Here is a 57,671-nt window from a genome sequence, read left to right on the forward strand (position 1 = left end):
ACAAGTTCAAAGCCAAGTACTAAACGAAGGCAATAACCAGGTATTCTGCGACACAGACGCTAATCCTGTCAATAGTTTACAGTTTAGTATTTCGGGTTCGTGCGTTTCGGTTTCTCCCGTTTGGCGAGTGCAGGTAGGCAGTGGTGCATGGAGTAATTGGACCACCAGTCCACCAATTTCCCAATCCTCCAATAACCAACTCCACCGTTACCAAGCAGCCTGCGACGCCAATTGTCCCGCCACTTATTCGGGAGTAATTGAAGTAACTATCAACTATCGGGCTTCTGTTCCCCAAAATGTATCACTGACAGCTGATGGCGTAGTGGTGTCAGTCGGCGAAACCAAAGAAGTTTGTGCTTTATCAACAACTCCTCTCTCGTTTACAGCGACTTGCGGGGCGGGAGAAATCATTGTTTACTCCGTTGACGGCGGTGAATATACCACTGGAGTACCCATAGGACTGGCAGACAATCAGTACCACAACTACCGTGTGCGCTGTCGTGAGGCCAATGGTATTTCGTCTTGTGTAGAAAGTGAGTCTAGAGTGATGCGGTTAAAATTAGTTCCAATTCCCGCGGCTCCTCAAGTGTCCCTTTTTCCCGAAACCAGTTGCAACCCAACCGCAAGTTTTAGCGGCCAATCATCTTGCAGTTCCCTAAAAACGGTTTGGTACAATGCCACTACCAACGTGGCTTTGCCTAATCTTCCTTCCACTATTCCTGCCGAAACGACTTCTTACTACGCTCGTTGTCAGACGGAAACGGGTTGCGTAAGCGAAAAAAGCCAAGTCGTGACTTTTACGCTGCAAACGACTGTTCAAGCGCCCGTCGTGACTGTTTCGCAAGAAATTGTATGTACAGGAACGACCGTTGTTGTCTCAGCCAACTGCCCCGCAGGAAGTCGAACGTACTGGAATACGGGTATCACCGCGACAAGTTTTGAAGTGGCATTTAGCAACGTAACCAAACAGACCTACTGGGCCAAATGCCTTTTTGACGGCGGCTGCCAAAGCCAAGAAAGTAACCGTAAAGAGGTCTATTGGAATGCCTTCGTGGTTACGTTGATTAACATTGGCGAATCAAGGTCGTCGGTAAAAATCAACGACCGAGCAGCGTGGTCTAGCCAATTCATTACGCGCGACGGTGGTCCTACGTTAGAACAAAGCACGCAGCAAAACCCAACGCTCTTTTTTGTGGAAAATCCCAATAAAATAGCTCCTCGTTTCTGGACAATCAATGCCGATGCCTGTGCCTTGGGAACAAACGGCTCGCTGACTTTTGATATGTTGGCAACCCCCGAAATGGGTGTGGTTCGTTCCTTTAATACTCATGAAAACAACGCCCCCTATTTTATGTATGCCAATCGTGAAGGCTGGACGGAGCTATACGCCCAAAATCACCCAGCCTATGGTTTCTACGCCGACAACGGGGCGGGAGGAAATGCCTATGATTCAGGGTTACCGAAAGGTTTATACAAATTGAGTATTCGTTACTGGGACCAAAAAGGCTGGGGCAGTATTTATCCTTCCACCCGCCAAGCGCAAGGGAATGTCTTGGCTTATCAGGAATATTGGTTCCGAATCCAATCGCGAGACGGGGTAGGTGTGGGTGCAGCAAGAGAAGAGGCAAAGGGCAGTGGGCAAGGGGCAAATGGCAAAGAGCAAGGGTCGGACGGTCGCACGGCAACTAATTTGTCACCCTGGAAGGGTCTAAAATCCACCGATAACGGGTCTTTCGCCACCGTTCTGCCCAATCCTGTCACTAACATTCTCCGTTTGAAGGTCCAGGGCAGTAAGGGGCAAGTAGTACAGACTTCGTTGATGGATGCTTCGGGACGTCAGGTGTTAAGCCGAGCATTTACCGCTGATACTGATGCACATACGGAAGAAATCTCAGTGGATAAATTAGCACCTGGCGTGTATTTTTTGAGCGTAAACACAGCGCAATTGGTTCGTACATTGAAAGTTTTAAAAATAGAGTAGGGTTTTTCATACAGGTAGTGCTCAACCGTCACCTTTTGAAGGTGGCGGTTTTTTTGTACACATTTCATCCTCAAAAATCCTAAAACCAGCCCCGTTTTCAACCACTCTTCTACTTACCCATACCCTCTCAACAAAATCTTTTCTACCTTTATCAGCCTTATACGAAGGTTTTTATAACTTTCGTGGTAATACGCGTTCGCATCGAAACAATCATTGAAAACATCAAACCTTTACAACAGTGGCAGACGAACCCCAAAAAAGTAAAATGAGCGGTTGGCTCCGCGATTTAGCAGGAGTTTTTGTGGTACTAGACGACCCAAAAACCGAAGAAAAACCAGCCGCACCTGCGTCCGCACCCGCTCCTTCCGCGCCGCCCAAAAGCACGCCTGTGAGTGCGCCTGTGTTTGTGGCTCCCGCTTCCAACGATTTTGTGGAAGACCTACGAAACCGTTTTCGGAAGATTTTGGAAGAAAAAAATCAGCCTGGTTTCGATTTTTATGAGTTTTCGCAAATGTTATTGCGGACGAGCACCAACCCTAGTGTAGAGCATTTTAAGACGGCCTATGAAGGCGCTAAGCTCCTGAATCCTAATTGTAATCAACAGTTTTTGTTGGAGTCGGCGGCCTTCTATAAAACAGAATTACAAAAAGCGTTTGAAGCGACAATTGCGGCGGGTGAACAAAAGAAAAACGCCCTCACCACTGAAAAAGCCAAAGAACAACAGCAGCTTAATACCGAAGTGAACGGCATTGAGCAACAGTTGGCGGATTTGAAACAGAAAATTGCCAATTTGGAAAAAATACAAACCGAGAAATTAGCGGCGCTCAACGGAATAGATAGTAAGTTTACGGACAAGTTTGCCGAAATTGAACAAAAAATTCAGGCTACCGTGACGGCCAAAGAAGGCGTTGCCAGTGAAATTAGCTTGATTGAAAACGGCATAAAGCAGTATATTTCGTAAAATTTAACCACAACTACTATGAATTTAACTGGTGCAGGCAAAGTCCTTTTGATTTTATTCATCGCGGGGTTATTGGGCGCAGGGTATTATTTCTTGGGCCCCGATCCTAAAAAAGCCATAACAGAACTGACGACCAAATCGCCCGAAGGTGGCCCGTCGGCAAGTACCACAACCGAATCGACGGCCTCGGACGAAGGGTCTTCCTCGGCCAGCAGCGAGTCATCGGCAGAGGCTACTTCGACGGCTGGGGCTTTTTCTTATACCGCTCCTGAGCCCGTGGATGGGAAGCTCAAAGGTGTCGTCGAATTGGGAGCCAGCGGATTTAACTCATTTGTGGTGAACATCGACAAAGACAAAAATTGGAAGCTCGAACACGCTGAGTTTGGTAACAGCATGGTCATCGAAAACATGGCTTCTGATTACGACATCCGCATTGGCCTGAAACGCTACATCGGTAACATGATGGACCACGGTGTGAGTGGCAAAGACATTCACTTTGTGGTGAGTTCGGGTGCATTGAAGGCCGAAGTAACGGGTAAAATTATCAAAGTGTTGAAAGACATGGGGTACATGGTCAACACCGTAACGCCCGACCAAGAAGGTTCGCTGGGCTTGAAGTGTGCCTTGCCTGCTTCATTTAACGACAAAGGCTTCTTTACCGACATTGGTTCAGGAAATACCAAAATCGCCTGGACAGAAGGTGGAGGTATCAAAACCCTTGAAACGTACGGCGCTAAGTACTACGAAAAGGGAGTAGCCGACGACAAGGTATATGAAGAAGTAGGGGCAATGTCGAAGCAAGTGCCAAAAAGCAAGCGAGAAATATGCTTTATCATTGGCGGTGTGCCGTTTGATTTGGCCAAAGAGGTACGAAATGGCAAAGAAAGATATACCGTTTTGAAGGCCGCCGAGGCGTACAAACTCGACAAAGCCAAATCAAAAGCAGGAGGAAATATTTATAAAGCCGTTGCTGATGCCACGGGTTGCAAAACCTTTGTTTTTGACTGGGATGCCAACTTTACCATTGGCTTCTTGTTGGGCTTGAAGTAACTGTTCGTTTTTTCTTTTAAAAGAGGCTGTTTCACCAAACAGCCTCTTTTGTTTTTATTTGTTTATGTTGTTTTGTACTTTTCCACGATTTTAAAAGATTTAAAAGAAATTTATATAACCTATTGTTTATATATTCTATTTTTGCCTTGAGAAACTCGGCTTTCATTTTATGCAGGTATGAATTCTGACCAAAAGGAGACACATTTGACAAGTTGGAATCGACTCAGGGCGGGTGATAACTATGCTTTGGGCGAATTATACGATGGGTATATACAAATCTTGTACAAATTTGGCCGCCGACTTTGCAACGATGAAGAACTACTAACGGACGCCATCCATGATGTATTTGAGGATATTTGGAAATACCGAGCGTCGTTGAGTGAAGTTGAGGCAAACAACATTCAATTTTATTTGTGTAAATCCCTAAAAACCAAACTGCTCAAGTACCTCAATCGGCAGTCGAGACATACGCAACTTTCTGAATTTGAGGAGATAAATGAGGACTACATAGAGCCCGTCGATACATGGTTTGTCAACCAAGAAACCGAATCCCTCCAAAAATATCAGCTCGAAAAACACATTGCTCAACTCCCTAAGCGTCAGCAAGAAGCGCTTCTTCTTCGTTTTTACGATAATTTAAGCTACGACGAAATCGCCGAAATGATGTCGCTCACGCGTCATTCGGTCTATAATCTTATCTACAAAGCCCTCGGCCAACTGCGAGATAATTGGATATTTGTGGCTGTTTTTGGGCTGTTGAAATTTTTTTATAAATTTTTTTAAAAAAGAAAGAGGTAATCTTCGCACTTCGTTTCTCTATGTGGTATAATGCCTCCGAGAGAATGCCTGAACCCTTAACAAAATACGCCTCCTTTGACGCTGTGCAACTCGCAGCCGATGACTTTTTCCAAGATTGGGTACGAAATCCTTCGGGAGAAACTGACCAATTTTGGAACGAATTTCTCCACACCTATCCTGAACGCCAAACGACGATGGAAGAAGCCCGACAGTTGGTACAACGAGTCGAAGTTCGTTTGCCTGACATGCCAGAAGCGAAAGTTCAGGCGCTCAAAACCCGACTTGAGCAAACCATTGGCTTGCCATTGTCGCCGCAAGACGCTCCCGTCGTGCCTTTGCGCCGTTCGTTTGTGAAACGATTGAGCTGGGTAGCCGCCGCTGTGGTATTGCTAGTAGGCGGTGTGGTAGCTGCTTGGTACACGTCGCAACCTACCACAGTCTCGTACGCCACTTCTTACGGAGAAACCCGCAAAGTTGAGTTGCCCGACGGTTCGGTGGTTAATTTGAATGCCAACTCCACCTTGTCGTTTTCGGAAGATTTAGAAGACAAGGCCATTCGGGAAGTGTGGTTGCAAGGGGAAGCGTTTTTCGATGTGAAACATACGCCAACCGATGCGAAGTTTCGGGTACATACCAACGACCTCGTGGTGGAAGTGCTCGGGACGGAGTTCAACGTCTCAGACCGCCGCAAAACGACCCAAGTGGTGCTTCAATCGGGCAAAGTTCAAATCAAAGCTGCCCAACAATCGGCGGTCTTACGACCTGGTGATATGGTGGAGTTTCGGGCCGATACGCGTAGCTTGACGCAGCGTAAAGTGAGAACTGAGCTGTACAGTTCGTGGCAACAAAACATTTGGATTTTGGATGGCGAGGCAATGAGCGATGTCGCCCAGCGCATCGAGGATAACTTCGGGATTGAAGTAAGTTTTGAAAACCCTGCCCTTGCCAACGAAAAAATCTCGGGAACTATTCCTTCGGGCAGTGCCGAAGAAGTACGAGACATTTTGGCCGATCTTCTAAAAGCCGACTGCCAACTATCAGAGAAAAAACTAACGATTAAATAAACCTAACTTTTGAGATAAACCATGTACAAACCATTACTATTATCCTTTTTGGTCTGTGGGATAACAGGTTTTGTTCAAAAAGCAAATGCGCAAGTGTTTGCCGCCAATTACACAACCATTTCTCAGCAAAACAAAAATCAACCCGACCGCAAAGCGTCGATTCCTTTGAAAGAAGCACTACGCGATGCCGAAACGCGTTTTGGGATTCATTTGGTGTATAAAACCGACGAAATTCCGAATCGGTTGATTGCAGCCGACGCCCTCAGTGGCAAACTCGAACAGGTGTTGGAGAACCTCCTCAACCCTGCGGGTTTGACCTACAAAAAAGTGAGAAATACCTACATTATTAAAACCAAAAAAGCAAAAACTTCGGGCAAGGAAATTCTCACACCTAGCGAGCCAAGTCCAGAAGCGTTGCCCAGCACTAGAACGATTTCTAATGATTTCTCAAGTCTTCGGACGGTGCCTTCGCAACTTCAATTTCCAACCTCAGCGACCCGTGCTGTAGTGTTGGAGGATATAAAAATTGCGGGAAAAGTGGCAGAAGAAAACGGTCAAGGTTTGCCTGGCGTAAGTATTTTGCTCAAAGGCACTAACCGTGGTACAACCACCGACGTCAATGGTGGATTTCAACTTGCCGTCCCCGACGAAAAAGCAGTGCTGGTGTTTAGCTACGTGGGCTATTTACCCCAAGAAGTGGTGGTAGGTGGTCGCACGGCCCTCACTATCACGCTGGTCGCCGACACCAAAGCACTCGGTGAAGTGGTCGTTGTCGGTTATGGCGTTCAGAAAAAAACGAGCTTGACCAGTGCCGTTGCCGAGGTAAAAAGTGAACAACTGACGCGCCGCCCCGTGTCGAACGCCAACCAAGCCTTGCAAGGGATTGCGCCTGGGGTGACGATTCTTGACCGTGGTGGTTCGCCTGGCCCCAACTCTCGTGCCACGGTGCGGGTACGTGGTATCACTACGTTGAGTTCAAACGATCCGTTGTTTATTGTAGATGGAGTAGAACAACCTTTTAACACCATCAACCTCGATGATATTGAAAGTATTTCGGTACTAAAAGACGCCTCATCGACGGCGATTTACGGGTCGCGGGCGGCCAACGGGGTTGTACTTGTAACAACCAAACGCGCCAAGTCAGGGAAAGCAGTGGTGGATTACAGCGGTTTTTATGCCGTTCAAAATGCCATTAATAAACCCGAAATGATGGATTTAGAGCCTTACATGCGTTTGCAAAACGTGGCGCTTATCAACTCAGGTGCAGCGGCGAAGTTTAGCGAAGCCCAAATTTCAGAATATGTCAATGCCACTGACCGCCTTAAATTTCCTTTGCCCAACACGTGGTTTAAAACCGTGTTACGGGCAGCGCCGCAGTTTAGCCAAAACGTGTCGGTTAGCGGTGGAAATGAGTTTTTTCGCGGCCGTGTGGGAGTGCGTTACCAAAAACAAGGCGGAATTGCTCCTAATTTTGATAGCGATGTGAAAGAAATTCGCGCCAATACCGATTTTAAAATATCCAATCGGTTGAGCGCAAGCGTGGACATCAACTACCGCAACAACAACTGGCAAACGCCCGTGAGCGAGTTCAACGTATTTAATACCATGTTTCACGGGTCGCTATGGGCTGTTCCAAAATATCCTGATGGTACTTACGGCGTGAGTGCTCAAGGCAATAATCCCTTGATGTACGCCGAAATCGCAGGGCTTTCACGGAACATTCAGGACTATTTGTTTGGAAGTGGAAAAGTAGAATGGGAAATCATTCCGAACCTGAAATTTAGCAGCCAATACGCGATTCGTTATACGGCAGAGCAAAACAAAAACTACACCAATGCTTATACAGTCTTGGATTATTACAATCCGTCGTTGGTCAGAAAAACCATTCCGCGCAGTAGTTTGACCGAAATCCGTAGCGTAACGCGTGAAACAACCCTCAATAATTTATTGGGCTACAGCAATACGTTTGGTCAACACGAAGTAAAAGCATTGGTAGGGTACTCAGAAATTCAGAACAAATACAACACCATCAATGCTTATCGGGAGGATTTTTATAACAACGATGTGCAGTCGATTGGCGCAGGTTCTGACAACAACAAAAACAGCGGTGGCGTAGATTCTCAGTGGGGACTTCGCTCGTTTTTTGGACGGGTAAACTACGCTTTGGCCGACAAGTATTTGTTTGAAGCCAATGCGCGCTACGACGGCTCATCGCGTTTTACGGGTGACAAAGTGTATAGCTTCTTCCCGTCGTTTTCGGCAGGCTGGCGTTTATCAGAGGAGAAGTTCTTTGAGCCACTCCGCGCCGTGGTGGGTGAGTTGAAAGTGCGTGGTTCGTGGGGAAGAACTGGAAACCAAGCAGTAGGCTTGTACAGCTATTTCCAAACCCTTAACTCTTCTACCTATACGTTTGGTGGCTCGGTGGTGCAAGGCTACGTTCAATCGAACTTGGCCAACCCGAACTTGACGTGGGAAACCACCGCCCAAACCGACATCGGATTGGATGCGCAGCTTTGGAACAACCGCTTGAGCTTTACCTTTGATTATTACGACAAATTGACCGACGGTATTTTGCTGAACTTGCCTATTCCAACAACCGTAGGCTTGAATGCCCCACCCCAAAACGCAGGAAAAGTGGGAAACAAAGGAATCGAATTGGGCTTGACATACCGCAACAAAACCAAGAGTGGTTTCTCGTACGAAATAGGTGGAAACTTTGCCCAAAACAACAATAAAGTGATTGATTTGGCCAAAACAGGGCCTTACATCTCAGGCACGGACATTGACCCGCGCTACATCATCAAAGAAGGGTTGCCGTACAATGCCCACTGGGGTTACAAAACCGATGGGTTGTTCCAAACGGCGGACGAAATCAAAGCCTATCCTACGTTGGTGCCTAACATGAAACCTGGTGATGTGAAGTACGTGGACTTGAACAACGACGGAAAAATCAACAGCGATGACATGACGTTTATTGGTCTAACGTTCCCGCGTTACACCTTTGGACTAAACACCAATTTTAGCTACAAAAACTTTACGCTCTTTACCCAGTGGCAAGGTGCAGCGGATGTGGACACGCGCTTGTCGGGGGCATTGGCCGAAATGGGTAACTACGAAGGTTTTACGCACAAAATTTATACCGATAACTACTGGACGCCCGAGCGCCCCAATGCGCGTTTCCCTCGTCCTGTAAAATTGGATTTGCGCAACGTATCCACGTCTGACCGTATGATTATCGACGGGTCGTACTTCCGCATGAAAACCATTCAATTGTCTTACAGCTTGCCAAAAGGCTTGCTGGAGCGTATCAAAGCGGGGCGGGCTACGGTCTATGTGAGCGGCACTAATTTGCTTACGTTCTCGAAGTTGAATGAATGGAACCTCGACCCCGAAGCAGAATCAGGACGCGCGACCTATTATCCTCAAACGTCGCTGACCACGGTTGGTCTTAATGTACAATTTTAACCTTTAAGAAAAGCTTAAAACAATGAAAATCAGATATATTTTCCCTCTTGTCGTAGGCTTAGGTGTATTGTCGGGTTGCGAACAAAACCTGCTCGATACCGTGCCCAACGACCGTATTTCTTCGGATATTTTCTGGAAAACCGAAAGAGACGCGATTCTTGCCTCAAACGGTCTCTATCCTGCTTTGGACGGGGTCAACATCTTTGCCATTGAAGGCGTCACGGATATTTCGCACGTCAACCAAGTATTTCAAGTAGAGTCTAACATTGAAAAAGGCATTCACGATGCGCTCAATTCGCGTCCCCAAAGTGAATGGACGTCGGCTTACCGTGGGATTCGTCTAGCCAACGATTTTTTGGCCAACATTGATAAAGTCCAAACGACCAACACCGCCCTTATTGCCCGCCTCAAAGGAGAAGCACGTACGCTCAGAGCGTATCAATATACCAAGCTCGTGGGGCTTTTTGGAGATGTACCTTTGGTAACGACGACCATCGGTATTGAAGAAGGACGGACGCTCAAGCGGACATCCTCGGCCCAAATTTGGGATTTTGTGCTCAAAGAACTTACCGAAGCGGCCAACGATTTACCCGCAACCCAAGCCGACAAAGGGCGCGTCACCAAGGGGGCGGCCTTGGCCTTGAAAGCACGGGCTGCGCTCTGGGCGGGGCGTTACCAAGAAGCGGCTGATGCGGCCAAAGCGGTGATTGATTCAAAAACGTACGCCTTGTATTCGAGTTATGCCAACCTTTTCTCGTACGCAGCCGAAAACAATTCGGAAGTGATTTTGGACAAACAGTTTATTAAGGATACCTATTCTAACAACGTGTTTGCGAGCATGGGGCCGTATAGCCAACGCACAGCCAACAACACCTACGTGCCTACCAAAGCGCTGGTGGATGCGTACCCAATGGCCAACGGCAAGGACATTACCGACCCTACCAGTGGTTTTGATCCTAAAAATCCGTATGCCAACCGCGACCCGCGTTTGAGAGCCTCGATTTTTGTACAAGGCGACGATTTGCCCGATGGGAAGAAATTTGACCCGCGTCCAACAAGCGGAACGGCCGATGCCATTGGCAATACGTACTTAGCCACTTCGACGGGTTTTGTGTTGAAAAAATACATCAACAAAGAAGACTTAACCACGGGTGGAAACTGCGGAATCAACATCGTTTTGTTGCGGTATGCCGAAGTTTTACTTACCTATGCCGAAGCAAAAATTGAACTTAATCAGATTGATGCCACCGTTTACGACGCCATTAACCAAATTCGTCAGCGTGCCGATGTGAAACTGCCTGCCTTGGCGACGGGGCTATCGCAAGCACAGTTGCGCGACGCCGTCCGTAAAGAGCGCTTGCTTGAGTTGGCGTTTGAAGGACTTCGTTTGTTTGACATTCGCCGCTGGAAAACTGCCGAAAAAGCAATGGTAGGAGATGTGTACGGAATGACGTACGCAGACGGTGCCGATTTGAAAACCATTCAGATTGCGTCATTTACCCGCGTTTTTGACCCTGCCAAACACTACCTCTGGCCTATTCCACAGAAAGAACGCGAACTCAACCCCGAGCTTACCCAAAATTCGGGCTGGTAATTTGACCTGACACATCAGTAGTATCCAACTCCATTTCTATTTTAAAACAAACAAGCAGCGGTAGGACGTCAAGTGCGTTCCTACCGCTGGTTTAATCAACCGAAGCAGAATATGAAACGAATTGTTTTGTTGCTTTTCCTTTGTTGGGGAACAATGGCATTGGCCCAAAAATCGACCTCAAAACCCAACGTCATCTATATCTTTGCCGACGACCTTGGCTACGGTGAAGTAGGTGTGTATGGGCAAAAGAAAATCAAAACCCCCAACCTCGACCGACTGGCGGCGGGCGGAATGCGCTTTACACAGCATTATTCGTCGGCGCCTGTGTGTGCGCCCTCACGTTGCGGATTGATGACAGGCCGCCATACAGGCCATACGTACATTCGCGGAAATTACGAACTTGGTGGTTTTGAGGACGATAAAGAGGGCGGACAAATGCCGTTGAACGAAGGGGCATTTACCATTGGGCATTTGTTCCAAAAATCGGGCTACAAAACGGGCGCGGTTGGAAAATGGGGAATGGGCATGGCCAATACCACAGGAAACCCCAACCAGCAAGGCTTTGACTTCTTCTACGGGTTGCTTTGCCAAAAACAATCGCACAATTTCTATCCTACCCACTTGTGGAAAAATGGGGAAAAAGTGGCGCTAAATAACCCCTACATCAAAGTCCATCGCCCCATGCCTGAGGGGGACGAAAACTACGAATATTACGTAGGGAAAGACTACGCCATCGACAAAATGACGGAAGAGGCAACGGGCTTTATCAATGATAACAAAAGCCGTCCTTTCTTCCTGTATTTGCCTTATACCTTGCCTCACTTGTCGCTGCAAGCCCCTGCGGAGGCGGTCAAAGAGTACATCGGTAAGTTTGACGAAAAACCATACCGTGGACAAACGGGCTATGCCTCTACGCGGTATCCGTACTCGACCTACGCGGCTATGATTTCGTATTTGGACAAGCAAGTAGGGCAGATTTGGGAGTTGGTGAAAAAACTCGGGATAGAAGACAACACCATCATTATGTTTTCGAGCGACAACGGGGCGACGTTTGTGAAGCACGTGGATGCGGCGTTTTTTGAAAGTGCGGGTCCGTTTCGTGGGCTAAAAATGGACGTGTATGAGGGCGGAATCCGAGTACCAATGATTGCGTATTGGAAAGGGAAAATCAAGCCTGGACAAGTCACAGACCACGTTTCGACGCAATACGACGTGCTGGCCACTTGTGCCGATTTGTTGGGAACCAAACCCGCCCTTCCAACCGATGGAGTTTCGTTTTTGCCCACACTTTTGGGAAAATCCACGCAGGTTCAACACCCTTATTTGTATTTTGAATACCCCGAAAATGGCGGGCAGTTGGCAATTCGGAAAGGAGATTGGAAGGGTGTAAAACGAAACGTAAAAGCAAACCGCAACGGCGAATGGGAGATTTATAACTTAAAAGCCGACATTGGCGAACGGAACAACGTGGCTGCCGCTCACCCCGAGTTGGCCAAGGAATTTGACGAAATCGTACAGCGCGAACACCGCCCCGCGCACGTTCATGAATGGGAATTTGTGGATCCAAAATTTGAAGTGAAGAAGTAGTGAATAGTAGTTACGTTCACTTTTGAGTAGTCGCATAATTGTTTGATATACTGTGATTTGTAATTAACGGTTAACAAATAACGATTAACAGATAACAGTGGCTTGCCACTTAAAATTATGAAAAAGCTTTCAACTGTTTTTTTTGCAATGTGTGCCTTGGTCGGCATTTCGGCCTTTACCATTTTTTCAACCGAACAAGCCCCCAAAGCCACTTCTCCCAACATCATTTTGATTTTTATGGATGATTTGGGCTACGGTGATTTGAGCTGCTATGGGGCGCTGCAATACCGTACGCCTCAGCTCGACAAACTGGCGGGAGAAGGGGTGCGCTTTACCAATTTTTTGGCAGCCCAAGCGGTTTGTAGCGCTTCGCGGGCAGCGTTGCTGACGGGCTGTTACCCCAACCGCGTTGGCATTTCGGGGGCGTTGTTTCCCAATGCTAAAGTGGGATTAAACCCCGACGAAACGACGATTGCCGAGTTGTTGAAAGAAAAAGGCTACGCCACGGGCATGTTTGGAAAATGGCATTTGGGCGATAAACCTGAGTTTTTACCAACCAAACAAGGCTTTGATGAATACGTTGGTTTGCCTTACTCCAACGATATGTGGGCGGTGCATTACGATGGAAAACCAATTAACAACGAGTCTGACAACCGCAAAAAGAGTTTTCCATATTTGCCTTTGTTGAGCAACAACGACACGATTCAAGAAATCAAAACCCTCGATGACCAAGCCAAACTGACGGGGATTTATACCGAACGTGCCGTTAATTTTATTAAAAAGAACAAAAAAGCCCCATTTTTTATCTATTTACCTCACTCAATGCCCCACGTACCGATTGCGGCATCAGCCAAGTTTAAGGGGAAAAGTAACCAAGGAACTTACGGCGACGTGCTGCTCGAAATCGACTGGTCGGTGGGAGAAATCATGAAAGCCTTGAAAGAAAATGGGTTGGATAAAAATACAATGGTGATTTTTACGAGCGACAACGGCCCTTGGCTCAACTACGGAAACCACGCAGGCTCATCGGGCGGCTTTCGTGAAGGAAAAGGCAATAGTTTTGAAGGTGGTCAGCGCGTTCCTTGCATCGTTCGCTGGAAAGGTGTCACGCCCGAAGGAGTCGTTTGTAACAAACTTACTTCGACGATTGATTTGCTGCCTACCATCGCCAACATCTGCGGGGCAAAACTCCCTACCAAAAAGATTGATGGGGTGGATATTTTACCGCTGCTCAAAGGCAACATGGACGCCACGCCTCGGAAGTATTTTTACTACTATTACCGTCGCAACAACCTAGAAGCCGTGCGTCGCGATGACTGGAAACTCGTACTGCCGCACGAAGGTCGCACTTACGAAGGGCAACAGCCAGGCAACGACGGTTTCCCAGGAAAAGCCCCCGAAAATCATCCGTTTCCGTTGGCATTGTACGACCTTCGCCGCGACCCGTCGGAGCGCTATGACGTGAAAGAGCTTTATCCTGAGATTGTGACCGAGCTTCAAAAAGTAGCCGACGAAGCCCGCGACGACTTAGGCGATGACCTCACCAAACGCGAAGGTAAGAATGTACGACCTAGCGGCAGGGTGAAGTAATAATTTGTAATAAAGATTCCCCGCAGATTTTCGCAGAATAATGGCTTCATTAAGTCCTTTTTCTGCGAAAATCTGCGCCTGTATTCTTCTGCGTGCATCTGCGGGTAAAACATTGAAATTATTTACTTATCAATGCAACAAAAAGTCGCTCCCCAGCTAGGTGGAACGACTTTTTTGTGTTTTCTTCCGACACTATTTCTGGAATCCTATGCCTCCTATGAACAAAAACGAACGTTATATCGCCATCGCCGTTGGGGTGTTGCTCCTGATTGGGGCCGCTGTCTATTACCAATTTCGCCAAAAGGAAACCGTTAAACAAGCATTTGCCCCCGACTCAACGGTCTATTCCAAACAAGATTATACCACTTTGGTACTCGATAGTACCGTGTTGGCGTCGTTTTTTGCGTCGCGTTCATTGGCCGATAGCCTTCAATCGGATGTGCGCTCGTTTTATCAGCGACGCGGCTATCAGTATGCGTGGTTTAGCGAAAACCGCCTGGCCAACGCCGCCAACAACTTCAATAACTTACGGCAAAGCTACATCAGCGATTTTGCGGATAGTAGCTTGTACAACGCCGAAATCGACCGATTGGTGAACGAGGCCGAAACCCAAGGAACGAAGTTTTTGGCCAATAAGGTAGAAGTACAAACCCTCGAATTGCTGCTGACTACGGCGTTTTTTCAGTATGCTGATAAAGCATACGCGGGTACGGTCAAAGATTTGTTGGATTTGGAGTGGTTTATTCCCCGCAAAAAGAAAAATTTTCAAGCCTTGTTAGACACGCTCGTCCTCGCCAAAGGCCAACCGATTCGTGAGCCTGTCAATCGTTATTATACGTTGTTGAAAGAAAAACTGCGTCAGTACCGACTCCTTCAGCAACAGGGTGGGTGGCCTAAATTGGAATTTGAAGGGAAAGCGCCCAAAAAAGGCGACGAAGATTCGACGGTTTTGGTGCTGAAACAAAACCTACACCGCTGGGGCGACTTAAAAACGCTGGATTCGACGAGCATATTTGATGACTCGGTGGCCGTGGCCTTAAAACGCTTTCAGCACCGAATGGGGCTTTCGGAAACGGGTAAATTGGACGAAAAGACGTTGGTGGAAATGAACCGACCCGTGGAAGAACGCATCCGTCAAATGATGCTCAACATGGAACGCCTACGGTGGGTACCAGATGAACTCGAACCGAATATGCTGCTGGTCAATATTCCAGAGTATCGCTTACATGTGTTTGAAAACGGCGTTCAGTCTTGGATGAGCAAAGTCGTGGTGGGAAAGGAAGCGACTAAGACAAGTATTTTTAAAGGAAATCTCTCGTACGTGGTGCTAAATCCGTATTGGGTGGTGACCAACAACATCATCAACAACGAAATTTTGCCCAAACTCAAACGCAACCCAGGGTATTTGGAACGAAACAGCATGGAAGTGGTGTCGGGCAACAAAGTGATAAATCCGTACTCTGTCAAGTGGAGTTCTTATACTAAAAACGTTCCATATACTATTCGACAAAAGCCTGGCAAGGGAAATTCGTTGGGAAAAGTCAAGTTTTTATTTCCCAATAGTTACAGCATTTATTTGCACGATACACCCTCCAAAAGCCTCTTTGGCGAGACCGCACGCGCCTTTAGCCACGGCTGTATCAGGGTGTCTGAACCCGAAAAATTGGCACTGCACGTGTTAAAAAGTCTCCCAGAATGGAACGAAGAGAAGCTAAATGCCGTTTGGAAAACACAAAACGAGAAATGGATAACCGTTCGTCCTTCGCTTCCAGTGTATATTGTCTATTTTACAACCTGGGTGGATAATACGGGTCAGCTCAACTTCCGCCGTGACTTATACGGGCTGGATAGTGCGTTGGCAAAAGAAGTTTTTGGAGAACAATAACAAGCACAAATGTCGGAAATTTCATGCGGCGTTGATTTCGGAACGTCAAACTCTACCATTGCATTTTACCGAGATAACCAACTTACGTTGGTGCCCGTCGAAGGGACAAACACCACCATTCCTAGCGCGATTTTCTTTGAACGCATCGACAACACGCCCCATTACGGACGCGACGCGGTGCAGCTGTTTTTGGGACGGAACAAAGGCCGTTTTATGCGCAGTTTGAAGCGGATATTGGGAACAACGATTATGAAACAAGGAACGCTCGTCAACGGCAGTCCGATGTATTTTAGTCGAATCATTGGTCAGTTTGTCAAAAACCTCAAAGACAAAGCCGAACTGGAAGCGGGCCAAGAAATCGACAGTGTGGTGATGGGGCGGCCTGTTCATTTTATTGATAACGACCCCGTAGGCGACAAAAATGCCCAAGAAGAGCTGCGGAAAATTGCGCAGCAAGTAGGCTTCAAACACATTGAGTTTCAGTTTGAACCCATTGCCGCCGCTTTTGCCCACGAAAAAAACGTATCGGGCGAAAAACTGGCGTTGGTGGTGGACATCGGCGGGGGTACGTCCGATTTTACGGTGATTCGCCTTTCCCAGCATTTTTTGAATAGAACCAACCGCGCCAACGATATTTTGGCCAACACAGGGGTGCGGATTGGCGGAAATGATTTTGACAAAGACTTGAGTTTGATTTCGTTTATGCCCGAGTTGGGTTTTCGTAGTACGTACGGCGACAAACACTTGCCCGTACCGCTCAAGTATTATTACGACTTGGCCGAATGGAGTAAAGTCAACTCGCTTTATACGCCCAAAAACCGAATGCAGATTTACCAGTATTTGGGCCAATCGCACGACCCTGAGCGACTTTCACGCTTGTTGAATGTCATCGACCAAGAAAGCGGGCACGTGTTGTTAGGAGCTGTGGAAGAGGCAAAAATCGCTTTGACTTACCACGATGTCAATTGCTCATCACTTGATTTTTTGGCGGAAGGGTGTACCGTTGAGACGTCCAAAGCGGTCTTTGAAGAATCCATTGCCGCAGAAATTGAGCAAGTGACCGTAGCCGCAACGGCCTGTGTACAAGAAGCAGGTGTTCGCCTACAAGACATTGAATTGATTATTTTGACGGGAGGTTCTACCGAGATACCCGCAGTTCAACTTGCCTTTAGAGAATTGTTTTCCCATGCCGAAGTATCGGATACCAACAAACTGGACAGTGTGGGCGTGGGATTGGCTTATGATAGCCAACGTAAATTTCAAATGGGGTAAATGGGGTGGTTGGGGTGTGTTGGGGTTTCTCAAAACCCCAACCACGCTATTTTATTTTAAGTCATTGGCCAAACGAAGCAATTCGATTTCGGCTGCTTTGGCGGCAAAACTGTAATTGACAAACGCGTACCCGATGCTTTCAAAACTCTGTTGGGCTTGGCGTACCTCCACGATGGTCGCTTGGCGAAGCTGATAACGTTGGAGTGTCAAATCAAGTAGTTTTTTTGAAAGCTCTACGTTCTTCTTTTGCTCTTCCAACTGCTGCAAATTCATCGTATAAGTTTGGTATGCTTTCACGACGTTGTTGCTCAATGTCCGTTGGAGAATCTCTTTGCGTAAGCCCGCATTTTTGGTATTGATGGCGGCGATTTGTTCTTGGCGTTTGAAGATACCTCCGTTGTAAATAGGAATCGTTAAGCCTACGCCCAAAAACGGCCCACTACTTTGGTTGAGAAGTAGCTGCCCAGCGGTTTGTTGGTTACGGTTGTAGTTGAAACCCATGTTTGCCCGCAGGGTGGGGTAGCGTTGTGCTTGAACTTCTTTGGCTGCCCATTCCGCAATTTTGATTTGGTTGTCGGCTGCCATCACGTCGGCATTGCGGTTAGCATTGCGCAAAATATTGTCCATTTGAAGGCTTTTATCAACCATAATCGTGTCTTGGATGGCGATAAGCGTGTCAGGACGCAGGTTTAACAAAAGCAATAAATCGGTTTTGGCTTGGGTCACAATCAGTTGTTGCGACTGCTTGGTTTGAAGCAAAGCGTTCAAATCAAGCTGAGATTGAAACAAGTCGGCGTTGTTGGCCAATCCTACGTTTTGTTGCACTTTTACCAACTCCAGACGGCGCTCTGCCACATCAATCGACTGGTCGATGGTGCGGATATACGCTTGCTGACGAATGACGTCATAATAGCCCGCCATTACGCCCGCAATCGTGTTTTGAACTTGGGCGTTGAGCAACTGCTTGCTTTGGATTTCGAGTTGCTCAAGGCGTTTTTTAGTCGATTTAACGCGGTTGCCATTGTAAAGCAAAATACTCCCAGTAACGTTGGAGTTCAGCTGATTGGCCGCCGCGCCGTTTCGCTTAATTTCCACCCCCGTGTTAAGCTTCTGATTGACGTTGGTGTATTGCTCGTTGTCGTTGATGGTGGCCGTTACTGTAGGTAAAGCACCAGCGATACTTTTGTCGTTGTTGATATGGGCTACCTGAATGTTGTTTTTCAACACCTCAATGTCGAGGTTATTTTTGAGGGCAATGCCGATGGCATCGTTCAGGGTCAAGTTTTGAGAAAAGGCGATTTGACCAGAAATGGACAAACCTAATACGATCAAAAATTTCCTCATTGTGATGAGATTACGTGCCAAAGCACAGTTAATCATTATTGGTTAATTGTAGATAAAATGGTGGAAGTTAGGCGTTGCTAACTTCCACAGTCTTTTCTTCTACGTTATCGGCGTTTTTGTGTTTTCCCGAAACAAACGTATATACCGCTGGAACGACAAACAAGGTAAGAACAAGGGAGAACATGATGCCACACACAACCACAATTCCGAGCGGAATACGGCTGGTACTGGCAGCTCCCAAGCTCAACGCAATCGGCAAGGCTCCTAACGACGTAGCAAGGCTGGTCATCAAGATTGGACGCAAACGTTGCGTTGAAGCGTCGATAACGGCTTCTACTTTCTTGAGGCCATGTTCGCGTCGTTGGTTGGCAAATTCCACAATCAAGATTCCGTTTTTGGTTACTAGACCAATCAACATAATCATTCCGATTTGGGAGAAGATATTGAGGGTTTGGTCAAAAGCCCACAAGCTTAACAACGCCCCTGCCAATGCCAATGGTACCGTAATCATGATGGTGAATGGGTCGATAAAGCTCTCAAACTGAGCCGCCAATACCAGATAAATCAACACCAGGGCCAACATAAAGGCAAAAAGGATGTTAGACGAACTTTCCGAGAAGTCACGCGAGGGGCCTGACAATGCCGTTTGGTAGCTTTCGTCGAGGAGTTTATTGGCAATACTTTCCATGGCTTTGATACCGTCGCCGATGGTGTAGCCTTCCGCCAACGACGCCGAAATAGTAGCCGCCTTGTAACGATTATAGTGGTAAATCGTGGTAGGAGTCGTACTTTCTTCCCAACGGATAACAGAACTCAACGGAATGTTTTCGCCGCGCGAGTTGCGTACGTACAAGCGACCGATGTCTTCGGGCTTGTTACGGTCGGTGCGCTCTACTTGGGCAATGACTGAGTACTGATAACCATTTTGAATGAAATAAGCCAAGCGACCCCCACTAAACGCCGCCTGAATGGTGGCTACTACGTCTTGAGTGGTGAGCCCTAAGTCTCTGATTTTCATTCGGTCAACGGAAAGTTTCAACTCAGGACGGTTAAACTTCAAGTTGACATCGACGTTGGCAAAAGTCTTGTCCGAACGAGCTGCTTCCAAAAATTTTGGGATAATAGCGCGGAGCTTATCAAGGTCTTGGTTTTGAAGAATAAACTGTACTGGCAAACTACCACGCGAGCCAAACCCTACCGAAATCGTTTGTTCTTGAACGGCAAACACCCGTGCTTGGTTAAAGCGACCGAGCTTTTTCTGCAAATCGTTCACAATATCGCTTTGGCTACGGGTACGCTCGGTGGGTTCTACCAAGGCCAAACGAGGTGCTGCGCTGTTGGTAGCACCACCTCCTCCAGGACCTCCGCCTGGCGTACGAACAAAGATAAAGTCGCGTTCAGGAATCGAATCGTATAAAAATTTACCTAAATCATCGGCGATTTTGGACATGGCGCTGTAACTTGTTCCTTCGGGAGCAGTCACGTTAAAACGAATACTACTGCGGTCTTCCAACGGTGCAAGTTCGCTTTTCAACGTACCCATGCAATACCAAATAATCCCTCCACAGGCCAATACAATGACCCACGCGATCCAGCGAACTTTCAAAAATCCCGTAAGCATGGCTTTGTAGCCGTCTTCCATCCCACGGAAGAAAGGTTCGGTTTTTTGATAAAACCAACCATGACCTGCGTTTTTGCGTGAAAGATAGACGTTCAATACAGGCGTGATGGTGAGCGATACAAAGGCGGAGACGAGTACGGCGGCGGCCAATGTTACCCCAAACTCGCGGAAAAGACTACCAATAAACCCTTCCAAGAAAATAACGGGTAAGAATACAATCGCCAGGGTAATAGAGGTTGAAATAACGGCAAAGAAGATTTCTTTACTTCCTTCAATGGCTGCTTTCCGAATCGGCAAACCTTGTTCGAGTTTCTTAAAGATGTTTTCGGTGACTACAATACCGTCATCGACCACCAGACCCGTGGCAAGTACAATCGCCAACATGGTAAGGATATTGACTGAGAAGCCCGCTAGGTACATAATGAAAAACGTAGCCACGAGCGAAATCGGAATGTCAATCAATGGACGAATCGCAATGAGCCAATCGCGGAAGAAAAGGAAGATAACGATAACCACCAAGATAAACGAAATGATGAGCGTTTCTTCTACTTCGGCGAGTGAATTACGAATGTTTTTGGTGTTGTCACTTAATACTTTGATTTGGACGTCGCTTCGGCTGCTTTTCTGAATCTGCGCAACGCGTTTGTAAATTTCGTCCGCAATTTTGATGTTATTGGCACCAGGTTGGGGGATGATGGCCAAGCCCACCGCGTGTAAGCCGTTGTATTTCCAGCTTTGTTCGAGCTGCTCTGGGCCTAATTCTACTTTGGCGACATCGCTCAAGCGCACGATTCCCGTCGCATCTTCACGAATGATAAGGTCTTGGAATTGCTTCTCGGTGGTCATACGACCCAATACTCGGATGGTTAAATCCGTGTTGTTACCGTAGATTTTTCCAGGAGGTAGCTCAATGTTTTCGTTGTTCAGTGCCGAACGAATGTCGGAGAAGGCAACGTTGTAAGCGTTCATTTTGTCGGGATTAAGCCAAATACGCATGGCGTAGCTTTTTTGCCCAAAAATGTTGATAGCACTTACCTCGTCAACGGTTTGAAGCTGTTGTTGGAGGACGTTTTCGGCGTAGTCGCTCAATTCGAGCAAACTTTTACTTTCACTCTGAATGGCCAAAATCATAATAAAGTCGCCGTTGGCATCGGCTTTCGATACCACTGGCGGCGCGTTGATGTCTTGCGGAAGACTACGCAAGGCTTGGCTCACCTTGTCGCGCACGTCGCTGGCGGCTGCTTCGAGGTCAACGCCGAGGTTGAACTCTACGCTGATTTGGCTGCTTCCTTGCGAGCTAGAAGAAGTAATGGTGCGGATACCTTGAATCCCGTTGATTTGTTTTTCAAGAGGTTCGGTGATTTGGCTCTCAATGATGTCGGGGTTAGCACCTGTATATGAAGTGCTCACCGAAATCTGCGGAGGGTCAATGGCGGGATAATCCCTCACCGCCAAAAACGAAAGCCCCACGACTCCAAAAATAATGATTGCCAAGTTCATCACTGTGGCAAGCACGGGGCGGTTTATGGATAATTCTGAAATGTTCATTTCTTTTCTTTTCTTACTTTGAGAACGGCGTCAGGTTTGGCAAACAATACCCCTGTTACAACGACAGAGTCGCCCACGTTAAGACCTTGGGTAATTTCTACACTGTTGGAACTACGGATTCCTGTTTGTACATTGACAAACGCAGCTTTTCCGTTTCTGACCAAAATAACTTGGTTGTTGCGGTCGTCAGGAATGATGGCATTGGTCGGAATCATGATGGCTTTTTTGTTGTTACCATTGCCAATAATTACCTTGGCAAAAGCCCCAGGATTGGCGCGAGAATCGTCCATGAGTGCGCGCACAACCAAGCTACGGGTGAGTCGGTTGGCTTGCGGCTCAAGGGCGATCACGGTGGCTCGGCTCAAAACCGAATCACGCCCGTCCACGCGTACCTTTACTGTCGAACCAATCCGAACCAATTCGCTGTATTCTTCGGGAAGGGTAAAATCAATTTTCTTTTTGCCCAACTGCTGAATCGTCGCAATGATGGACGTAGGGGTTACGTACGAACCTGGGCTGATTTGACGAAGACCAATCGTTCCTGTAAATGGCGCACGAAGTACCGTCTTGTCAATCAACGTTTGGGTATAAGCCATGTCCGCCTTGAGGGTGTTGACAGTATTTAAAGCGGCGTCATAGTCGCTTTGGTTAATGCCGTTTACGTCAAGAAGTTTTTTGAAACGTTCTTCGGTGCGCACGGCGTTGTCCAATTGCACTTTGGTTCGTTGCATTTGGGCTTCGAGGTCGGCGCTGTTGATGCGGGCTAAAATCGCTCCTTGTGTGACCGTTTTTCCTTCGGGAACATTGAGATAAGTCAAGCGACCGCTTACTTCGGGGCGTAGCTCGGTCGATTCGCTCGGAATAATCGTTCCGTTGACTTCAACTACATTCGTGAGGGGCTGAGGAGCAGCTACCATGACATCGACAAGGGTAGGTTTGTCTTTTTTCTCTTCGCGACCGCCACCTCCTTCTTTTCCCTTTTTTTCTTTACAAGCCGACAGCGACAAACAAACCAATACTGTCGATAAACTTATGTAAAAAGAATACGTGGGTTTGGAATAATTCATTCAAAATAAGATTTAGAGAGCTCTGTAGTTCGTTTAGTGAGGTATTAACAAGTAAACAAATGTAAGTGTTATGCAAAAATGGTGTTTAGGTATCGTACCGAAAGCCCCTAAAAATGAGAGCAAACGGCTTTTTGACGCTACAACCCCTTTTGTAAGTTTATTACGACAAAAAAGGGCTTTCGTCCTACTGTAAAAGTGGATTGAAGCCCTTAATTTACCCAGTAAAATGTACAAATCACCCCTATCGCTCGACGGAATGATTGATTTTGTCGATATTTCTAAAATTCCATCAGGCGCTTTACGTTTTCTTGATAGGTACTGCCTGACTCGATTTTGGTTTGTTTTTGGTCAAGCATCACAATCATGTATTTGCCCGTAAAATACCGCTCCATCTCCCTGATTTTGGTGCTGTTGACAATCGTTGAGCGGCTTACTCTTACAAAATTTGACGGTAGTTTTTCTTCTAAACTCGTAATCGTATAATTCATCAAATACTGTTTATTATCGATGGTATTGAGCAGTACGTACTTGTCTTCGGCCTGAAAAAAACTAATGTCCGATAGCGGGACAAACAAGATTTTGTCGCCGCTTTTGACCGAAATAGAGTGCATTTCTTTCTTCGGCACCATGCTTCCGATGAGTTGCCTGAGGCTTTCTTGGCTGAGTGTTGGTTCTTGTTCGGGACGCAGGTTTCGGAGTTTGTCCATCGTTTTGGCCAAACGCTCTTTTTCAACGGGCTTGAGCAAATAATCAATGGAGTTTTCTTCAAAGGCTTTGATGGCGTACTGGTCGTAGGCCGTCACAAAAACGACCATAGGCATATACGACAGCCGTGATAGCATCTCAAAACCTGTCATTTGGGGCATTTCGATGTCCAAAAAAAGTAAATTGGGGCGTAGCGTTTCAATTTTTTGAATGCCTTCGAGGCCGTTGAGGGCTTCGTCAACCACCTCAATGAGGTCGTCAAACTGCGCCAATAAACGTTTGAGGCGCCCTAAGGCAATGGGCTCGTCGTCGATAAGAAGGGTAGTAAACATAGCTAAAAGTCGTTAGAGGCGATGGTTTATTTCCAGTCTGTCCACTCGTGGTCACGCGGGAGGCTGATGATGACCGCTTTGTGGTCGCTGTTTTGAATTTGTAACGTGGCCTTGTCGCCATATACCAATTGAAGTTTTTCCCGAATACTTCGTAACCCGTATCCGCTGGCTATTTCTTCTTTGAAGGCAGGGCCATTGTCGTGAATCGTAAACAGAATATGGCTGGAGGTGCGTTCGATGCAAATTTCGATAATTCCGTGGTCAAGCAACTGCGAAATACCGTGTTTGATGGCATTTTCGACCAGCGGTTGCAGCAAAAAACGCGGAATTTTTACGTCCAACAACGACGGTTGTACTTCGACTTTAAACTGAAGCCGATTCCCAAACCGCATTTGTTCAATCGCCAAATACGATTTTACTACATCCAATTCCTCAGAAATACTATGGCTATACGCCTCAGTGCGCCCTGTGGTATAACGAAACAACTTCGACAATTGAATCGTCATTTCTTCGGCTTTGTCGGGGTCTAGGTGGACAAGCCCCGCGATGCTGTTGAGTGAATTGTATAGAAAATGCGGGTTGATACGCGCTTCGAGGGCGTTGAGTTGGGCCTTGGTTTTTAATTTTTCGAGATTGAGCAATTGGTATTCCTGTTCCGAAATTTTGCGCGTAATCTGCCGCGTACGTTGCCAATAATACAAATAAGCACAACTCACAATTTGGGGTAAAATCAAGTAAAAAATAGTGGTTGACTTCACGTTGCTGGGCCAAGATGCAACGGGGATTTTGCTCCAATAAAAAATGCCAATGACGGTTTGGAACGAAAGAACAAATAGAAAGGTAAGTCCAATGACCGTGAGGTACTTGGCCCAAGGGAAATGCACTTTGGAATCGAGGAAATGAATGAAAATTTGCAGCGCTAACCAGGCTCCGAGGCTATTGGCGATATTGGAAAAAAAGATGCCCGTGGATAAAATGTTGTGGGAACGAAAAAACTCCAAAGAGAAATAAACGACCCCACTCAGTCCATATCCCAAAAACAAACAGAACAAAAACGCAATCAGCATTCCTTCAAGCGAAAAGGGCGAAGGCGTTCGCTCGTGGTTGTTGGACACTGCGGGAGGAGGCGCTGACGGAGTGGGTGATGGTGGTGTGGGCGTATTTGGTTCCGTAAACGGGTGACGCGGATAATCAGTAGGAACATACGAATAAGGCGCAGGAGCAGGCGTTCCTGACTGATACTGCGACAGCGTAACCCGCCCGCCAAAGCTCCGAATGGTAACGTTGGGGCCGCCACCGTTGAGTTTGCCTCGTAAATTGCTTCGGGACGAATAGCCGTTAAAGTCTTGAAAACGAGGATGCCTTACGCGCCCCGCGACCACTTCCAAGTCTAGCCCTTGGTGAAGCGGAAGCGCCACTTTGATGTTTCCGCCTGAGGTGTCAAACCACGAATATTGGTGAATCGACGTTACTTCGGCAGTGATATTTCCCCCACGGGTGCTGGCGCCTATGTTGCCGTTGAGGTGCCTAAGCCGCACGTTTCCTCCCGAGGTGCTACATTCTAAGTCGCCCGTGATATTGGTGGCTTCGATGTTTCCACCCCACGTACTTCCGTTGATTTTGCCTTTGTGGTTATGAATAATCACATTGCCGCCTTTGGTGTCGGCGCGGATAGATCCTTCATTGTCGCTAACAGTAACTTTGCCCCCAAACGTGCTGAGTTCAATATTGCCTTGACAATGAGCTACTTCGATATTACCGCCCATGGTTTTGCCAAGGTAGTTGCCTTCTGAATGAAGCAAGAGCAAATGCCCACCCCAAGTATCAAACTTATGGTTTCCCGAAAGGTGCTGAAGCCGAACGTGCCCACCGTACGTTTTGATAAATGAATGCAACGAGGGAGGTAAAAAGATACGAAACGACGTGCGGTGAAAATGAACCCAATTGTAAGGGTTAAAGTAATTGGGCCGCGCCGTGATTTTCAACGATTCGCCCACGATGGTCATCACCAAAGGGTTGATGTCGGAGGGAAATTCGGTGACGGGTTCTTGGTACAAAAAAAGAGATAACAAGCTGCGTACGGAGGCAAAAACCTCTACCCGAATGGCATTTTCGTCGTGGCCAATCAATTCTACGTTGCCCGATAATGTTTCCAATTGAAGGTATTTTAACCCTTCGGCGGGGTAAGTCACCACTTTAGAAGGTGCCCCCAATTGTTGGTCAGGAGTAAGTACGGTGCTCATCGTTGTTCAGGTTTACGTACTAAAAAGATGGCTACCAATACCATAAAAACCACCGTAAAAGGCGTAATGCTGAGGTTTCCTAAAAACTGAATAACTCCCCAAGCGGTGGTTTTTGGAGCAATAAACTGATGCGATTTGAGCCAGTTGAAGAAGAACAGGTGCGTAAAAAGTTGGATGCTCAAATTGGTAACGGTGCCAATAATCATGATGACGATGAAGTTGACCGAAAATGCAATTTTGTTCCAAAAAACGTTCAGTTTGAGTTGTTTCCAAAGAAGCCCTCCTTCAGTAGTTATGCGTTTTGGGAAAAGAACAATTTGTTTAACCCCCGCTTGCCAAGAGCCTTGCCCCAAAACAAGGACAATCAATCCGAGGCGAGCGACGACGACAAGGACATCAATGAGGGCAAAAAGCCAAGGAGAAATAACCCCAAAGCCGCCTCCTTGGGCCAATCGCCCAAAAGCCGCGATGAGGTTGAGAACACCTACTTTTATCCAATGTTGGTTGATAAACCGTTGCGTTTCTGAAATGAGTTCGGCGAAGCCGAGGTGAATGGCTCTGAGTTCCATGGCGGAAGTTTGGGGGCTGTTGGGTGATGAAACAATCATACGAGGTAAAAATAGCTGTTTTGATAACGGATACAAAGCTATTTTGCCCGTGTGGATTCTACAGGGCAATTCTGACAAACCCCTCAAAAATGGGAGTAAAGAGGGTGAAAAGAAGAGTAAAAGAAACTAGAAGTGAAGAGTGTATTTGGAGGAGTATTACGATAACTCTGATAAAATTTGTATCTAATACAATACGTAACCTATTGGTTTTTATCGTTTAACCAATCTTGCATTGTTTGAGCAGTGTATCCTTTTTCTTCCCAAAGGCGAGACGTACGCTGACGTATGCGTTTAGCAAAAAAAGCAACTAGCACCTTTTTGAGTTCCGTCAATTCTTCTTCGGAAAGTTCATAGGCAAACGTCCTCAGAAGTTCAATTTGTACGTTGGTGAGTTTAGCTGTCATGACTATGAATGATTGTAAGGTACAAATATAATAAAATAACAAGGGAAGTGCCTAACTTGGGTGTCATACCACATAATAGAGTAATAACAGTACTGTTGCTTCTTTTATAAACAATTTACAGCCTTTTAAAAAACAGATGAATTCTACCCTCACTTCGCGTGTCCCGCTTATCGACGGGCTTCGGGGCTTTGCCCTTTTAGGTATCATTTTAGCACACTACATCGGATGGCACGGCGGCTGGTCGTTGCCCCAGGAAGTGAGCAAACCGTATCAATCGGACGTGCTCTCTCAAATTATCTGGACATTTGACGGAATATTAGTGACGGGGAAGTTCTTCGCCTTTTTCTCGTTTTTGTTTGGAGTAAGTTTTGGACTCATGCTCCTCCGAACCAGCGACCGTAAAGCGGCGTTTTTAGCTCGTTTTGCGTGGCGAATTACCCTGTTAGGTGGCATTGGGCTACTACATCATCTGCATTGGCGTGGCGATATTCTGAGCATTTATGCCATGGTAGGTTTCGGACTTTTGCTTTTTGCCAATGTCTCCGATAAGATTTTGCTGTGGGTTGCTATTGGTTTGATTGTCAATGTTCCTGCACGCCTTCAGGATGCGTACATGACTTTTCAACACATTGACACGGGGGCGATATGGGGAACGATTTTTGATGAACCAGGCAACAAACGTTACCTAAACTTGATTCGAGCGGGGGAGTATTTTCCATTTTTGGAAGATAACTGGGCTGCGTTTCCCAAAAAGATGAAATTCCAAGTCCTCAGCGGACGCCTTTACATCACCTTTGGCTTCTTTTTGTTGGGTTTTTGGTTTGCCCGTAAGCAACTCCTCCAGCAGTTCGAGGAGCACCGTATTTTCTTTCGGAAGTTACTCATTTACACTATTTCGGTGGTAGGTGTATTGCTTCTGATAGGCGTAGTTTTACAACTGAGTGGCATTTTCAACCAAACGATTCCGATGTGGTTATCGGCGTTGTTATCAATGCTCTATGACTTGATGAATGCCTGCATGGTGCTGTTTTACGTGGCAGGGGTCAGTTTTTTACTGTCCAAAAAAAGTTGGAGCAAGGTGCTTTCGTCACTGGCAGCCATCGGTAAAATGGCCCTGACGAGCTACCTTACTCAAACCTTATTGGGCTGGTTTATTTTCTTCGGATTTGGGCTCAATTTGCTGGGGAAGGTATCGCCAGCCGTTGGATATTTGATTGGAATTATGGTGTTTTTAGCCCAAATTGCGTTTAGTCAATGGTGGCTTGAGCGCTTCCGTTATGGCCCCGTCGAATGGCTTTGGCGCTCGTTGACCTACCTACGAATCCAACCTTTTCTGAAATCTCGCTAATGTTTAATTTTTGTACCTCGAAATAAACAACCTTTCCTATGAACAATTCCTTGAAAATCCTGTCGGCAATGGCTGTAGGTGCTTTTTTTGTGAGCTGCAAGTCGGAGTCTGACCAGCCGAAGCGAACGTCGTTTTTTGACGTAACGGGCATGGATTCAACCGCCAAACCCACCGATGACTTTTTTCAATACGCCAACGGTGGCTGGATGAAAAATACCAAAATCCCCGCCGACCAAACGGGATGGGGGTCGTTTTATACCTTGTACGAAGATAATTTAGCCAAGCTCCATACTATTTTGGAAGAAACGGCCAAAGGTTCGCATACGAAAGGGAGTTTGGAACAAAAAATCGGTGACTTGTATAAATCGGGCATGGATACCGTCACGATTGAGAAGAAAGGCTACGAACCTATCAAAGCCGATTTGGCCAAAGTCGATGGATTGAAAAGCAAACAAGACGTCATCAACTACGCAGCCAGCCTTCCGTCCGACCCAGGCAGTGTGTGGTTTAGTCTGTATGTGGGCAGCGACGAGAAAAACCCAGGCTACAATGCGTTGCAGTTTGCCCAAACGGGCTTGACGCTCCCTGAAAAAGATTACTATTTTCGCACGGATGCCGAAACGAAAAAAGTACGCGATGCTTTCAAAAAATACGTGACGACGCTTTTTACCTTGAGCGGAACCGATGCGGCCACGGCGCAGAAAAAAGCCGAAGGTATTCTCCAACTCGAAACCGAAATTGCTAAGTCGCACCGTAGCCCTGTGGAATTGCGGAATCCTGAAAAAAACTACAACAAGTTTGCTACCAAAGACCTTGCAAAGTTGACGCCTGGCATTGATTGGGTAAAATTGGTGCAAAAAATGGGCGTAAAAACCGATACGGTCATCATTGGTCAGCCCGACTATTACCGTGGCCTTGATCAGTTATTGAGCAAACAGCCTATCGACGTCATCAAAGACAAAATTCGCTTTTACATTTTGACAGGTGCAGCTTCTTCGTTGAGCAAAGGCTTTCGGGATGCGCAGTTTGAGTTTTACGGAAAAACCCTTAACGGTCAGCAAGTGCAAGAAGCTCGTTGGAAACAAATTACCAACGCCGTTGATGGCGGCTTGGGTGATTTGTTGGGACAATTGTTCGTAAAAAAACACTTCCCGCCTGCGGCCAAAACGCGCATGGATGAGCTGGTAAACAACCTCCAAGTGGTGTACGGCGACCGTATCAAGCGTTTGGACTGGATGAGCGATTCGACTAAAACCGAAGCGTTGAAGAAATTGAATTTGTACCTCAAGAAAATTGGCTATCCCGATACGTGGAAAGAGTATGCGGACGTGGAAATTGTGGCGGATAATTATTACGCCAACAGGCAGTCGATACGGGCGTCGGCGTTGAAGCTCGATTTTGCCAAAGTCGGAAAGCCCGTGGACAAAACCGAGTGGGGGATGACAGCGCCTACGGTGAATGCGTATTACAACCCAACGTTCAACGAAATTGTGTTCCCAGCGGGCATTTTGCAATTCCCATTCTTTGATAACGATGCCGACGATGCCATCAATTACGGCGCCATCGGGGCGGTGATTGGTCACGAAATGACGCACGGTTTTGACGACCAAGGAAGCCAATATAACTACATGGGAATGCTCAAAAATTGGTGGAAACCAGCCGATGCTGACCGTTTCAAACGCAAAGCGCTGGTGGTGGTGAAGCAATACAACAACTACACGGTGTTGAACAACGTCCACGTCAACGGAGAGCTTACGTTGGGAGAAAACATTGCCGACATCGGCGGGCTTTCGATTGCCTTTGAAGCCTTCAAACGTACCAAACAAGGACAAAGCAATGAGAAGATAGACGGATTTACGCCCGAACAGCGCTTTTTCTTGGGATTTGCGCAAGTATGGCGGATTAAGAACCGTGACGAAACGATGCGCACCCGCATTTCGGTGGACCCTCACTCGCCTGAGCATTTTCGGGTCAACGGGCCGTTGTCGAACATGCCTGAGTTTTACAAAGCGTTTAACATGAAGCCAACCGATAAAATGTATCGTCCTGATAGCGTTCGGGTAAGCATTTGGTAGCGGAAGAAAGGAAGCGTTTTTTAATTGTTTTTAGTAGTATTGCATGAGATTCAGGCCGTACAGTACTTATTAAATCTAAAACGTAACCATTTCACTAACTTTCTCTTTTACCTGTGAACTTACATCTTCGAGAAAAAGTCATTATCGTTTCAGGCGGTGCCAAAGGAATTGGCGAAGCCATTGCGCGTACCTTAGCCGTAGAAGAGGCCATTCCTGTGATTGTGGGGAGAAGCGCGGCTGATAACCAAGTGGTTATCGAAAAAATAGAAGCCTTAGGCGGCATGGCTTACGGCGTTGAAGCCGAACTTACCGACCCTGCCGAATGCGAAAAAGCCATTCGGTTGACGGTAGAGCGCTTTGGTCGGATTGATGGTTTGGTCAACAACGCAGGCGTCAACGACGGGGTAGGGCTTGAAAAAGGTAGCTATGAAGCATTTATGGCTTCGTTGCACAAAAACGTCGTGCACTATTATTTGTTGGCACAACACGCCCTGCCGTACTTGATTAAAACCAAAGGCCCGATTGTGAACGTTAGCTCGAAAGTAGCCGAAACGGGACAAGGAAATACGTCGGCCTATGCCGCGGCGAACGGCGCTCGTAATGCCCTCACGCGTGAATGGGCGGTCGAATTGTTGAAATACGGGATTCGAGTAAATGCGCTCATTGTAGCCGAATCGTGGACGCCGCTTTACGAAAAGTGGATTAAAACGTTACCGAATCCAGAAGAAACCCTCAACGAAATCAATAGCCGTATTCCTTTTGAAAATCGGATGACAAGCCCCGAGGAAATTGCGAATATGGTAACCTTCTTATTGTCGAATAAATCGAGTCACACCACGGGGCAGCTTATCCACGTGGATGGTGGTTACGTGCATTTAGATCGTTCGATTATTAAGCATTAGTCCTTGACCTTCCCGAAAGTTTTGAACTTTCGGGAAGGTCTGAACTTTCGGGAAGGTGATTTCTAACCTTACAAATAACCCTAAACTTCACTTACTAATTTATTGATGAAAAAAGCCCCTTTACTTACCGCCAAGTACGTCCCGACGTACGCTTTTGTGACGAGTCTTTTCCTTCTTTGGGGGATTGCCATTACGATGGGAGACTTATTGAATCGCCGTTTTCAGACGGTTTTGAACGTTTCTATCGCTGATTCTGGCTTGGTTCAGTTCTCGATTTTTGGTGCCTACTTTGTCATGGGAATTCCTGCGGGATTATTCATGAAAAAGTATGGATACAAAAACGGCGTACTGCTTGGCTTGGGCTTGTATGCCATCGGGGCGTTCCTGTTTTATCCCGCTGCCGAGGCGCAATCGTTCGATTTCTTTCGGTTAGCCCTTTTTATTTTGGCTTGTGGACTGGCTACACTCGAAACCGTAGCTCACCCGTTCTCGGCGGCTTTGGGTCACGAAGAAACTTCGGAACAACGCATTAACCTTTCCCAAACTTTCAACGGGGTAGGGGCGATTTTGGGGCCTGTATTGGGTTCATTTATCATTTTGCGTAACGTCCCTACGGGCGACGTCGTCCATGACCTTGCACCAGTGAAGTATTTGTACATTGTGATAGGGGCGGTGGTACTTAGCGTGGCCATTGCGTTTTCGTTTATCAAAGTACCTCCATTGACCGAAGAAAGTACGGAAGTAGAAGAAGGGACAAGTACAGGTCCGAAAAAAGGATTGTTTGAGCACCGTCACTTTATTTGGGCGGCGATTGCGCAGTTTTTTAACGTAGCAGCACAAGGCGCGACTTGGGCGTTTTTTATCAACTACGCCGTCAAATACATGCCCGACATGACCGACGAAAAAGCGGGGTATTATTTCTCGTTTAGCATGGTGTTGTTGTTGGCAGGTCGTGCGGTAGGTACTTTCTTGATGCGTTTTATCAAGCCTAATACCCTGCTTGCTATTTTTGCAGCGGCCAACATCGTATTGTGTTTGATTATTTCTCAAACGTGGGGGTGGGCGTCGTTTATCGCTTTGATGATGCTCAACTTCTTTATGAGTATCATGTTCCCAACGATTTTTGGATTAGGCCTTCGCAACCTTGGCGAGCATAAGCAACGTGCATCGTCGTTTATTGTCATGGGAGTTGTGGGTGGTGCGGTTTTCCCGCCTATCATGGGGAAAGTAGCCGACATCGACGTGGCTCAATCGTACTTGACACCGATTATTTGTTATGTCGTAATTCTATTGTTTGGTTTGGTCTTTTCTAAGCCTAAAAACTAGCCATACACTTCCATAAGAAAAGCCTCAGATTCTCTGGAATTTGGGGCTTTTTTTGTTTCGTTTTTCTGCCAGATAGCGCGCGCGTTCCGCTCGTGATATTTATTATAAGGCTTCTAGCCTTTTCAATATTGACTAATAGGCTGGAAGCCTTTAAATAGTCAGCAGTCGGGTTGTGAGCAAACCTCAGCACGTTAGCACATTTGCTACAAATTCCTTGTGATTTAAGCCATTATTCATGTAATTTGAACTTTTAAAATTCAAATTACATGAATAATGATTCCAAGATACCTACAACAAATTATTCAGCAATCACTTCGTTTTTTTCCTGCAGTAGGAATTTTGGGGCCTCGACAGGTAGGGAAAACTACCTTGGCGAAGCAATTAGTAAGTGATTTAACAAGACCCTTTTTATATTTTGATTTAGAACTACTTGACGACTACCAAACCCTTAGCCAAAATGCGGCATGGGTTATTGATACTAACCGTGAAAAAACTATTATTATTGACGAAGTACAACGGCTACTTCCTATTTTTCCTCAGCTACGGGGGCTTATTGACCGTGACCGACAACCTGGTAGATTTATTCTTTTAGGTTCGGCATCCCTTCAGTTTTTACAGAAAAGTTCAGAATCATTGGCAGGACGCATTGCCTATCACGAACTTATGCCCCTGCAAATTGAAGAAGCACAATCTACGCAAATTTCAGTGCCAACGTTATGGTTTAGGGGAGGCTTTCCTGATGCTTTATTGGCGCCAAGTGACGACTTTTGGTATCTTTGGCAACAAAATTTTGTCAAAACGTATATTGAGCAGGATTTATCTCAGTTGGGTATTAATGCTTCTCCCAGTTTACTTGCTAATTTCTTGAGAATGTTGGCTCACAATCACGGTGCTTTGCTCAATTATTCTACGCTGGCTAATTCGCTTGGGATTTCTCACACAACAGTACAACGTTATATTACCATCCTCGAACAAGCATACATCATCAGGAGACTTGAACCATGGTTTGTAAATGTTTCCAAACGTATTGTTAAAAGCCCGAAACTTTATTTGATAGACAGCGGTAGCTTACACTTTTTGCATGGCCTTCGTACACAATCACATCTTTTTCAACATCCGATAGCGGGGGCTTCTTGGGAAGGGTTTGTGATTGAGCAAATTATTAGAAGGCTTAGAAATGGCGTTTTCCCCTATTTTTATCGTACATCCAATGGTGCGGAAATGGATTTGGTGTTAGTTGAAGGTATTCAACCAATGGTATCCATAGAAATCAAACTGTCACTTAATCCCGCCTTAAAACGAGGTTCAACCGAATCTGTGACAGATTTGGGTACTTCTCATAACCTTGTAATCACTCCTCAAGGGGGTAATTTGAGTGTGCGCCCTAATTGGATTCATTGCAATGTGGAAGAGGCAATAAAACAACTAGAGAATTTAGGATTGGCCGAAAAAATAGTTTAGACGCATGTTTAGGGCGTTCGTACGATGGCTAGGCGTTGGAGAAGTTCTCGGTGTTGGTTTTCGGGAAATGGTACCGCAGTATCCCGATTGGTCATAAAAAGCTGACCTTTCTCAATCCGTTCGATGTAATCTAGGTTGACCACCAGTGAGCGCGATAAGCGATGAAAGCCTTGAATCATAAAAAACTGCGCCAAGTAGCCCAAATTCATCGAAAATATCAACGGTTTGGCATCTTTCACGGTATGTACTTCTACGTACGAACCCGCCGCCATCAAATACATGACTTCCTTTTTATTGACCTTAATGTATCCTTTCCCCTGATCTACGGGCAAAAATAAAGAAAGCGAGGTGTGCGGATTAACGGGCGTGGCGTGTTGCGCTTTGTAGTTATAATAAGCCAGTTCAATCTGAATCGCCAATTCTTTGTGGCGAAAAGGTTTTAGTAAGTACGCAGCGGGGCGTGTCTCTTGGGCTTGGGCTACAATGCCAGGGTCGTCGTGTGCGGTGAGGTAAATGACGGGCATTGGGCTGATGGCAATCATTTGTTTGGCAATCATAATGCCCGTATCTGCCGTTCCTTCCAGCGTTATATCGACCAGCGCCAAGTCAGGTACCTGGTGTTTGACCACGTTGAGCGCTTCGCGCGAATTGCGCGCTTGGCCGATAATTTCGTGCCCCGCCTGTTCGAGCGTTTCTTGGATGGATTCGGCCATGGTGAGGTCATCCTCGACAATAAGAACTTTTAAGCTTTTCATCGTAAGTGGTAATCGGGTAGTGGGTTAGTTATACTTTAAAATTCAATCGAAACAAAGAGCCGTTGTGTATTTCAAAAGCGTATTTCGCGTAGAGTTGGTCGGCTTGGAGTTGGATGAGTCTCATGCCGAAGGAGGATTTTTTGTTAATCGGTTTTTCGGGGATAAACCCTCGTCCGTTGTCGGCGACTTGGAGCGTCCAAAGGCGGTTAGATTGTTCGCAGCTCAGCGACCATTGCGGTGCTTCGTGGTCGGGGAACGCGTATTTGCAGGCATTGGTGAGCAACTCATTGATAATAAGCCCAATGCGCATGGCGTGGTCGATGGGCAAATGCAAGGAGGGAGAAATGTTGGTTTGCACCTGAACATGTTCGTAGTCAAAGGTTTGTAATCCTACTTTGACGATTTCCGTTAGAAAATCGTGAACGTTGACTTCGCCGAGGGTTTGTCCTGTATAGAGGGTTCGTTGGAGCACCGACATGACCTCAATGCGGAGCTGGGTTTCTTCCAAAACGTTTTTGGTGGCATCGTCGGTGAGGCGGTTGAGTTGTAAGTTCAAAAGACTCGAAACGAGTTGTAGGTTGTTTTTGACGCGGTGGTTTTGCTCACGCACGAGCAAAGCGTTCGACTCACTCAGGCGGTGGTTTTTGACAGAAATGCGATAAAAAGCTATGCTAATGCCCAATGCCCCAACCAATAAGACTACCAAAATTTGGACAAAGCGTTGCTGCGTTTGTTGGTTTTGCTGGCTAAGTTGAAGTTCGAGTTGTTTGGCTTTGAGCTCGGCTTCTTTTTGCTCGGTTTCGTATTCTACACTGAGGCGGGAGATGGCACCCTCGCGGTCGGCGTGGAGTTTTTGGTATTCAGCGCCGTGTACCCGTTGAGCGTAGTCGAATGCCTTTTGCCAATTACGCGTAGCGGTGTAGTACTCCCGATAAAGTGCATTTATACTGGTTTGAAAAGTTTTGTCAATCGAGTGTGACGGTAATGCTGGGATTTCTTGCTCAATTTCTTGAATGAGTGATTTTACTTTATGGAGCTCTTTGAACTGAAGGCACGCTTGGGCTAATTGTAATTTGGCGATGACTATTTCAGTCGGTTTTTGTTCTTTGAGGCAGATGTCAAGGGCTTTTTGGTGGTAAGTAATGGATTTTGGGTCGTTTCTTCTTCGTAATTCAGTTCCCAAATTAATCATAACTGCGCGCACGTCCATAGGGTTACCATACGAGTTAACCAGCTTTTCTTTTTTACGTAAATAATACAATACGCTATCGTAGTTGGGCGACGGGTATTTGGTGTTTTTTCCTCCTTCAGACCAATCCATACCATGAATTGACTGCACGGAGCTGTAGGCCAATGATAGCGCCTTAGTAGAGTTGATACGTTCGGCTACTTGCAGTGCTAATTGCGCATAACGGTAGGCTTCTTTGTAATGGAACAGTGTTCCTTCGATGGTAGTGAGGCGATAGTATAGGCGCGAGAGCTCGAAGGAGTCACCGCGTTTTTCTTGAATTTTCAGTGAGCGTAAGAAATAACGTTTGGCGGTTAGATAATCGCCCACTGCTTCGTAGATTTTTCCATAAAGGTACCACCCCTCCGCGAGCTGGATAGTGTCTTTGGTTTTGAGGGCATTCTTAATGACGGCATTGGCCCACTGGACTTTGTGGGGCTGGAGGGGGAGAAAGTGGGTGGTTGGAGTTTGGGCAATACTACCAACGCTACTTACCATGACAAGGATGATAAGTGCCTTTGTAAAGTGGCTCATTTGAATACTTAATCCAAGGTTACTCATAGGTATCGCAAGCACCGTGACCCGTTGGCGTTTGCCTTGCTAAAATAAGCCTTATTTATTTTTTAAGGATAAAAACTTATCGAACGGTAAATAGAAAATGTACGTATAGAAACATTAAAAATGTGTTTCACAAAGAATATGCCTTGTTTCACAAAGAAAAATGAAGTTTTGGTAAAATAAGTAATCGTATCGTATGCTTTTTAAGTTGGTTGTACTTTGAATTTTATTTGGAACAGTGAGCCATTATTTTTTTCGAATTGATAGGTAGCATAGAGTTGGTCGGCTTGGAGTTGGATGAGTCTCATACCGAAACCTGTATAGAGGGTTCGTTGGAGCACGGACATGACCTCAATGCGAAGTTGAGTTTCTTCCAAAACGTTTTTGGTGGCATCGTCGGTGAGGCGGTTGAGTTGTAAGTTGAGGAGACTCGAAACGAGTTGAAGGTTATTTTTGACGCGGTGGTTTTGCTCACGTACCAGCAAGGCATTTGATTCACTCAGGCGGTGGTTTTTGACAGAAATGCGGTAAAACGCAATACTAAGGCCCAATGCCCCAACCAACGAATCGCCCTTTTTCTCCTGTATTCTGAGTGATTTTAGAAAATAGCGTTTGGAGGTTAGTCAATCGCCCGAGGCTTGATAGATTTTCCCGTAAAGGTACCACCCCTCGGCGAGCTGAAGCGTGTCTTTGGTTTTAAGGGCATTCTTTATAACGGCGTTGCATTGGACTTTGTGGCGTTGGAGAGGGAGGAAGCGGGGGATTGGGCAATACTACTGACGGTACTTATCATTACAAGGATGATAAGTGCCTTCGCAAAATGGCTCATTTGAATACTTAATCCAATGGTGCTCATAATAGGTATAGCAAGCACCGTGACCCGTTGGCATTTGCCTTGCTAAAATAAGCCTTATTTTTTTTAAGGATAAAAACTTATCAAACGGTAAATAGAAAATGTACGTGTAGAAACATTAAAAATGTGTTTCACGAAGAATATGCCTTGTTTCACAAAGAGAAATGAAGTTTTGGTAAAATAAGTAACCATTTGAAGTGCATTGGCAAAATGGATTTTACTGTGGTTATCTTAGCAGTAGCATCTGCAAAGCTAATGGAACAGCTACAAAAATTAGATGTGCTTATTTAGTTGAAATAATAGTGTCCCCCTCCATAAAACAAACCCTCACATCCACAAAGAAAATAGCCTTGTTCGTAAAGTCGTGCTGTAAAGTATGCTAAAGATTTAGGAAATTGTACCAATCGTACCAAATCTCCACCCGAATATGATGCACGGTTTACAAATTCCTAATCAAGCCAATAAGTTATGGATTGCTTCCGATGAAATTGTTGCGTTACGAAGCGTGCGAAACTATACCGAAATTATCCATACCAATGGTAAAAAGTTCTTGTTCTCAAGAACCCTAAAAATTGTCGCCCAACGACTTGCGGCGAGCGAACAATTTTTTAGAGTCAGTCGAGGAAGCTTTATTAATTTAAGTCAAGTTTCGCATTATTGCCAAATCGACTTTTCGCTAGAAATACACTTGTCTAATGGTGAGGTGGAGGTTGTTTCGCGCCGCCGACAGATGGATTTTCTTACGGCATTTGCAAAAGTCAATAAGGCAAGCTAGGCCAAACTAAGCTCCAAAATTTCGCCCACTACCTGTGGTGTGATGTCGGCTCGCTCGCCAAAGTTCATCCCGCGTGCTTCAAAACGCTGTACCACTTCGGTGACGGTACTAGTTGGAATAGCATACGCACTGGCTTTGGTAGGAATCCCCAACGATTCGTAGAAATCTGCCGTCTTTTGAATAGCACCCGCCACTAGTTCGTCGTCCGTGCCTGTCAATTGCCACACTCGACGGCCGTACTGAAGCAGTTTTTTGCGCTTGGTCTCTTTCTTGATTTCCAACAGATGAGGCAATACGACTGCCAACGTACGCGCATGGTCGATGCCGTGCAAAGCCGTGAGTTCGTGGCCGATTTGGTGCGTAGCCCAGTCGGTAGGAACTCCTGCGGCTAGTAAGCCATTTAGGGCCATGGTCGCGGCCCACATGATGTTGGCGGCTGCGTCGTAGTCGGTGGGGTTTGCCAACATTTTAGGACCTTCGTCGATGAGCGTGAGCAACACACCTTCCGCCATTCGGTCTTGCATTTCGGCGCGGACGGGGTAGGTCATGTATTGTTCCATGACGTGCGTAAACGCATCGGCAATGCCGTTGGCAATTTGGCGAGGGGGCAGTGAAAACGTGGTTTCGGGGTCGAGTATCGAAAACTGCGGATAAACGAGCGGATTGCCCATGCCTTTTTTCTCCTGCGTTTCTTGGCGACTGATAACCGCGTAGTAGTTCATTTCTGAACCCGTTGCGGGCAGTGTGAGTACGGCGCCAATGGGAATCGCCTTCGTAAATTTGGCACGGTTGGCCACAATTTGCCACGCATCGGGGCCTTCAAAAGGAATGGCAGCGGCCATAAATTTGGTGCCGTCAAGTACCGAACCTCCACCGACGGAGAGCAAGAAGTCTATGCCCTCTTGGCGCGCTATCTCAACCCCTTTCATGAGGGTTTCGTAGGTTGGGTTGGCCTCGATACCGCCAAATTCTACTACTGTGTAGCTACTGAGTGCTGCTTTTACTTGGTCATATACCCCATTTTTAAAGATACTTCCTCCGCCGTAGGTGAGCATCACTTTGGCTTGAGCAGGAATTTGTTTGGGAAGTTGCGCCATTTGTCCTTTTCCGAACAGGATGCGCACGGGATTATGGTATTGAAAATTGTTCATACAACAGAAAATTTATTCGACCTGGCCTTATGTCTTTTCTCTCCTAACTATCGGTTTCCTACTTTAGTTTCCAACATTTTTTGTATTATTACACCTGCAAAACCTGCTGCAACCCTATGAAAATTCTAGTTGTTGACGACGAACACGATATAAAAACCCTTTTTGAACAGCGCTTTCGGCGTGAAATTCGAAGCGGTGAACTGAATTTCAACTTCGCGTATTCGGGAGAAGAAGCCCTCGATTTCCTCAAAGACCATTTGTCAGAAGTTGTGCTCATTTTGTCGGATATTAACATGCCAGGGATGAGCGGGATTGAGCTTCTCAAACGAATTCGTAGTACGCATCCGATGTCGCCACCGACCATTATGATGATTACTGCTTATAACGACGAAGAAAACTACAACCAAGCGAAACAGTTTGGGGCCGATGATTTCTTGAACAAACCCATTGATTTTTCCAGTCTGAAACAAAAACTCTTCGAATCGTTATGACAAAAGCCAAAATGCTCGTCGTGGACGACGAAAGCGATTTGGAATTGCTTATTAAACAGAAATTTAGGCGCAAAATTCGGGAGGGTTCCTACGAGTTTCACTTTGCCCCCAACGGCGCCGAAGCCATAGAAGTGATTCAAAAAGAGTCAAATATCGACTTGGTGTTGAGCGACATCAATATGCCCGTGATGGACGGACTGACGCTGTTGAGCAAGGTGAACGAATTGAGCCCGCTCATCAAAGTGGTGATGGTATCGGCCTATAGCGATATGGATAACATTCGTACGGCCATGAATCGCGGGGCGTTTGACTTTGTTTGCAAACCTGTCAATTTTGACGATTTGGAAGTCACCGTCGAAAAAACCCTGCAACACGTACAGCACCTGCGGGAAACTTTGCAGGCCATCAAGGAAAACAACATCCTGCGAATGTACGTCGATGAAAACGTGCTGAATTTTATGAACCGTCAAGAGTTTGAGTCATCGCTGATGGCCAACGAACTCGTGGAGGCGACTGTCATGTTTATCGACATTTGCGGGTTTACGGCCATTACTGAAAACGTGGACGCAGACACGGTGGTAAAGCTTATCAACAAGTACTTTGACGTGATGGTGAAAGAAATCATTGCGCAAGGTGGGCACGTTGATAAGTTCATGGGCGACGCTGTGATGGCGGTTTTTCGAGGAGAATATCACCTCGATCATGCCGTTGAGGCAGCTTTAGCGGTTCGTGCTCATATCGAGGAAATAGAAGAAAACTTGCTGAATCACAGTACGTTTATGCCGCGCGTGGCGATTGGTATTAATTCTGGTGAAATGATTTCGGGCAATATTGGTTCGGTGTCTTTGCGTCGTTTGGATTATACGGTGATTGGCGACACCGTCAACGTAGCCCAGCGTTTCCAGTCGGCGGCCAAGCCAGGTCAAATTGTGATTGGCCAACGTGCGTACGATAACATCAAAGAATCATTTCAATGCAAGCCCATTGGCGAAGTGACGCTCAAAAACAAAGCCAACCCGCTGATGATTTATGAAGTGATTGCGTAGTATTTGAGCTACCTTCCCGAAAGTTCAAAACTTTCGGGAAGGTTTGAACTCAAAAACAAAGCCAACCCGCTGATGATTTATGAAGTAATTGCGTAGTATTTGAGCCACCTTCCCGAAAGTTTTCATCTTCCCGAAAGTTCAAAACTTTCGGGAAGATATTTATTTCAACGGCTTCAACAAGTACTCTAAACCATTGATTTTGATTTCGTAGAGGGTAGAAAGCAACATGCCTAGCTTCCCCGCAGGAAAACCCTTGGCATGAAACCACACTAAATAAGGCTCTGGCAAGTCGCAGAGTATCACTCCTTTGTACTTCCCAAAAGGCATTTTTATTTCTACTAAATCTTGGAGTAAATTGGGGTTGAAACCTTCCATAAGTTACAAATTATACGGGGTTTTGAGAAACCCCTTTCACAAGTGAAAAACCTTCCATGAGTTGTGAGTGGGGTACCTTCCCGAAAGTTATAAAACTTTCGGGAAGGTTGTTTTTATTGGCCAGGATGATACGTTCGTTCGGCGTTTTTGAGGACGTCTTCTTTGTAAAACAATACCTCTTTGAATTTTCCTTGGATGTACATTTCGGCTTGGTCGCTGAAATGCTTAGACGCGGGGTCGCCGCTGTTGCCACCTGCCAAAAGTGATTTTGCTTTGATACGAGGGCCAAACTCAACGGCACAGATAAAACTGTTGCCACTCACGCCGTAGCGCTTGTTGGTGCCTGCGTAGGGGCGGCTGTTGTACGACGGCAACATTCCCCACAGTGCCGATGCGTATTTGACAGGGTAACTAGGCTGGGCGTCGTCGTGTTTGGATTGAATGTCGTTGGTAAGGCGCTGAAAACGATTGACTTCCCCCCAAGGCATTTGCCATTTTCCAAACTTTGTTTTCAATTCGGCCAACGTAGCGAGTAGGGGAGTGGTAAGTTGCGCCAAGGTAGCGTTGGCGGCAAAAAGCTTGGTGTTTTCCACTTGGTCGCGTTCGCCTTGGTCGATGTACAAGCGCGTAATCGTGGGCGTAAGTTTTTGTGCCCATTCGATGGCGAGGGTGGTCGCTACTGAGTTTTCGGCGACGTGGTAGTCCCATTTTTTCAACAATTGCACCGCTTCGGCCAGCGAAGTATAGAGCGAATCGCTGGGTTTTACATTTTTCTCGAACGACGTTACCAACGCAGGAACCAGTACCTCAAAGGCCGACAAGTAGGTGTCGTAGCCAGCCTCAATGACTTTATCCAGCGTGTATCCTTTTTGGTTGCTCAACACCCGAACCGCGTTTACCCCTCGAAAATTCTCTCCGTCGGGTGCCATGTACGGTGGGTAGTTTTCGCGCTTAGGGCTTGCTGGGCCTGAAACGGTAAAAGGCGTAGAATTGCAGTTCTGAATCCAGCCGTTGGTGGGGTTGTAAATGTGTACGGTTTCGTCCACGGGGTGCAATCCTTTCCATTCGGTGGTGGGGGTGGTGCCGTCCATCAGTTTTGCCCAATTCAACGATTTGTCGCGGATAGGTACATAGTTGCCGTGCCAGTACGCGATATTGCCTTTGTTATCGGCAAAAACGGTGTTGTTGGAGGTGTTTCCTTTCAAGTCCATCGTTTTTTTGTATTCTTCAAACCCCTTGGCTTTGGTACGTTTCCAACTTTGTACAAGACTGGTCACGGAACGGTTAAACGAGCGCAAGCTCACCCATTTCCCTTCGCGTTTGGCCATAACGGGGCCGTGGTGGGTAAAATAGGTAGTGAATGTTTTTGATTTTAATTCGTTGTTGTCTAAATACTTAATAGTGATTTTCTTTTCCGTGACGGGCTTGAGTTGCTGGTTGTATTCGTAAAAAAACGCGTCTCCTTTTTTGGTTACTTTTTCGGCGTAAATATCGGCTACATCGACATTACAAGAAGTGTGCATCCAACCGCAGTATTTGTTAAATCCTTGATAAACAAAAAACTGTCCCCAAGTAACTGCCCCGTAAGCGTGAAGTCCCTCGTCGCTCACAACTTGTACTTCGGGGCGAAAATAAAACGTTACGTGGGGGTTGATGTACAAAATGGCGTTGCCCGATGCCGTGATAGAAGGGCCAAATGCAAAGCCGTTTGAACCCGTTTGGTGCTCAGGGTCTTTGGGGGGAGCGATGGCCGCCGTGACCTCGCCCGAGTAAAAGTTTTTTAACTCTGCCACGCTCAAATCGGCCGTACTGATGGCTCCAATGCTGCCGTCGGTCCAAAGTAGCTGAAACCAAGGCTCAAAACGTTGAAGCAGGGCGGGCTTGGTTTGAGGGTGTTTGTACAAATAATAATTAATGCCGTCGGCGTACGCTTGAAGTAATTTCTTGAGCCACGGTTCGGCTTTTTTGTAGTCCGAAATGGCTTCTGCGGTGTCTATCAATAGTTTGATTTGGAGGTCGTTGTACAGCGCCGATTCACCTTTGAGTTCTGCCGTACGGCCTAGTTTTTCGATGTAGTTCATTTCGACCCGCTTAAAATCGTCTTCGCATTGCGCATAGAGGAGTCCAAACACCGCATCGGCGTCGGTTTTCCCGTAAATGTGCGGAATCCCCCAGTTGTCGCGAACGATGGTCACGCGCTTGGCTTGCTGCTCATAACGGGCTATCTCGGCTTTCGTAAAACGTTGGGCGAATAGCGAAAGCGGTAAGCAGAAAAGTAAAAGTAAGTATTTCATAAGGGTTATTAAAAGGAGTTTGTGGATGAAATCAGGTGCGGAATCCCGCATATTTTGTAGTTTTAGCAAACTTATCAATTCCTCTTTCAAGCACAAAAAGAAATCACAAATCGTTTTGCTCATGCCTTCACATCCTTATCCATTCCAAGGTCTTACCGATGCCCAAGTCGAGCAGTCGCGGCGAGAAAATGGTACAAATGCCCTTCAAGATACGTCCAATAGTGCTTGGTGGGAAGCCCTCAAAGAAACCGTTACGGAGCCGATGTTTATTTTGCTGGTAGCTTGTACTGTCATCTATTTTTCGCTCAATGAACTCTCCGAAGGTTTTTTTATGCTGGGGGCGATTTTGGTCGTGTCGGCCATCTCGTTTTACCAAGACTCACGCAGTAAAAAAGCCCTCGAAGCCCTAAAAACCTATACCCAAGCCTCCACGGCCGTGATTCGAAACAATGAAGTCGTAGAACTTCCTTCGAGTGAGATTGTGGTCGGCGATGTGGTGGTGGTATCGGAAGGTGAACTCATTCCTGCGGATGGTACGTTGCTCCAAATCCACGATTTTTCGGTCAATGAGTCCATCCTGACGGGCGAAGCTTTTGCGGTTCACAAAGAACTTCAAAATGCCGAAAATAATCAGGTGTTTCAGGGAGCATTGGTGCAGTCGGGGCAAGGTGTGTTTGAAACAACGGCCGTGGGGCAGCATACGCGGTTGGGGGAAATTGGTACGTCTTTGGCAACGATAGAAACCGAAAAAACGCCTTTACAGCTTCAAATCGACCAATTTGTAAAACGGATGGCGGCGGTTGGGGCGGTTATTTTCGTGTTGATTTGGGGAATAAATTACGTTCAATCGCGCGATGTTTTAGGCAGTTTACTCAAAGGTTTAACCATTGCAATGTCGGTGTTGCCCGAGGAAATTCCCGTGGCATTTGCTACGTTTATGGCGCTTGGGGCTTGGCGGCTCATGCAGCAAGGAATTATCGTAAAGCAAACTCAGACGGTGGAAGCGCTAGGCTCAGCGACGGTGATTTGTACCGATAAAACGGGAACAATTACCGAAAATAAAATGGCCCTGCATCGTTTGTATGTCAACGAAAGCGAAGAGGTTTTGGATGAAAATCAGTGGCAAAATGCACCTGCTCGGCGGCTGATTGAAGTGGCCATGTGGGCAAGTGAACCCGCCCCCTTTGACCCCATGGAAAAAGCCCTGCACGAAGCCTATCGCCAATCGACGGAAAAAGACGAGCGCTCGGAGTTTCGGTTGGTACACGAATATCCACTTTCGGGGAAGCCGCCGATGATGACTCACGTCTTTGAAAATCAGTCTGGAAAACGAATTATTGCTTGCAAAGGAGCGCCCGAAGCGCTTCTGCGTCATTCTACGTTGAGCGACGAAGAGAAAGAAAAAGTACACCGCCAAGTCGCGGCTTTTGCCGCCGATGGGCTGCGGATGCTTGGGGTAGGCGTGGCTTCTTTTGAAGGAAAAACGTTTCCCGAAAAACAACAAGAGTTGGCGTTTGAGTTTTTAGGGTTGGTTGGTTTCTACGACCCACCAAAACCCAATATTGCCAAGGTATTTAAGCAGTTCTACGACGCAGGCATTCAGCTAAAAATCATTACGGGAGACAATTCCCTCACGACGGAGGCCATCGCCAAACAGGCGCATTTCAGAAGTACTACCCCACCATTGACGGGAGAGGAGTTGCTACGCCTTTCTCCCGAAGATGCCGAAAAGAAAATTGCCGAAACGACGCTGTTTACCCGTATGTTTCCTGAAGCAAAGTTGAAAATTATCAATACGTTGAAAGCCCAACAACAGGTAGTGGGAATGACGGGAGACGGAGTCAACGACGGCCCAGCCCTCAAAGCGGCTCACATTGGGATTGCGATGGGAAAACGAGGTTCGGAAATCGCGAAACAAGCTTCGTCATTGATTCTGATTGACGATGATTTTGGCAAAATGGTCGATGCCGTAGCGGCAGGGCGAAAAATTTATAATAACCTTAAAAAAGCCATCCAATACATTATATCCATTCACATTCCAATCATCCTGACCGTGGCGTTGCCGCTGGTGCTAGGTTGGGTGTATCCCGCCATTTTTACGCCCGTTCACGTTATCTTTTTAGAACTAATCATGGGGCCAACTTGCTCGATTGTCTATGAAAATGAACCGCTCGAAAAACGCAGCATGCACCAACCTCCCCGCCCGATGACGACCACTTTTCTGAACCTTCGTGAGTTGTCGATTAGCATTGTACAAGGGCTGATGATTACGGCGGGAACTTTGTTTATCTACCAATATTCAGTTCGACAGGGGTATTCGGAAGACCAAACTCGGACGATGGTGTTTGTCACGCTAGTGATTGCAAACATCTTTTTGACGCTCGCCAATCGGTCTTTCTATAACTCAGTGATTGAGAGTTTTAAGTATAAAAATAACTTATTGCTGGGCGTGATTGGGATAACTATCGTGCTTTTGGCGGGGCTGGTGTATGTTCCAGTTTTAGCCAATTTTTTCAAACTTACGCCGTTGTCATTGAACCAGTTAGGTTTTGTTAGCTTGGTTGGTTTGGTCAGTGTCGGCTGGTTTGAAGGCTTTAAATGGGGAAAGAGAAAACGATTTTGGTAAGGAAGAAAATGTACCTTCAATGGCTTAGACAACGGCTGTTTGGTTGATAATGAGAATATATATACTTTCGTTTGTTCAACTCACGGCTTGGCCTTTCTCTAATTTACCAATTAACCTCAACTAATTTACCTGTATGAAAACCATTTTCCGAATGCTGCTTCCGTTGGCAGTTATCAGCTCTTTTTTTGCCTTTACTTCCGTGGTCGATAAGACCTATTATTGGGAGCAATATAACATCGAAATCACGGTTCCGCGCGATTTTAAAATTGTAAAAAATACCAGCAACGAATTTGAAATGAAAGGCGATGGCATGGAATTATTCATGTACATCTGGAACCAAAAGAAACTTGCGGTAGAAGACATGGACGAAGCGACGGTTGAGCTTGCCAAAGAGCTCAAGCTACAAGAAGTTGATGAAGAAGAAGCGTTCAAAAATGGCGACTTCGCGGGCTATTATGTAGAAGGCTTTAAAGATGGCGACCGAGTGATGTTGGCGGGAGTCGTCGATCTCAAAAGCCGCACCAACTTTTTTATCGTGATTACGTTTGACGACAAAGACGAAGAAGCCGAAAAAGAAGCGCTTAAAATTCTTGAAAACATTGACCATAAAGACTAGTCGATGAATCATTAGTCAAGCCGTTGGAACAAAAAAAGCCGCTTCGCGAACGGAGCGGCTTTTGCATATTGGTGTCAAAATGTAATGTCGTTGCCCGACTATTCGCCGTGCATCCAAGCTTTTTTCGCAAGAAGTGTTTCGTCCTCTTCTTCGTTGTCAGGGTCTGGAATACAGCAGTCAACAGGACATACAGCGGCGCATTGTGGTTCTTCGTGGAAACCTACGCACTCTGTACACTTATCGGTTACGATATAGTAAAACTCGTCTGAAACAGGTTTTTGCTTTACTTTTGCACTGACAACGGTTCCGTCGCCGTAGTCGATTTCTTCAAGGGCAGTTCCTCCCGCGAAGGTCCATTCTACACCTCCTTCGTATATTGCAGTATTCGGACATTCTGGCTCACATGCACCACAGTTGATGCATTCGTCAGTAATCATGATAGCCATATTGCAGAGTATCGTTTAGTTTTGGGATATTTGCATTCGCAATTAAAAAACAAATTTACTTATTTAAAGTTTCGGTTGGGGTACAAAAAATATATTTCTTATTTTATTTGTACTTTTCCTATAAATAGTTCAATGAATAATCTCGAAAAACGCATAGCTCCGTTTGTTTCCTTAGGAAAATTACTTAAAACAAACGCCATCGAAGAAATAACGTACCGTGCTCATTCACAAAACCACTGGTTTACGCCTGAGTTTGTGACCGAATCGCTGCGGGCCATTGCTTCCGCTTATTTGGAAGAAGACACACTAATGCGGTGGTTGCAGACATATCCTACCTTGGCCACTGCCGAAGTGGTGACGCCGCAAAAGATTGGGGTCGTGATGGCAGGAAATATTCCCGCCGTGGGTTTTCACGATATGTTGTGTGTTCTTTTGAGTGGGCATCATTTACTGGCCAAACTCAGTTCGGACGACCGCTTATTGATGCTGTTTTTGATGCAACAATTGAAGGAAATCGACCCTACTTTGGCCGAACGTATCACCGTAGCCGAACGCCTCAACGACGCCGATGCTTTCATTGCCACGGGTAGCGATAACACCGCCCGTTATTTTGAGTATTATTTTTCAAAGAAACCCCACATCATTCGCCGCAATCGGACGTCGGTGGGTGTGCTCAATGGTACTGAAACGACCGAAGAACTCGATGCTTTTGGGCGGGATGTCCTTCAGTATTTTGGACTTGGCTGTCGCAACGTGTCAAAGGTCTATGTGCCAGAGGGGTATCGGTTTGATACTTTTTATGAAACCATTGAATATAAGGCCAATACGTACATTAACCACCACAAGTATTTCAATAATTATGAGTACAATAAGTCGGTGTATTTGGTGAATCGTGAGCCGCATTTTGACAATGGCTTCTTGATGATGCGTCAGTCGGCGTCGTTGGTTTCGCCGATTTCGGTGTTGTTTTACGAAACTTATACGTCGGCAGAAGAGCTTGCTGAAAAACTAGCGGAGCAAGCCGAAAAAATTCAGTGCATTGTTTCGCAAAATGGCTGGTTTCCCAACAGCCTCCCGTTGGGACAAGCCCAAGCTCCTACGCTTTTTGACTATGCCGACGGCGTGGACACCATGGCATTTTTAACAAGCCTCTAACTGATGACCGAGGCTTCGCATCGCTATTTTGTACTCAACAAGCCCTATAATATGCTTTCGCAGTTTATAGGGCCTGCTGACGCTCGTAAGCTGGACGAGCTGGCGTTTGATTTTCCCGAAGGAACGCACCCAATTGGGCGGCTCGATGGCATTTCGGAAGGGTTGTTGCTGCTTACGACCAACAAAAAAGTGACTAGATTACTCTTTCAAGGTGAAACTACCCACAAGCGAAGTTATCTGGTACAGGTCTATAAAGTGGTGAGTCCAGAAAACCTTCAACGCCTCCGCGAGGGGGTTGCTATTCGCATTCGTGGTACCGAAGAACTGTATGTCACTGCCCCCTGCGAAGTAGAAATTGTGGAGAAACCGACCAATTTGTTTCAAAGTGGCTACGAATTTGACGAGAGAATTCCGCATACTTGGCTCCTTATTACGATGACCGAGGGCAAATTTCGCCAAATACGAAAAATGGTGACGGCCATCAATCACCGTTGTCAGCGTCTTATTCGGCTCTCCATCGAAGAGCTGTCGTTGGAAGATTTACAACCTGGGCAAGTTCGGGAAATGGAGGAAGAAACGTTTTTTCAACAACTCAAGATTGACAATTGGCGGTAAATCGTACGCACATTTTTTTAACTCTTCCACTAGCCGAAACCACTATTTCAGAGGTATTTGTAGAGGTATTGTTGCTTTTATGAGCGCGCACCCTTCTAATCTACGTCTGACATGAAAAAAATGCTTGTTGCAAGCTGGTTTTTACTGGTTTGTATGGTTCAATGGGGCCTAGCCCAAGTCCCAGGAAGTAAAGTTGCGTACAGCCCAGCTTCGTCGGGGTTGTACATTGGCTCGCCGAGTATTTGCCGCCTTACTAATGGCGACTATTTAGCTTCACACGACTTATTTGGTCCTCAATCCAACGAGTTTGAGCGTCCTGTTTCTTGCATTTATCGCTCGACTGACAAAGGGAAAACGTGGACTCAAATCTCAAAAATCAACGGGCAATTTTGGTCAAAACTCTTTGTTCACCAAGGGAAACTATACTTTTTAGGAACAAGCAAGCACCATGGCAACACCATTATCCGAAAGTCGCTTGATAACGGCGTCACGTGGACTGAGCCTACCGATGGCGAAAACGGGCTGCTATTGGCTGGTGAGTACCACTGCGCGCCTGTTCCGCTGATTGAACACAACGGACGCCTGTGGCGTGCGATGGAGGATGCCATGGGGCCGATTAAGAAATGGGGAAAACGGTACGGGGCGTTTATGATGTCAATGCCACTGGATGCCGACCCAATGAAAGCTTCGAGCTGGAGCCACAGCAACGTGCTACGATACGATTCAACACTTTTGGGTGGGAATTTTGGGGGATGGATAGAGGGCAATGCCGTTGTGACCCCACAAGGAGAATTGCTCGATATTTTACGGGTGGACGATAAAAGTACCCTAGAGGAGAAGGCCGCGTTTGTACACATTAGTGCCGACGGCAAAAACGCCACGTTTGACCCTGCCAAAGACTTTGTCAATTTCCCTGGTGGGAGTAAAAAATTCACGATTCGTTTTGACCCAAAATCAAAACGCTACTGGACGCTTGCCAATTATATTCCTCAAGAAATCAAAGACGCCAATCCCAAACGCAACCCTGCCAGTATTCGTAATACGCAAGCTTTGTTTAGTTCGGAAGACCTGATTCATTGGAAATTACACAAAATAGTTCTTCAACACCCAGATGTCCTGAAACACGGTTTTCAGTACGTGGACTGGCTTTTTGAGGGCAGACACATTGTGTTTTTGTCGCGCACGGCCTACGACGATGGCGCAGGGGGAGCACACAACAACCACGACGCCAATTACCTAACCTTTCACCGCATTAAAAAATTTAGAAAACAGTGAACACAGTAACTCAACCGAGCCGTTTGGCTTCGCTCGACGCCCTGCGTGGCTTTGACATGCTCATGATTTCGGGCGGTGGCGCTTTTCTGTATTTGTTGGGAGGAAAAACAGGATTGTCGTTTATCGACGCCATCGCCGAACAATTCCATCATCCCGATTGGAACGGTTTTACCTTCTACGATTTCATTTTTCCCCTGTTTCTGTTTATGGCGGGGGTGTCGTTGGCGTTTAGCCTCAAGAGTGGTTTGGCCAAAGGCATATCGCAGGCTGAACTGACCAAAAAAGTCTTCAAGCGAATGTTGGTTTTGTTTGTGTTGGGGATTTTGGACAAAAACGCCCCCGTTGATATTTTCGACCCTGCTCATATTCGCTATGGCACTGTTTTGGGGCGCATTGGTATTGCTACTTTTTTAGTGGCTTTGTTGTACATGCGTTTTACGTGGACACAAATGCTCTACATCGCTTTGGGAATTTTAGTGCTTTATTTTTCGGTGTTAATGCTCATTCCTGCCCCTGGTTTTCAGGCAGGAAATTTAACATTTGAGGGGAATTTAGTGGGCTGGCTCGACCGTACGTTGATGCCTGGCCGCCTCAAACAAAAGACCTATGATGAGCTTGCCATGACGACGCAATTGTCGGCCACTTGTCTGACTATTTTTGGGTGTTTGGCAGGAGATATTTTGCAAAATAGTGCTATCTCAGTAGCTCAAAAGCTGAAACAACTGAGTCTGATGGGCGTCATTGGGGTAGTGGTGGGGTTAGCGTGGTCGCCCTTTTTTCCCATCAACAAACACTTGTGGTCGAGTTCATTTATTCTATTAACAGGCGGAATGGCCTTTTTGATGGTGGTTCTTTTCTACTGGATTATCGACGTCAAAAAATACACGCGGTGGACGTTTTTCTTTAAAGTAATTGGGATGAATTCGTTGGTGATTTATTTGGCGTGTCGCTTTATCAGTTTTGGTGAAACCTCGCGGTTGTTGTTTGCGGGGCTATACGGCTATGCCCCCGAGCCGTGGCACGAAGTTTTCAACGCTCTCGGAGGCTTGTTGTTGGTATGGTTGATGCTGTACATAATGTATCGTCACAAGATTTTTGTGAAGGTGTAGTGTCAATAAACGAATAAATGGTATAATCCTGTTTTGCATTACTCCATATTTATGTCAAATTTGGGACGTTGTATCATGAAGTTGTTGATCTATGCGTGCCATATTGATATTCATGCTGATTTTTTTATCCACGGAAAACGTAGCTCACAACCATCAATTTGTGCTACGACGAATAACTGTCAATGGAGTAGAACAACCATTATCCGCAAAACCCGTATTTTTAAAGCTTGATAGTTACCTACAAATTGAAGCAGTTCCACTATATTCTGATTCGGCCACTTATTTTTTTCGATTAAAAAACAGTAGTGACCAATGGATGCAGTGCGCATATCCTGTAGCCCAATTTCAAAAGCTTAGGGGAGGGAACTATCAATTTGAAATGAAAGCTCGAACCTCGACTTTTGAATCTCTGCCAATAACAGTACAAATAAATGTACAAGAAGCTTTTTGGGAAAAATGGTGGTTTTGGCCTGTTGTGGGTATTTATCTGCTTTTCATGGTAGGAGTTGGGTTCTATCTTTTCTTTTTGTACAATTTTCGTCAAAAACTTAGAATTCAGCACATCCGTAATCAAATTGCCGCCGATCTCCATGACGAAGTGGGGTCTAATTTGAGTAGTATTGCCATTTTTGTAGAAGTATTACGAAAAAAAGCACCGCCTGACATGCTGCCTCTCCTAGAAAAAATCATTCATAATTCTCAAGAGTCGGTATCTTTAATGCAAGATACAGTTTGGACTATCAGCCCCAAAAATGATTCCAACGAAAAATTAATTGAGCGGATGCGCTCTTTTGCCTTTGCATTATTGTCTAGTCGTGGTGTTGCCTTGAGTTTTGAGGTAGAAACGGATCTTCAGAAGGTTCATTTTACAATGGAACAGCGAAAAAACTGTTATCTTATTTTTAAGGAAGCGGTCAATAATATTGCCAAACACGCCGAAGCCACCAAAGCAACGGTGGAGATTTCGGCTGATAAACAACGGTTTTACATGCTTATTCAAGATAATGGAAAGGGATTTGATGCTTCGACACTTCAGGGAGGTAATGGACTCTATAATTTCCAAACCCGTGCTCAAGAAGCAGAGATGAATGTGGCAGTTAACTCTTTGCCTACCAAAGGAACCATCGTAAGTATTGAAATGCTATTGTAGCTTTTTATCCCCAAAATTATGGATATTTTTCTCTAGAACTTTTTCAGAATTTTGGAGCTAAATAAATGGGATGTACAGGCAATTAACCAATTATAAAGATGATACGCGTGGTGATGTTTGAAGACAATAAAAATTTTAGGGAAAGCCTCGCGCTGTATTTAGCTGGTACAGAACAAATATGGATGGCGGGTAGCTATCCCGATGCTCGTGAAGCCGTAAGTATCGTCAAAAAACTCAAACCCGACGTAGTGTTGATGGATATACAAATGCCCCACGGCTCAGGTATTGCCGCCATGATTGAAATAAAAAAAGCGTATCCGCAAGTAAAAGTGCTGATACAAACCGTATTTGAAGACGACGACAAGGTATTTCAGGCTATTTGCTCGGGAGCATCAGGCTATTTGGTCAAGAGCCCCAACCCCGAATTGTATGTGCAGGCGATTCAGGAAGTCTATGCAGGGGGTTCACACCTCTCACCGAGTATTGCCCGCAAGGTGGTGGATATGTTTCAGCAGCAATTTGTAAAATCACAGCACACATTTGTGGATCTCACTCGCCGCGAACGCGAAGTCCTGAGCTGTATGGTAAAAGGGCTGAGTTACAAAATGATTGCCGACAGTTGTGGTATCACCTTTCATACAGTATGTACCCATGTCAATCACATTTACGAGAAACTTCACGTCAATTCGGCTCCCGAAGCCGTGGTGAAGGCGTTGGAATGGAAGTTGGTTTAGTCATTGTCAGAGAGAGAGATTATTTATTAAAATGGCCGCCAATGTAGCACGTTCGTAAGCATATCCAGGTTTCACCCCCAATAGTTCATAGTCATAAAAAGGAGTGAAGTAATCTTGTTCATTTGATTGAAAATGCAAAAAATAAAAATGATCGGGTGTAATAACAGCCAGTGAGTAGTTTGGATGCTCGTGGTCAAAGTTAAATGTAAAGTTTAAAATTGTACCATCCAGCTCTACTAACGCATTTATATCTTTAACTACTGTTACATTCAAATACTCCTGAGCACCTAAGAATAAAAACCCATCATCATGAGGCGAATTAAATAATACCAAATCCAGTTTTGGACTATCCGATTCATATACTGTCAAAGTATGTGGACTGCCATTATTGTTATTTCCTAAATCCGCTAGGCTTGTAATTAATTTCGTTAAGGTGCTGCTGTCAATAAAATACTTTCGCAGCAATTTAGTACTTTTTAAATGTAAATTGGAAGAATTCAAATTAAAAAAGCCCCTTAAGTTTGAAACAATCACAGCTATTATTTTATAGATATTCTCTTTAAAATCATCTATAGAACTGACAGAAGGAAGTCGTGGATAATTAGGTTCAGATGTGTTAGGCCAAGTAAGAGTATGAAAATTAATAATTGGATTCGCTGCTTTTTTAAAATCAGTTATAAAAACATTTTTTGAATGTTGAGACATGCAGTATTCTCGTAAAGATTGATATACCCAAGCTGCCCTTTGTGCATGACCATTACAAGGATCTTTATTTGACAAAGGATCATTAACAAGTACCCACGGAGGTTTTGAGGCAGAGTTTTCGTCAATAAAATAACCAATAATGACTATCGCATGACTACCATCAAACGGATAATCACTGCCTAAAAGTATGGGAGTTCCAGAGACAATTATCTGAGTTACATCGGTACTTATCTGGGTGCTACCGTCAATTTTGGATTGAATAAAACTCCAGTTTGGGAAGTTAATGGATTTATAATGAGTGCATTGAATCCCAGCTGATTTAAGAATTTTAGAATAATCTTTATTATTAGAGGCAATGGTTTGATATGTTTCACCACATTTTAGAGATGGTTTGTTCAACATAACAGTCAAAGTTTGCCTCTGGCCTGGAGTAGTAGCACGACGATCTAAAAGTAGATTCAAATAAGTATCTAAAAGAACTTTTTGCTGCATGTCAGAAGCTGGGGGTAAAAATTCAGCAATCATTTCCATACAGGCAGCCCAACAAAGTCTATTTCCCTGTTGTACAATCGGATTTATAGGTAAAATTTTTATATTGCTCATGTTTTAATTTTTTCTAAACTTAACAATTTTTTTAAAAATGAGAAAGCAAATTATTGACGCAGCAGACATAGATAAATCTGCTGCAAAGAAAATTGAACTATCCGACCTCTTGCGTAGAACCCTGATAAAACGTTTGTGCAACAGTAGAGAAAGAATAGATTTGTTGTCAACTGGCAGCGATGGTTTGTTGATTCGATTGACAAGCATGAATGACCGAGTTCGGATATCACGAACTACTCACTCGCTCAATAGAGGACGAAGTTTGGGAAATCATGAATTTGGGATTACCACGGCCGCTTTAAACGAACTGTTCGCACTAACTGATGTATCGCTTGAAATAAATGTGTGCGAACAAAATGGAGAAAAATTTATTATCATTGAAGGGAAAGACCAACCCTGTGGTGATGACGGTCACGGAGGTGACGGAGTGAAAGTAAAAATACCGACAGTATGACCGAAACAGCATACGCACAACTTGTTATTAATCTGGGGTATGGGCTATTAGCTGCACGAGGAGTCTTGCTTTTCGTGTTGATAAGGAGGCTTTTCCCTATTTCGAGTCAACAAGCGCTTTATTGGCTATTTTGGAACTCATTAGGGATGTTTTTGATAGCTGTCTTTGAGCTTGTATTTATTTATGTTATCAATCATTACCCCTCTACTTGGCCTTTCTTAGCTCGTTTAGAAATTGACGACACTTTTTTTATTTCACCTTTTTATTTTCTTAATGATTTTTTATTTCTCAACTTGTTTTTTAGCAAGATTGTTGGCAAAAAAATCGGAAATTGGGTGCAATATGCAGGCTTTATCTTAGTTGTGTTTGAAATAGTAAATACTCTTTATTTTGAAGGATATAAAGATGCTCAGCCCATTGGATCTTTTCTGATAGCTTTGAACGGGATTGTATTATCTATTTTATTTTTTAGACAGTATTTTTTAAGTAAATTTAAAATGCCTCTTCTTCGAAATGGGCTTGTATTCATTGTTGGTGGCATTTTTTTTCAATATATTTTTTCAATTCTGTTCTATTTTTTTTCTGATTTATTATACAATGAGAATATAATTTTGTATTATCAAATCAGTACTGTAAGAATGGTAATGGATATAAGTGCCTTGTTATTAATGGCCTATGGTGTTGCAAAGGTCAAAATATAGGCTGTGTCATAACTACTGAAAAGCCGCTCCATCCTAGCGGCTTTTTTATGTCTCATCCCTAAAATTGTTGATTTTCTATCTTTTCATTTCTCCTGAACTTTGGGCTATTAAAAATGCTTCAGCTTAGTCAACCCAATAGTTCAAATGAAAACCCTACAAAAACTCATCACTCTGGCTTTTTTGCTTATTACTGTGGCTGCCTGCCAGGATCATCGTACCCCAACCCCGCCCTGCAAAGTTTCGGTCATCGATCGAGGCAATGGCAACAAACATACCTATACCTACGACGCCAACGGTAAGATTATCCAAATGGCAAGAGAGTTTGACGGAACGGGCTCAGGAAAAACCTCCACTTACATATATAGCTTTACGTACGATGCTTCTGGCTTGCTTATCAAGTCGGCGATAAAATTAGATGGGAAGGAGTACAGCACGGAAACTTATAGCTATTACTACAGTCAAATCTCAAAAGTAACCTATCTCAACGCCGACGGCAGTGAGGGAATCAACAACCTTAAATACAACGCAGCTGGCCAAATCACTGAGTTTACCTACGAAACGGGCGACCCTAATTTGGACGGAAAACAGTATTTTGAATACGATGCCAACGGTATTATCACAAAGCGCGGCTTTGCCGACTTACAGGGTAATAAGTACTTTGAAGTAATCATTAATCCTGTCGGGATAGTAAAATCGCCAGAGCAATTGCTGGTTAAAAGTGGCTTACCGTTTGATGTGTTATCGGGCTTTTCGTGGCAGGTCGCTGAGGGTAATGTAGGTACAACCTATGAGTCATTTTTTGCTGACCAAGATGGCAAATTAGTATCCGACGGCAAAGAGAAAATTACGGACGTAAAGACCAACTCGCAGGGTTATCTCATTGAAAATGCCACGATCGATGCTGCCAACAAAAGTAGTAATCAGCGAATTACGCTGATGGATTGCAATTAAAAATACTCTTTTCTTCTACTAAAATCACACAGAAACAAATGAAAGCACATTTTCACTTGCGCACAATTATGCCCTATTTTTTCATCATTGGGCTTATTTCAGTCTGGTCTTGCAAGGAAAAAGCGACCCCAACCCCCATAACAAAAAGTTCGGCGAAATCCATTGCCAAATTTACATTCGGGACGCTCACTCCAGCAGTGGAGGCTACCGTAAGTGGTACTGCCATTGCGGCCACTGTACCAGCAGGGACGGATATTACTAAGCTTGTGCCTACCATTACGCTCTCAGATAAAGCTACGGTTTCGCCCGCATCGGGAGTGGTGCAGGATTTTTCCATTCCTGTTCCGTATGTAGTAACAGCGGAAGACGGAACCAAGCAGACGTATGTTGTAACTGTTACGAAACTTGCGACACCCAAAAGTTCGGCAAAAAATATTCTAACAGTGTCATTTGATAAAACAAATCCGGCGGTAAAAGCTACCGTTGATACAACAGCTAAAATTGTAACGGCTCTGCTGCCCGTCGGCACTGACGTAACGAAACTGGTGCCGACCATTACGCTTTCCGACAGGGCAACGATATCGCCAGCCTCAGGCATGGCGCAAGATTTTTCAAAAGAGGTTACTTATACCGTCACGGCAGAGGATGGCAGCACCAAAACTTTTATAATGAAGGCTGCTACTGACGCCTATTACTTTACCAACATACGGATGACGGTAAATGAAGATAAAGGCAACCGGTCATTGAACGACTCCTGTTTGCTAAATCTACGTA

General features: G+C 45.6%; 47 protein-coding genes (2 of these 47 only partly in view). 31 read left to right on the top strand and 16 right to left on the bottom strand.

What is annotated here, in order from left to right; all coding sequences use genetic code 11:
• The 11 genes from AC23N5_RS13975 to AC23N5_RS14025 form a co-directional block, all read left to right on the top strand.
• A protein-coding gene (locus AC23N5_RS13975) for a T9SS type A sorting domain-containing protein (protein WP_487756058.1) crosses the window boundary here: on the top strand, nt 1-1,981 show its end. It extends 4,472 nt beyond the left edge of the window; 1,981 of the gene's 6,453 nt are visible here — the last part of the coding sequence; its start codon lies beyond the left edge, outside the window; the stop codon is at nt 1,979-1,981.
• A 238-nt stretch (nt 1,982-2,219) separates the two neighbouring features.
• On the top strand, nt 2,220-2,942 hold the full coding sequence (locus AC23N5_RS13980) for a hypothetical protein (RefSeq protein WP_164490270.1): 723 nt from the start codon (nt 2,220-2,222) through the stop codon (nt 2,940-2,942).
• A gap of 18 nt (nt 2,943-2,960) precedes the next feature.
• A complete protein-coding gene (locus tag AC23N5_RS13985) occupies nt 2,961-3,992 on the top strand; it encodes a hypothetical protein (protein ID WP_487756059.1) in 1,032 nt (343 codons plus the stop codon).
• Between the two features lie 177 nt (nt 3,993-4,169).
• A complete protein-coding gene (locus AC23N5_RS13990) occupies nt 4,170-4,775 on the top strand; it encodes an RNA polymerase sigma factor (protein WP_487756060.1) in 606 nt (201 codons plus the stop codon).
• A 59-nt stretch (nt 4,776-4,834) separates the two neighbouring features.
• Nucleotides 4,835-5,854, top strand: a complete 1,020-nt coding sequence (locus AC23N5_RS13995) for a FecR family protein (RefSeq protein ID WP_487756061.1) — start codon at nt 4,835-4,837, stop codon at nt 5,852-5,854.
• Nucleotides 5,855-5,875: 21 nt separating this feature from the next.
• The gene (locus AC23N5_RS14000; protein ID WP_487756062.1) at nt 5,876-9,319 is read left to right on the top strand and encodes a SusC/RagA family TonB-linked outer membrane protein; all 3,444 of its coding nucleotides are present in this window, start codon (nt 5,876-5,878) and stop codon (nt 9,317-9,319) included.
• Nucleotides 9,320-9,341: 22 nt separating this feature from the next.
• Nucleotides 9,342-10,913 (top strand): RagB/SusD family nutrient uptake outer membrane protein, encoded by a 1,572-nt coding sequence (locus AC23N5_RS14005; RefSeq protein WP_487756063.1) that lies wholly within the window; start codon nt 9,342-9,344, stop codon nt 10,911-10,913.
• 111 nt (nt 10,914-11,024) lie between these two features.
• Nucleotides 11,025-12,500, top strand: a complete 1,476-nt coding sequence (locus AC23N5_RS14010) for an arylsulfatase (protein ID WP_487756064.1) — start codon at nt 11,025-11,027, stop codon at nt 12,498-12,500.
• Between the two features lie 147 nt (nt 12,501-12,647).
• On the top strand, nt 12,648-14,090 hold the full coding sequence (locus AC23N5_RS14015; RefSeq protein WP_487756101.1) for a sulfatase family protein: 1,443 nt from the start codon (nt 12,648-12,650) through the stop codon (nt 14,088-14,090).
• 217 nt (nt 14,091-14,307) lie between these two features.
• On the top strand, nt 14,308-15,975 hold the full coding sequence (locus AC23N5_RS14020; protein ID WP_487756065.1) for a L,D-transpeptidase family protein: 1,668 nt from the start codon (nt 14,308-14,310) through the stop codon (nt 15,973-15,975).
• Nucleotides 15,976-15,984: 9 nt separating this feature from the next.
• Nucleotides 15,985-17,247, top strand: a complete 1,263-nt coding sequence (locus tag AC23N5_RS14025; RefSeq protein ID WP_183971047.1) for an Hsp70 family protein — start codon at nt 15,985-15,987, stop codon at nt 17,245-17,247.
• Between the two features lie 51 nt (nt 17,248-17,298).
• On the opposite strand, the gene AC23N5_RS14030 is transcribed toward AC23N5_RS14025, so the two are convergent.
• The 7 genes from AC23N5_RS14030 to AC23N5_RS14060 form a co-directional block, all read right to left on the bottom strand.
• Nucleotides 17,299-18,591 carry a TolC family protein gene (locus AC23N5_RS14030; RefSeq protein ID WP_487756066.1) on the bottom strand — a complete coding sequence of 431 codons (1,293 nt, stop codon included), beginning with the start codon at nt 18,589-18,591 and terminating at the stop codon, nt 17,299-17,301.
• Between the two features lie 67 nt (nt 18,592-18,658).
• Complete coding sequence (locus AC23N5_RS14035) at nt 18,659-21,760, bottom strand: efflux RND transporter permease subunit (protein ID WP_487756067.1); 3,102 nt, start codon at nt 21,758-21,760, stop codon at nt 18,659-18,661.
• Nucleotides 21,757-22,827, bottom strand: a complete 1,071-nt coding sequence (locus AC23N5_RS14040) for an efflux RND transporter periplasmic adaptor subunit (RefSeq protein ID WP_183971050.1) — start codon at nt 22,825-22,827, stop codon at nt 21,757-21,759. Before AC23N5_RS14040 ends, AC23N5_RS14035 begins: the two co-directional genes overlap by 4 nt.
• 278 nt (nt 22,828-23,105) lie before the next feature.
• Nucleotides 23,106-23,864: a LytR/AlgR family response regulator transcription factor gene (locus AC23N5_RS14045; protein WP_487756068.1), complete on the bottom strand. Its 759-nt coding sequence runs from the start codon at nt 23,862-23,864 to the stop codon at nt 23,106-23,108.
• A 26-nt stretch (nt 23,865-23,890) separates the two neighbouring features.
• Complete coding sequence (locus tag AC23N5_RS14050) at nt 23,891-26,107, bottom strand: histidine kinase (protein ID WP_487756069.1); 2,217 nt, start codon at nt 26,105-26,107, stop codon at nt 23,891-23,893.
• Nucleotides 26,104-26,715 carry a hypothetical protein gene (locus AC23N5_RS14055; RefSeq protein WP_183971053.1) on the bottom strand — a complete coding sequence of 204 codons (612 nt, stop codon included), beginning with the start codon at nt 26,713-26,715 and terminating at the stop codon, nt 26,104-26,106. Before AC23N5_RS14055 ends, AC23N5_RS14050 begins: the two co-directional genes overlap by 4 nt.
• A 200-nt stretch (nt 26,716-26,915) precedes the next feature.
• Complete coding sequence (locus AC23N5_RS14060; RefSeq protein ID WP_487756070.1) at nt 26,916-27,119, bottom strand: hypothetical protein; 204 nt, start codon at nt 27,117-27,119, stop codon at nt 26,916-26,918.
• A 136-nt stretch (nt 27,120-27,255) separates the two neighbouring features.
• Here AC23N5_RS14060 and AC23N5_RS14065 point away from each other — a divergent pair, with 136 nt between their 5' ends.
• The 5 genes from AC23N5_RS14065 (at nt 27,256) to AC23N5_RS14085 (ending at nt 34,231) form a co-directional block, all read left to right on the top strand.
• Complete coding sequence (locus AC23N5_RS14065; protein WP_487756071.1) at nt 27,256-28,467, top strand: DUF418 domain-containing protein; 1,212 nt, start codon at nt 27,256-27,258, stop codon at nt 28,465-28,467.
• Between the two features lie 38 nt (nt 28,468-28,505).
• Nucleotides 28,506-30,542 (top strand): M13 family metallopeptidase, encoded by a 2,037-nt coding sequence (locus tag AC23N5_RS14070; protein ID WP_487756072.1) that lies wholly within the window; start codon nt 28,506-28,508, stop codon nt 30,540-30,542.
• A gap of 113 nt (nt 30,543-30,655) precedes the next feature.
• Nucleotides 30,656-31,444, top strand: coding sequence for an L-fucose dehydrogenase (locus tag AC23N5_RS14075; RefSeq protein ID WP_183971058.1), 789 nt, complete (start codon nt 30,656-30,658; stop codon nt 31,442-31,444).
• 105 nt (nt 31,445-31,549) lie between these two features.
• Nucleotides 31,550-32,770 carry an L-fucose:H+ symporter permease gene (fucP, locus tag AC23N5_RS14080; RefSeq protein ID WP_487756073.1) on the top strand — a complete coding sequence of 407 codons (1,221 nt, stop codon included), beginning with the start codon at nt 31,550-31,552 and terminating at the stop codon, nt 32,768-32,770.
• Between the two features lie 273 nt (nt 32,771-33,043).
• The gene (locus tag AC23N5_RS14085) at nt 33,044-34,231 is read left to right on the top strand and encodes an ATP-binding protein (RefSeq protein ID WP_487756074.1); all 1,188 of its coding nucleotides are present in this window, start codon (nt 33,044-33,046) and stop codon (nt 34,229-34,231) included.
• A gap of 8 nt (nt 34,232-34,239) precedes the next feature.
• Here the strand turns inward: AC23N5_RS14085 and AC23N5_RS14090 are convergent, their stop codons facing one another.
• The 4 genes from AC23N5_RS14090 to AC23N5_RS14105 all read right to left on the bottom strand — a co-directional run bounded on the left by AC23N5_RS14090 (nt 34,240) and on the right by AC23N5_RS14105 (nt 37,628).
• The gene (locus AC23N5_RS14090; protein WP_183971061.1) at nt 34,240-34,986 is read right to left on the bottom strand and encodes a LytR/AlgR family response regulator transcription factor; all 747 of its coding nucleotides are present in this window, start codon (nt 34,984-34,986) and stop codon (nt 34,240-34,242) included.
• A 28-nt stretch (nt 34,987-35,014) separates the two neighbouring features.
• Nucleotides 35,015-36,775, bottom strand: coding sequence for a histidine kinase dimerization/phosphoacceptor domain -containing protein (locus AC23N5_RS14095; protein WP_487756075.1), 1,761 nt, complete (start codon nt 36,773-36,775; stop codon nt 35,015-35,017).
• 200 nt (nt 36,776-36,975) lie between these two features.
• Nucleotides 36,976-37,335, bottom strand: coding sequence for a histidine kinase dimerization/phosphoacceptor domain -containing protein (locus tag AC23N5_RS14100; protein ID WP_487756076.1), 360 nt, complete (start codon nt 37,333-37,335; stop codon nt 36,976-36,978).
• A gap of 146 nt (nt 37,336-37,481) precedes the next feature.
• Complete coding sequence (locus AC23N5_RS14105) at nt 37,482-37,628, bottom strand: hypothetical protein (protein ID WP_487756077.1); 147 nt, start codon at nt 37,626-37,628, stop codon at nt 37,482-37,484.
• A 424-nt stretch (nt 37,629-38,052) separates the two neighbouring features.
• On the opposite strand from AC23N5_RS14105, the gene AC23N5_RS14110 reads away from it, so the two are divergent.
• Entirely contained in the window at nt 38,053-38,400 is a 348-nt protein-coding gene (locus AC23N5_RS14110) for a LytTR family transcriptional regulator DNA-binding domain-containing protein (RefSeq protein ID WP_487756078.1), read from the top strand.
• Here AC23N5_RS14110 and AC23N5_RS14115 read toward each other — a convergent pair.
• Nucleotides 38,397-39,551, bottom strand: coding sequence for an iron-containing alcohol dehydrogenase (locus AC23N5_RS14115; protein WP_487756079.1), 1,155 nt, complete (start codon nt 39,549-39,551; stop codon nt 38,397-38,399). The genes AC23N5_RS14110 and AC23N5_RS14115 overlap by 4 nt on opposite strands.
• 116 nt (nt 39,552-39,667) lie before the next feature.
• Between AC23N5_RS14115 and AC23N5_RS14120 the strand changes: the two genes are divergently transcribed.
• Nucleotides 39,668-40,042 (top strand): response regulator, encoded by a 375-nt coding sequence (locus AC23N5_RS14120; RefSeq protein ID WP_183971074.1) that lies wholly within the window; start codon nt 39,668-39,670, stop codon nt 40,040-40,042.
• Complete coding sequence (locus tag AC23N5_RS14125; RefSeq protein WP_487756080.1) at nt 40,039-41,088, top strand: adenylate/guanylate cyclase domain-containing protein; 1,050 nt, start codon at nt 40,039-40,041, stop codon at nt 41,086-41,088. The genes AC23N5_RS14120 and AC23N5_RS14125 overlap by 4 nt, the downstream gene beginning before the upstream one ends.
• A gap of 159 nt (nt 41,089-41,247) precedes the next feature.
• Here AC23N5_RS14125 and AC23N5_RS14130 read toward each other — a convergent pair whose 3' ends face one another.
• Nucleotides 41,248-41,463 (bottom strand): DUF3820 family protein, encoded by a 216-nt coding sequence (locus AC23N5_RS14130; RefSeq protein WP_487756081.1) that lies wholly within the window; start codon nt 41,461-41,463, stop codon nt 41,248-41,250.
• Between the two features lie 113 nt (nt 41,464-41,576).
• Entirely contained in the window at nt 41,577-43,757 is a 2,181-nt protein-coding gene (locus AC23N5_RS14135; protein ID WP_487756082.1) for a penicillin acylase family protein, read from the bottom strand.
• Between the two features lie 121 nt (nt 43,758-43,878).
• On the opposite strand from AC23N5_RS14135, the gene AC23N5_RS14140 reads away from it, so the two are divergent.
• Together AC23N5_RS14140 and AC23N5_RS14145 are read left to right on the top strand one after the other, a co-directional pair.
• The gene (locus AC23N5_RS14140; protein ID WP_487756083.1) at nt 43,879-46,383 is read left to right on the top strand and encodes a cation-translocating P-type ATPase; all 2,505 of its coding nucleotides are present in this window, start codon (nt 43,879-43,881) and stop codon (nt 46,381-46,383) included.
• A gap of 133 nt (nt 46,384-46,516) precedes the next feature.
• Entirely contained in the window at nt 46,517-46,999 is a 483-nt protein-coding gene (locus AC23N5_RS14145) for a hypothetical protein (RefSeq protein ID WP_183971078.1), read from the top strand.
• Nucleotides 47,000-47,097: 98 nt separating this feature from the next.
• Here the strand turns inward: AC23N5_RS14145 and AC23N5_RS14150 are convergent, their stop codons facing one another.
• The gene (locus AC23N5_RS14150) at nt 47,098-47,445 is read right to left on the bottom strand and encodes a 4Fe-4S dicluster domain-containing protein (protein ID WP_028522014.1); all 348 of its coding nucleotides are present in this window, start codon (nt 47,443-47,445) and stop codon (nt 47,098-47,100) included.
• 132 nt (nt 47,446-47,577) lie between these two features.
• On the opposite strand from AC23N5_RS14150, the gene AC23N5_RS14155 reads away from it, so the two are divergent.
• From AC23N5_RS14155 to AC23N5_RS14180, 6 genes are all read left to right on the top strand, one after another.
• Nucleotides 47,578-48,600, top strand: a complete 1,023-nt coding sequence (locus AC23N5_RS14155) for an acyl-CoA reductase (protein ID WP_487756084.1) — start codon at nt 47,578-47,580, stop codon at nt 48,598-48,600.
• 3 nt (nt 48,601-48,603) lie between these two features.
• On the top strand, nt 48,604-49,215 hold the full coding sequence (locus AC23N5_RS14160) for a pseudouridine synthase (RefSeq protein ID WP_487756085.1): 612 nt from the start codon (nt 48,604-48,606) through the stop codon (nt 49,213-49,215).
• A gap of 111 nt (nt 49,216-49,326) precedes the next feature.
• Complete coding sequence (locus AC23N5_RS14165) at nt 49,327-50,490, top strand: sialidase family protein (protein ID WP_487756086.1); 1,164 nt, start codon at nt 49,327-49,329, stop codon at nt 50,488-50,490.
• Nucleotides 50,487-51,599, top strand: a complete 1,113-nt coding sequence (locus AC23N5_RS14170; protein WP_487756087.1) for an acyltransferase family protein — start codon at nt 50,487-50,489, stop codon at nt 51,597-51,599. The genes AC23N5_RS14165 and AC23N5_RS14170 overlap by 4 nt, the downstream gene beginning before the upstream one ends.
• A gap of 379 nt (nt 51,600-51,978) precedes the next feature.
• A complete protein-coding gene (locus AC23N5_RS14175) occupies nt 51,979-52,749 on the top strand; it encodes a histidine kinase (protein ID WP_183971084.1) in 771 nt (256 codons plus the stop codon).
• A 98-nt stretch (nt 52,750-52,847) separates the two neighbouring features.
• Complete coding sequence (locus AC23N5_RS14180) at nt 52,848-53,483, top strand: response regulator transcription factor (protein ID WP_183971085.1); 636 nt, start codon at nt 52,848-52,850, stop codon at nt 53,481-53,483.
• Between the two features lie 6 nt (nt 53,484-53,489).
• On the opposite strand, the gene AC23N5_RS14185 is transcribed toward AC23N5_RS14180, so the two are convergent.
• Entirely contained in the window at nt 53,490-54,791 is a 1,302-nt protein-coding gene (locus AC23N5_RS14185; RefSeq protein ID WP_487756088.1) for a C39 family peptidase, read from the bottom strand.
• Between the two features lie 37 nt (nt 54,792-54,828).
• On the opposite strand from AC23N5_RS14185, the gene AC23N5_RS14190 reads away from it, so the two are divergent.
• The 4 genes from AC23N5_RS14190 to AC23N5_RS14205 form a co-directional block, all read left to right on the top strand.
• Nucleotides 54,829-55,245: a hypothetical protein gene (locus AC23N5_RS14190; RefSeq protein WP_487756089.1), complete on the top strand. Its 417-nt coding sequence runs from the start codon at nt 54,829-54,831 to the stop codon at nt 55,243-55,245.
• Nucleotides 55,242-55,946, top strand: a complete 705-nt coding sequence (locus tag AC23N5_RS14195; RefSeq protein ID WP_487756090.1) for a hypothetical protein — start codon at nt 55,242-55,244, stop codon at nt 55,944-55,946. Before AC23N5_RS14190 ends, AC23N5_RS14195 begins: the two co-directional genes overlap by 4 nt.
• A gap of 144 nt (nt 55,947-56,090) precedes the next feature.
• Nucleotides 56,091-56,897, top strand: coding sequence for a hypothetical protein (locus tag AC23N5_RS14200; RefSeq protein ID WP_487756091.1), 807 nt, complete (start codon nt 56,091-56,093; stop codon nt 56,895-56,897).
• A gap of 38 nt (nt 56,898-56,935) precedes the next feature.
• Nucleotides 56,936-57,671, top strand: the 5' portion of a protein-coding gene (locus AC23N5_RS14205) for a DUF5018 domain-containing protein (protein ID WP_487756092.1). Its footprint extends 524 nt past the window's final position; the window shows 736 of its 1,260 coding nt (coding positions 1-736); its start codon is at nt 56,936-56,938; its stop codon lies beyond the right edge, outside the window.

It is taken from the genome of Runella sp. R5_40 (genome assembly GCF_057652295.1).

Bases quoted from the DNA above. Each gene is read 5' to 3' on its own strand.
- fucP (WP_487756073.1), top strand. From the start codon at position 31,550: ATGAAAAAAGCCCCTTTACTTACCGCCAAGTACGTCCCGACGTACGCT.
- AC23N5_RS14165 (WP_487756086.1), top strand. From the start codon at position 49,327: ATGAAAAAAATGCTTGTTGCAAGCTGGTTTTTACTGGTTTGTATGGTT.
- AC23N5_RS14105 (WP_487756077.1), bottom strand. From the start codon at position 37,628: ATGAGCACCATTGGATTAAGTATTCAAATGAGCCATTTTGCGAAGGCA.
- AC23N5_RS14155 (WP_487756084.1), top strand. From the start codon at position 47,578: ATGAATAATCTCGAAAAACGCATAGCTCCGTTTGTTTCCTTAGGAAAA.
- AC23N5_RS14140 (WP_487756083.1), top strand. From the start codon at position 43,879: ATGCCTTCACATCCTTATCCATTCCAAGGTCTTACCGATGCCCAAGTC.
- AC23N5_RS14015 (WP_487756101.1), top strand. From the start codon at position 12,648: ATGTGTGCCTTGGTCGGCATTTCGGCCTTTACCATTTTTTCAACCGAA.
- AC23N5_RS14005 (WP_487756063.1), top strand. From the start codon at position 9,342: ATGAAAATCAGATATATTTTCCCTCTTGTCGTAGGCTTAGGTGTATTG.
- AC23N5_RS14020 (WP_487756065.1), top strand. From the start codon at position 14,308: ATGAACAAAAACGAACGTTATATCGCCATCGCCGTTGGGGTGTTGCTC.
- AC23N5_RS14115 (WP_487756079.1), bottom strand. From the start codon at position 39,551: ATGAACAATTTTCAATACCATAATCCCGTGCGCATCCTGTTCGGAAAA.
- AC23N5_RS14060 (WP_487756070.1), bottom strand. From the start codon at position 27,119: ATGACAGCTAAACTCACCAACGTACAAATTGAACTTCTGAGGACGTTT.
- AC23N5_RS14035 (WP_487756067.1), bottom strand. From the start codon at position 21,760: ATGAACATTTCAGAATTATCCATAAACCGCCCCGTGCTTGCCACAGTG.
- AC23N5_RS14000 (WP_487756062.1), top strand. From the start codon at position 5,876: ATGTACAAACCATTACTATTATCCTTTTTGGTCTGTGGGATAACAGGT.
- AC23N5_RS14200 (WP_487756091.1), top strand. From the start codon at position 56,091: ATGAAAACCCTACAAAAACTCATCACTCTGGCTTTTTTGCTTATTACT.
- AC23N5_RS14045 (WP_487756068.1), bottom strand. From the start codon at position 23,864: ATGTTTACTACCCTTCTTATCGACGACGAGCCCATTGCCTTAGGGCGC.
- AC23N5_RS14185 (WP_487756088.1), bottom strand. From the start codon at position 54,791: ATGAGCAATATAAAAATTTTACCTATAAATCCGATTGTACAACAGGGA.
- AC23N5_RS14195 (WP_487756090.1), top strand. From the start codon at position 55,242: ATGACCGAAACAGCATACGCACAACTTGTTATTAATCTGGGGTATGGG.
- AC23N5_RS14095 (WP_487756075.1), bottom strand. From the start codon at position 36,775: ATGAGTAACCTTGGATTAAGTATTCAAATGAGCCACTTTACAAAGGCA.
- AC23N5_RS14025 (WP_183971047.1), top strand. From the start codon at position 15,985: ATGTCGGAAATTTCATGCGGCGTTGATTTCGGAACGTCAAACTCTACC.
- AC23N5_RS14065 (WP_487756071.1), top strand. From the start codon at position 27,256: ATGAATTCTACCCTCACTTCGCGTGTCCCGCTTATCGACGGGCTTCGG.
- AC23N5_RS14135 (WP_487756082.1), bottom strand. From the start codon at position 43,757: ATGAAATACTTACTTTTACTTTTCTGCTTACCGCTTTCGCTATTCGCC.
- AC23N5_RS14070 (WP_487756072.1), top strand. From the start codon at position 28,506: ATGAACAATTCCTTGAAAATCCTGTCGGCAATGGCTGTAGGTGCTTTT.
- AC23N5_RS14110 (WP_487756078.1), top strand. From the start codon at position 38,053: ATGATGCACGGTTTACAAATTCCTAATCAAGCCAATAAGTTATGGATT.
- AC23N5_RS13995 (WP_487756061.1), top strand. From the start codon at position 4,835: ATGCCTGAACCCTTAACAAAATACGCCTCCTTTGACGCTGTGCAACTC.
- AC23N5_RS14150 (WP_028522014.1), bottom strand. From the start codon at position 47,445: ATGGCTATCATGATTACTGACGAATGCATCAACTGTGGTGCATGTGAG.
- AC23N5_RS14180 (WP_183971085.1), top strand. From the start codon at position 52,848: ATGATACGCGTGGTGATGTTTGAAGACAATAAAAATTTTAGGGAAAGC.
- AC23N5_RS14010 (WP_487756064.1), top strand. From the start codon at position 11,025: ATGAAACGAATTGTTTTGTTGCTTTTCCTTTGTTGGGGAACAATGGCA.
- AC23N5_RS14175 (WP_183971084.1), top strand. From the start codon at position 51,979: ATGAAAGCTCGAACCTCGACTTTTGAATCTCTGCCAATAACAGTACAA.
- AC23N5_RS14120 (WP_183971074.1), top strand. From the start codon at position 39,668: ATGAAAATTCTAGTTGTTGACGACGAACACGATATAAAAACCCTTTTT.
- AC23N5_RS14050 (WP_487756069.1), bottom strand. From the start codon at position 26,107: ATGAGCACCGTACTTACTCCTGACCAACAATTGGGGGCACCTTCTAAA.
- AC23N5_RS14055 (WP_183971053.1), bottom strand. From the start codon at position 26,715: ATGATTGTTTCATCACCCAACAGCCCCCAAACTTCCGCCATGGAACTC.
- AC23N5_RS14125 (WP_487756080.1), top strand. From the start codon at position 40,039: ATGACAAAAGCCAAAATGCTCGTCGTGGACGACGAAAGCGATTTGGAA.
- AC23N5_RS14030 (WP_487756066.1), bottom strand. From the start codon at position 18,591: ATGAGGAAATTTTTGATCGTATTAGGTTTGTCCATTTCTGGTCAAATC.
- AC23N5_RS13990 (WP_487756060.1), top strand. From the start codon at position 4,170: ATGAATTCTGACCAAAAGGAGACACATTTGACAAGTTGGAATCGACTC.
- AC23N5_RS14085 (WP_487756074.1), top strand. From the start codon at position 33,044: ATGATTCCAAGATACCTACAACAAATTATTCAGCAATCACTTCGTTTT.
- AC23N5_RS13985 (WP_487756059.1), top strand. From the start codon at position 2,961: ATGAATTTAACTGGTGCAGGCAAAGTCCTTTTGATTTTATTCATCGCG.
- AC23N5_RS14130 (WP_487756081.1), bottom strand. From the start codon at position 41,463: ATGGAAGGTTTCAACCCCAATTTACTCCAAGATTTAGTAGAAATAAAA.
- AC23N5_RS14090 (WP_183971061.1), bottom strand. From the start codon at position 34,986: ATGAAAAGCTTAAAAGTTCTTATTGTCGAGGATGACCTCACCATGGCC.
- AC23N5_RS14145 (WP_183971078.1), top strand. From the start codon at position 46,517: ATGAAAACCATTTTCCGAATGCTGCTTCCGTTGGCAGTTATCAGCTCT.
- AC23N5_RS14190 (WP_487756089.1), top strand. From the start codon at position 54,829: ATGAGAAAGCAAATTATTGACGCAGCAGACATAGATAAATCTGCTGCA.
- AC23N5_RS14160 (WP_487756085.1), top strand. From the start codon at position 48,604: ATGACCGAGGCTTCGCATCGCTATTTTGTACTCAACAAGCCCTATAAT.
- AC23N5_RS14040 (WP_183971050.1), bottom strand. From the start codon at position 22,827: ATGAATTATTCCAAACCCACGTATTCTTTTTACATAAGTTTATCGACA.